We start from the raw sequence: 57,671 nt of genomic DNA on the forward strand, positions 1-57,671 counted from the left end.
AGTTGAAAGAAAATCCGACAGGTAATCCACTCTTTTTACTTGTACCTGACCAAATGTCTTTCTCATCTGAGCATCAATTGACAACAGCAGATGGTATCAAAGGAATGATTCGTGCACAGGCCACAACTTTTAAACGACTCGCATGGCGCGTACTATCAGAAGTGGGTGGAATTAGTCGCCAAGAAGTGAATGGTTTCGGTTATCGTATGTTGGTGCGAAACGTATTGCAATCACTTCAACCAGACTTAAAATTATTTAAAAAATCTGCAAGTAAACGAGGATTCACTGAAGAAATTGAAGCAGTTTTAAAAGAATTTAGTCATTATCATATAGATCATGCGACATTACTTGGGTTACAACAACAACTAGCTGAACAAGTAAATGCACCTGTGACATTACAAGATAAAATGCATGATTTACAACTTATTATGCAGGCAATTGATGAGCAATTAGGAGAGGCGTATATTGATTCAGAAGGTTATGTTCCACTATTAATTGAAGCAGTCGATCAAAGCCAGCTCATTCAGCAATCGCATATTTATATTGATGGTTTTGAAACATTTACAAAGAGTGAATATGAACTTGTATTAAAGTTAATAGTTCATGCTAAAGATGTAACGATTGCCTTACCTTATGACTCAGAGTGGGATGCACAAGATCCTCAAGCTTTATTCCACCGCCCAGCGTTGCTCGCTCAAAAATTACGTGATGATGCATCTTCATTAGGTGTCGTCATAAATCCAGCCATCTATTTACAAGAAGCGAAACGATTCCGATCGAATGTGCTTCGTTATATTGAGAAAAATCTACATCACTATCCATTAGAACAGATGACTGAACAGGCAGATCGTGGACTTGAATTATATGCGGCGACGACTAGAAAAGCTGAAATTCATGCTGTGGCACGTCATATTCGTGATTTTATTCAACAAGATGAAACACATCGTTATCGTGATGTAGCCATCTTATATCGACAAGCTGATGTATATGATCCGTTAATCGAAACAATTTTTAAAGAGTATGATTTACCGGTATTCCTCAGCCAAAAGAAACCGATGCTTCATCATCCATTAATCGAGTTAAGTCGCTCTGTTTTAGAAGTAATTGAAAAAGGATGGATGTATGAACCTGTCTTTCGTGCAGTGAAAACCGATTTATTCTTCCCAGTTGGTGCAAATAAATCAATTTGGCGCGAGCGCGCAGATCGTATGGAGAACTATGTCATCGCAAATGGAATCTACCGTGAACGTTGGTTTGACGATGCACGTTGGATTTATAAAAAATATCGCGGCCTTGAATTTTATCAAAAAACACAAACAGATGAAGAACGAGCGATGCAAGCGGAAATTGAAGCGGTACGTCAATTGTTGTTGCAACCAATCAAGCAGTTAAGTGATGCACTTACAAAAGCAAAAGTAGGACAAGATTATGCAGCAGCATTATTCAATTTCATGGAAGAGTTGCATGTATATACGAAGTTACAGACGCTTCAAACAGATGAACTAGAACAGGGTAAATTATTTGAAGCAGCTGAGCATGAACAAGCTTGGAATGGCTTCATTCAATTACTCGATCAGTTTGTGACGATGTTTGGAGATCAAGAGATGACACTTGAAGAAGTCATTCCTTTATTAGATGAAGGCTTTGATACGTTAGAGTTTGCGCGTATTCCGCCTTCTGTTGATCAAGTAACCGTTGTTAATGCAGATTTAGCACGTCTTTCGAATATTAAAGTAGCCTATGTTGTCGGTATGAATGACGGTGTCTATCCAACACGTATTGATTTCGAAGGAATGATTGCAGATTCTGAGCGTGAATGGTTTACAAGACTGGGTGCTGAGATTGCACCTACTTCTAAAGAGCGTTTATTAGAAGAAGATTTAATCATTTATCGTACACTAACTGCTGCTTCTGAAAAGCTTGTGGTGAGTTATGCAATGAGTGATGAAGAAGGAAAATCATTGCTCCCTTCTTTATATATAAAACGTCTGCAAGATTTAACAGGCATCTCAGAAGAAATCATCTTTATGACACCAGATGAAGCTCTAACATCTGAGGATGACTGGGCGTATATTTCGCATCCAAGAACTGCACTTGCCTATTTAATGGCGCAGATCCGTCGAAGTGAGCATGATGGTGTTCCGTTATCGCCTGAATGGCAAGCACTGCAAAGCTATTATGAACAAGATCCAACATGGCAGACGATTTATGAACGTCTTATGTATGCGACACATACACATAATAAAACGGAACCATTGGAACAGCAGATTACAGAGGAGCTATATGGTCGTACGATTACATCCAGTGTATCGCGCGTTGAAAAATATTTTAAATGTCCTTTCTCTCATTTCGCCACATACGGTCTCCGTTTAGAAGAACGTGCTGAATATCGTTTAGAACCACCAACAATCGGTGACTTATTCCACGCGGCGCTCAAATGGATTTCAGATGAAACAGCGAAAGAACATATTCAATGGCGTGAACTCTCCATCGAGCAGTGTAAACAACTCGCACGTGACGCGGTTCAAGTCGTCGTGCCACTACTCTACCATCAAATTTTACTAAGTACAGCACGTTATCAATATATCTTACGTAAACTCACAATGATTGTAGAACGCACGATGATTTCGATGCGTCACCATGCAAAAAATGCAGGATTCCAACCAATCGCTGTAGAGGCTGCTTTTGGACCGGGTGAAGCGATTCCCCCAATGGTCATCGAATTAACAAATCAGCATGAAATGAAGCTACGTGGACGAATCGACCGCATTGACGCCACAAAAGTAGGAGACGAATCTTACCTACGTATTATTGATTATAAGTCTTCATCTCAGCGTCTCGACTTGAATGATGTCTATCATGGTTTATCGCTTCAAATGTTGACGTATTTAGATGTTGCAGTCGAAAATTCTACGCATTGGTTAGATGAAAAAGCAGAGCCAGGTGGCGTATTATACGTGCATATGCACAATCCGATGCTCAAGCAAGAGGCAGTACTGAATGAAGTTGAAACTGAGGCTGAAATGCTGAAAAAATTCAAAATGAGTGGATTACTACTGGAATCAGAAGATGTCATTTTAGAAATGGATGAAACATTAGAAGATGTCGGTGGACGTTCACAAATCGTTCCTGTCTATTTGAAAAAAGATGGTTCTATTTCAAGAGGAATGTCTTCTGTTATTCAACGTGAAGAATTAGAGGATTTACGCACATTCGTCCGTAAGAAGCACCAAGAAGCAGGCGAAGGAATTTTAGCAGGCGACACAAAAATTAGCCCTTACCGTCTAAAACAAAAAACAGCATGTGACTATTGCCCGCAAAAAGCAGTTTGTCAATTTGATACAACAGATACACAACAACAATATCGTACATTACGCGCTGAATCAGACGATACTGTTATTGAAAAAATTCGAAAGGAGTCGACAACTTATGATTCCAACTAAACCAGAGAATGTTACGTGGACAGATGCTCAGTGGAAAGCCATTTGGGCAAAAGGTCAAGATACGCTTGTATCCGCAGCAGCAGGTTCAGGAAAAACAGCTGTCTTAATTAATCGTATGATTGAAAAAGTATTAGACACGACGAACCCAATCGATGTCGATCAATTACTCGTTGTAACCTTTACGAATGCTTCTGCCGCTGAAATGCGTCAGCGTATGTCGAAAGCTTTGGAAGAGGCGATTGATGAAGACCCATCATCTCAGCATTTACGCCGCCAACTTTCTTTAATGAATAAGGCACAAATTTCGACACTTCATTCGTTCTGTTTAAATATTATTCGCCAATATAACTATCTACTCGATATCGATCCAGGTTTCCGTATTGCGAATGATACAGAAGCTGCCTTATTACGAGATGATACCATGGCAGAAGTATTAGAAGAAGCCTATGCAAAAGAAGATAAGCAAGAGGTATATCGTCTCGTCGATGCTTTTACATCTGACCGCGATGATCAGGCGATGGAATTATTAATTGCGCAGTTATATGAGATGTCTCGCGTTAATCCGCAACCGTTTAACTGGCTTGACCGTTTACCAGAACAATATGATGTGGCAGGAATTCAACACATTGATGACTTACCGATTGCTGCAATTATTAAGCAATCACTTTTATTACAAGTGGAAGCGGCGATTCAATTAGTGCAAGAAGTACGTCAATTAGCGATTCAGCCGAATGGTCCAGATGCTTTTGGTAGTACGGCTGAAAAAGATTTAGAACAATTAATGATAGCACGCGCGCTTGTAACAGAAGGTACATGGTCAGAGATGCAAGCTTACTTCTCGCAATTCAAGTGGGGAAGACTTGCTTCGCAAAAGAAAGATACATGCGATGAAGGTATGAAAGAGCGTGCAAAAGCGAAACGTGAACAAGCTAAAAAAATCATTAATGATTCTGTAATGGTTTACTTCACACGCCCACCTGAAAAGCTACTCGAAGAAATGAGTGCGATGAAGCCACTCATTGAGACATTAGTTGATTTAACGAAGCAATTTAGTACGCGCTATGCGGCTGTTAAAGCAGATAAGGGTTTGATTGACTTCTCGGATTTAGAGCATTTTGCTTTAGCAATTTTAACAGATGATGATTTACAACCTTCTGAAGTTGCGTTAGATTATCGTGCTCGTTTTGAAGAAGTCTTAGTCGATGAATATCAAGATACAAACCGACTGCAAGAGACCATCTTACAATTAGTTAAACGTGGCGAAGCAGCAGACGGCAATCTGTTCATGGTTGGGGACGTAAAACAGTCAATTGTGCGCCCATAAGGGTATTGTATATTTCACCATTTGGCGGTGAATAAACTACAGAAACGGTTTATATATCAGCCGACTTATCTTGGCGGGAAACTAAAAAGGGAGTGTAGCATGTCGGTACAAGTCATAAGTTAGCCTAAACGGAAAGGCTACGACTGAATGGCGAGATATAAAAGATTCATATAAGGAAGAAGGCTAAACTGCTTGAAGAATAGTCCGAGTGGGGTCATGTCTAACCGTCTAGGAAACCGTTTGAAACCTAGAATCTATTCTGTTCAGTGTACTAAATGGATGCAACTGAACATGGACGAACGCTATAAATTGAGGCTGAAATCTAGTTTCTGATTGATGAAAGAATAGACACACTTCAAGATTGAAGAAAAGGATGAACGTTCCTTCCGACAATGAATCGAGCCTGTATACAATATACTAAATGGGGATTACCTAAGTTGGAATGCCATTAGGCTATGTACAAAGGTACTGAATATCCAATATGGTAACGGAGCTCCCGTAGTAGTCTGAGATAGGGAAAACCTATTACATGGCGAAGGGGAGCAGCTTATAACGTATAAAACAATAAAGAAAGGAGCGAAATGCTCTATGCAAAGTTCAGAAATTGTCTTATACAATCTATCGAAACAAGCAATGAAGGACGGTTTTGAATTTGACCGTCTATACAGACATTTATACAACGAAGATTTCTATATTAAAGCCTATACAAAAATATACAAAAATAAAGGTAGTGCAACAAAAGGTATCGACGAAGAAACGGCAGATGGATTTGGTGAAGAAAAGATTCATGGGATTATAGAATCTTTAAAAGATGAAAGTTATCAACCCAAACCGGTACGTCGTATTCATATCCCAAAGAAAAATGGTGATACAAGACCACTTGGTATCCCTACATTTACAGACCGTTTAGTACAAGAAGTATGTCGTATGATTATAGAAGCAATTTATGAGCCAAAATTTTCAAATCATTCTCATGGTTTTAGACCGAAAAGAAGTTGTCATACAGCGTTAGTCGAAATAAAGACAACCTTTACGGGCGTCAATTGGTTCATTGAAGGAGATATTAAAGGATTTTTCGATAACATCAATCATCAAGTACTAATCAATATTTTGCGAAAACATATTAAGGACGAGAAATTTATTCGTCTCATGTGGAAATTCTTAAAAGCAGGATTCGTGGAAGATTGGCGATTCCAAAAGACTTATAGCGGGACACCACAGGGCGGTATCATTAGTCCATTACTCGCAAATATTTATTTAAATGAATTTGATGAATATGTCGAAAATGAATTAAAATCATCGTTTGATTTAGGTGAGCCAAAGATAGGACGTAAACGAAATACGGAATATCGAAAATATGATATGCGTAATCAACGTTTGCATAAAAAAATTAATGCGACAGAAGACGAAAATTTACGACAACAGATGATTGAAGAATATAAGGCAAATAAGAAAATACTTTTAAATTTACCGTACTATGAACCAAATGCCGAAACGTATAAAGCAGTGAAATATGTGCGTTATGCGGATGATTTTATTGTAGGTGTAAATGGGAGTAAAGAAGACTGTGAGCTCTTAAAACAAGCGATGAAAGATTTCTTGAAAAACCATTTACAACTTGAATTATCAGATGAAAAAACACTCATTACACATAGTACAAAATTTGCAAGATTTTTAAGCTACGACATCTCAATTAGCCATGATTTAAGCGTGGCTAAAGACAAAAACGGTGTAAAAAAACGTAAATTTAGAGGATATGTGCAATTGCGTATTCCTCAAGGTACAATTGAGAAAGTAATTGTTAAAAATAAAATGGTTAAAGATATCGATGCGAAACAATGGGATATGTTGCATCGACCAAGACTTGTCGGTTTACCTGATTTAGAAGTCATTGAAATATATAACGCAGAACTACGTGGACTATACAATTATTATGCACTAGCAGAAAACGTAAGTCAGAAAATGTGGCAATTGCGTTATGTGATGGAATATAGCTGTTTGAAAACACTTGCGAATAAATACAAATCCTCAGTTGCTAAAATGAAGGTTAAGTTTAAACAAGGTAAATACTGGGGTGTGAAGTATCAAACAAAGCAAGGTGAAAAAATAGCGTATTTCTATAAAGATGGCTTTAAAAAGAAAAAAGAAATAATCCAATCAGAAATAGACCAGCTACCAAACCTTTATGTATATCAAGGCAGAAATGAATTAGAAAAACGATTAAGTGCAAAACAGTGCGAATTATGCGGGGACAACCATTCTGATACGAAGTTCGAAATTCATCATGTAAACAAGGTGAAGAACTTAAAAGGTAAAGAATACTGGGAATGGACAATGCTTGCAAAGCAACGTAAAACACTGGTCGTATGTGTAAAATGTCATAAAGAAATTCATAAACAACGATAGGTTTGTTATAAGTGGAGAGCCGTATACTCTGAGAAGAGTACGTACGGTTCGGGGAGGGGTTCTCTGGAAACCTACTACGGCAATGTAGCAAGGCGCTGGGTTCCTACTCTACTATCGATTTCGACTCGCTGAACCAACATTATTTTTAAATAAGTATCTACAATATCAAGATGAACCGACGGATACAGGTATGAAAATTGATTTGAATGCGAACTTCCGAAGCCGGCATGAAGTGTTAGATGGTACGAACTATATCTTCAAGCAAATCATGGGTGAAAAAGTTGGCGAGATTGATTATGACGAAGCAGCGAGTTTAAAACCTGCAGCTCCTTATCCAGCACAAGATACGCCGATTACGGTCGCTGTACTGCATGCGACAGAAGAGGAAGAAGTAGATGAAGAGATTGAGGAATTACGTACTTCACAACGAGAAGCACGCTATATCATCTCGCAAATTCAACAATTAATGAATCGTGAACAGTTGGTTTATGATGCCTTCAAAAAAGACGAGCATGGTAATCCTGTCAGTCGTCCAATTGAATATAGTGACATAGTTATTTTAATGCGTTCAATGACATGGTCTGCCGATTTTGTGGAGGAATTTAAGTTAGCAGGAATACCGTTATACGCAGAACTGTCACGCGGTTACTTCGATGCTATTGAAGTGATGGTCATGATGAATACATTAAAAGTAATTGACAATCCATACCAAGATATACCGTTAGCTTCTGTATTACGTGCGCCTTTTATCGGTCTAACTGAAAATGAACTAGCTGAAATCCGTCTAGCAGACCGTAAAGCGTCGTTTTATGATGCACTGAAGTCTTTTGTTGGGCAAGGACAAGTGATGCGTACAAAGGCAGCAGAGAAGCTACAGCGCTTCTTATTATTACTTGAAGATTGGCGTAATTTAGCGCGTAGAGGTTCATTAGCCGACTTAATTTGGAAAGTATATCTCGATACGAATTATTATGAGATGGTTGGTGCGATGGCGAATGGTAAACAACGTCAAGCGAATCTTCGTGCCTTACATGACCGAGCAATTGCTTATGAAAAAACGGCATTTCGTGGGTTATTCCGTTTCCTTCGTTTTATCGACCGTATGCGCTTGAGAGGTGATGATTTAGGGACAGCAAAAGCGATTGGACAATCCGAAAATGTCGTACGTATTATGACCATTCACTCGTCAAAAGGTTTAGAGTTCCCATATGTATTCGCTGCAGGAATGGGACGACCATTCAACCGTATGGACTTCAATCAATCCTATCTATTTGATCCTGTGTTTGGATTAGCAGTTAAAATGATTGACCCTGAAAAACGAATTGAATATACATCGCTACCTTATTTAGCGATGAAAGAGAAAAAGATACTAGAGATGAAAGCAGAGGAAATGCGTGTTTTATATGTAGCGATGACGCGTGCAAAAGAAAAACTTTATTTAGTAGGTTCAGTAAAAGAGTGGGAGAGTGCACAGGAGAAGTGGCAAGATGCGCAGCTATTAGCACTTGGTGACCCACTTCCAGAACATCAGCGTGCAAAAGCGAGTAATTATTTTGATTGGATTGGTCCAGCGATTGCAAGGCATCCTGATTATTTAGCCGATGTCGAGGAAATGGAACGTACAGCATCACCCGACCATTCACGATTTAAAATAGAGATTGTCGATTGTCAGGATATGACGGTTGCAGTAGAAGAACATGAGGTATTGACAAAACCTGTAACGGAAGAAAATCAATTTTTCTCTACGCTTATTCATCAACGTCTGGACTATCGCTATCCATTTGAAACATCGACGCGTAAAAAATCGAAAACGTCTGTTTCAGAAATGAAGCGATTGAAGTTGTTAGAAGATCAGGCAGAACCCGAGATGATTTTTGAACCTGTGAAAGAGAAGGTGGAAGTGACGCAAGGTCCACGACCAAAATTCATGCAAGAACAGACGAATATGAGTGGCACTGAAAAAGGAACTGCTGTTCATGCAGTGATGGAGCATGTGCCACAACAAGGTTTTGAAACAGTAGAAGAAATTGAAGTCTTTTTGCAGACACTTGTAAAACGCCAGCTCTTAACAAAGGAAGAAGTGCAAGTTGTTGAACCACAAGACCTACTGACGTTCTTTGCGAGTCCAATTGGACAAGATTTTAAGTCAGCGCCTATTTTAAAAAGGGAATTACCTTTCACACGTGCCATTGTCGATGAAGATGGAGACGCACAAATTGTACAAGGGATTATTGACTGCTTATATCAAACGACTTCTGGTGAATGGGTACTGCTCGATTACAAGACGGACCGACTCACAGCTACAATGCAAACAACAGAAGGATTAGAAGCTGAATTACGTCGACGCTATTCGATTCAGTTACACACATACAAGCAAGCTGTTGAAGAAATTTTAGATATTCAAATTACGCGTGCGATGATTTATGCTTTCGCTGCACATCATGGATTTGAAGTATAGGAGGAGATAAAAGTTGATGCAACTTGCACCAACAAAACAGCGTATTGGCACATTAGATTTATTAAGAGGACTTAGCTTATTTGGGATTTTACTCGTCAATTTATTGGCGTTTAATTTCCCTGTAAACTATGTATCATTACGTGAGTTTTTAGAACATCCAACTGATTTACAGATGGAAAAATACTTAACGATTTTTGTACAAGGAAGTTTTTACCCTTTATTTGCAGGTTTATTCGGTTATGGTCTACAGCTGCAAATGAACAAATCAAAGGAGCTAGGTGAATCATTCATTGGTTATGGCTCCAAGCGACTTAGTTTCCTATTGCTGATTGGTTTATTACATGCCTTTTTCATCTGGTATGGTGATATTTTAACAACGTATGCTGTACTTGGTTTCGGTTTATTATTTTTATTAAAGTTAAAACCAATTTTCCAACTACTTATTGCGACTATTTTATTCGGTATTTGCAGTTTGACAGTAACCGTTCTATTTTATATTTCAAGCCAATTTATTTCCGATTCGTCTGAATACACAGATGTAGCAGGTGTGGCACAGTCGATTGAGGCTTACCGTTATGGGGGAGTTATCGAAATCTTTTTCCAACGTCTAAATGATTTATCTTTACAATATTCAATTATGATGTGGATTTCAGCATTTTTTACAATTCTTCCATTCATGCTTGTTGGTGCTGCCGCAAGTCAGTGGCGTTTAATTGAACGAGCAAGAGAACTTAAGAAGCTTTGGTTCGTCTTATGTATTATAGGGTTGTCACTCGGGCTCTATTTAAAAAATCTCATTTATCATGAACCTACTTCGATTTTTTATGAAGGTATTGGTCAAGTGATCGGCGCACCGATTTTAACGGTAGGCTATGTATCATTAATTGTACTTCTTGGACTCATTCCGTGGGTGCAAATCATTACAAAACCGATTCAAGCAGCAGGTCGCATGTCATTAACAATCTACTTAATGCAGTCTGTTATCCAAAGTATTTTATTTTATGGCTTTGGTTTTGGTTTGTATGGCAAGCTAAGTCTGTTACAATTATTCTATATTGCACTCGCAATTTATGCGATTCAGCTCGTTTTTTCAATGATTTGGTTCAAGTACTTTAAACAAGGTCCTGTAGAAGCGCTTTGGAAAAGCGTCACATATGGAAAGAGATTTGAAAAATAGAGGAAATTTAATAGAAAATAAGGTATTATTGTAAAAAAAGAAGGAGTGCCACTATTCATGAAAATTTTATCATTTCGTTACAACAATGAAATCGGCTTTGGTCCGAAAGTAAAAAGAGAAGAAGCAGTTTGGGATGTACTAGCAATTCAAAAATCGTTAAATGTCTTACCTTCGTTTTCTGAAACAATTGTTGAAGGTATGACTTATGGTTTTGAATTTGTAGAGCAAATGCGAAAATTAGTAGAGGCGGCTGAACAATCTCCAAATCCAGCTATTTTCAAACATGCGTTTACAAACATCGAATGGCTTGCACCAATTCCACGTACGACAAAGAATATTATTTGCGTAGGGAAAAACTATGATGAGCATGCAAAAGAGATGGGCGCTGATCATGCACCAGAAGATTTAGTTGTATTCACAAAAGCACCAACAGCTATTGCTGCCGATGAGCAAACAATTTCTGTTCATGCAGATGTAACGAATTCACTTGATTACGAAGGTGAGTTAGCAGTTGTAATCGGGAAAAAAGGGAAGAACATTCCAGCAGTTTTAGCATTTGACTACGTATTTGGTTATACGATTGCAAATGATATTACAGCACGTGATTTACAAGAACGTCATAAACAATTCTTCTTAGCAAAAAGTCTAGATGGGTCTTGCCCAATGGGACCTTATTTAGTAACGAAAGATGAAATTCCAAATCCACAAAATCTAACAGTAGTTACAAAAGTCAACGATGAAGTACGTCAAAATGGTACAACACGTGACATGATGCATACTGTTGAAGATTTGATTGTAAAAATCTCAAGCATGGTAACATTGGAACCAGGTGATGTGATTTTAACAGGTACGCCAGCAGGAGTTGGTAAAGGTATGACTCCACCAACGTATTTAAAAGCAGGCGATACAGTAAAAGTATCAATCGAAGGAATCGGTACATTAGTAAACCGTTTCGAATAAGATATTATTCAATCTCGACATGCCTCGGCTGTCGAGATTTTTTTGTTATTGTGCGAGTGCCCCATTTTCGCCTTCGAATGCCCCGATTGGACGAGCGAATGACCTGAACTGAATAGCGAATGTCCCGTTTTCGCCCTCGAATGTCCCGATTGGACGAGCGAATGTCCCGAACTGAGTAGCGAGTGTCCCGTTTTCGCCCTCGAATGACCTGATTGGACGAGCGAATGTCCCGAACTGAGTAGCGAGTGTCCCATTTTCGCCCTCGAATGTCCCGATTGGACGAGCGAATGACCTGAACTGAATAGCGAGTGTCCCATTTTCGCCCTCGAATGTCCCGATTGGACGAGCGAATGACCTGAACTGAATAGCGAGTGTCCCGTTTTCGCCCTCGAATGTCCCGATTGGACGAGCGAATGACCTGAACTGAATAGCGAATGTCCCGTTTTCGCCCTCGAATGACCCGATTGGACGAGCGAATGTCCCGAACTGAGTAGCGAGTGTCCCATTTTCGCCCTCGAATGACCTGAACCAAGCAATAAGAATTCCTTTTTTACTTAGTTAACTTTTAGCTGAATAGGGGAACAGTAGAAGTAGCATTTGTGCATCTATGCTATTTAGAACGATGTTTTTGTATCTTCTTCCTATATTCGTTTTCTGTGGGTATTTTTGTTTGTATAGTCTGCATCTCTTTGGTAACATGAAAAAGAAATATGACAATTATACGAGGTGAAAAACATGCTTGAATTTTTAGGTTCACAAACTCATTTGCATATTACGACATGGGTTGTAGCACTAATTTTATTCTTTGTTGCAGTTAGTATGCAAAAAGGTTCAAAAGGGCGCAAAATTACACATATGATTTTACGTCTATTCTATATTTTGATTATCGCAACAGGTGTTGCTTTATTCATTACAGCGCTTGACTACGGCCAGGGTATGTTGTACGGATTTAAACTGTTATTCGGTTTAGGTGTAATCGCCTTTATGGAATTAGTATTAGTTCGCAGCAATAAAGGTAAATCGACTGGTGGTATGTGGGCAGGTTTTATTATCTGCTTAATCGTTGTACTTGTACTGGGCTTCAAATTGCCAATGGGCTTCCAGTTCTTCTAAAAAACCACCTATAAAAAGTAGTACAGACCAATTTTTATGGTTTGTACTACTTTTTTTCGTTAAAGGGGGTAAAGGATAAGAGTGAATAGATTATGAAAGGTGGCAAAGGATAGATGAAAAAAATAAGTTCTTTCATCTTGTCGTTATGTTTACTCTTTTTAATTTCGCCTACCTTTTTTGTAAAAGCTAAGCAGGACATGCACGATGAGAGTATTTATGACATTATTATTGATCGTTTTGTGGATGGGAACCCAGCAAATAATGGACCGACAAATCTAAAAGAGCCTTTTATGGGTGGCGATTTTGAAGGAGTTCGAACGAAGGCAAGTTATTTTAAAAAATTGCGTTTTTCATATGTTTCACTCGGAAGCCTAGCAAAAGCAGAAGACTATCGTGGAAAAAAGGTAGTGGATTATGGTCAACTACAGCCTTACTTTGGGACAGAAGCAGATTATCAAAAGATGCGTGAAGCCTTAAATGAAGAGCAAATCAAAATAATTGCTGATTTTCCGATTAATGGTGTGAGTGAAAAGAATATATTGATTCCAAAAGGTGAAAAAGCGAATTGGACGAAGCCCGCGACTGAAAAGGGAACGATTAATTGGAATTTAGAAAATAAACAAGTGAAAAAAGCTTTGATGAAAGCTGCAGCAGATTATGCTTATCATAATCAAGTGGATGGTATTCGACTTACAGGGATACAAGGTGTAGATCCAACTTTTTTAAATGATTTAATGTTGATTTTAAAAGCAAGTAATCCTGACTTAGTCGTCCTATCTGATAATGACTCAGATGCGAATTTTGATGTGGATTATGATGTAGGAAAGATGAGAGCTTTTCAGGAAGTCTTTAAAAAACCGAATGCGACTGCTACATCGGTTGTGAAAAATATTCGAGAAGATCGTGAAGTTAATCCACGTCTACTCATGATTGATGATGTGAATAATACACGTTTTTCAGAACACACCAAAATATCGAAAGGTGAATCGAGTCCACAGTTGAAATTGGCGCTAACGACCTTATTTACTTTACCAGGGACGCCTATTATGATGTATGGTACTGAAAATGAAATGAGTGGAGAAAGTCCACCCGATACACTTGGCATGATGGAATTTAAAGAAAATAATGAGCTAACAGATTACATCGGAAAGCTTCAAAAAATTCGTTCAGATAATCCAACCTTGCGAAATGGTTCATTCAAATTATTAAATCATCAAGATGGTTTTGTCGCTTACGAACGATATGATGATAAAAAGAAGTGGCTCGTAGTTGTCAATAATACAGACCAGACGCAGCAAATGAACCTTTCTGAAAAAGCGATAGGCAAGAATCGAGAATTGGTAAGCTTATTAGATGAAGAAAAGATCTATGCGAGTCCTAATCAAAAATATCGTATCGCATTAGATCGTGAACAGGCAGAAATTTTTGAAATCCAGCCAAGAAAGAATGTTGAATTTCCGTATCTATCACTGGCGGTTGTAGGGACACTATTTGTATTGCTTATGATTACGATTGTGATTGGTGGCGTGCGAAAAAAGAAGGGGGGAAGGAATATAGTGTATCTCTTTAAAAAAGGTTGAGATCTAATGTGTTTATAACACATAGGTCTCAACCTTTTTTTTTGATTTATAGAGCTTCAGGATATAATTCGTTTAAGAAAAAGACAGCGATTGTTCCAGGACCTGCATGACATGCGATAGTCGAACCAATCACATGTAACTCAACAGCTACAGGGTGGAAGCGTTCGATAATCATTTCCTTCATTTCCTGTGCAGCTGCTAGGTCGTCACCATGACTAATTGCAATGACTTGTTTAGATAGTGTTTCACCACGTTCTTCCATTACGTCTAAAATACGCTTAAACACTTTTTTACGACCACGCATTTTCTCGATTGGAATTAGTTTGCCATCTTCTACGTGAAGGAGTGGCTTAATACTTAATAATCCACCAATGAAAGCACTTGTTTTAGAAACACGTCCGCCTTTAGCAAGAAAATCTAAGTCTTCTACAGTAAATAAGTGTTCCATATGTTCTGCTTGGAAACGTGTACGCGCTACAATATCTTCAAATGAGTAGGCATGGTCGCGTATGCGAACCACTTCTTTTACGACCATACCATAACCAAGTGATGCACATTTCGAGTCAATAATTTCGAGTTTTAAATCAGGATAGTTTTCAAGCACCTGTTCACGCATCATGCGAGCAGTGTTGTATGTACCTGAAAGTTCAGAAGAGAATGCGATATATAAACCTTCCTCGCCTGATTTTGCAAGTTCTTCAAAAGCATGCAAAAATACTTCAGGTGATACTTGAGATGTTTTTGGCGATTTTCCATTTCGAATTTCGTCATATACTTTTTGTACATCAATGCCAATGACATCGTCGAATTCTTTGCCATCTAGTTCAACACGTAGTGGAAATAGATGTACATTATTATTTACATAAAAAGATTGTGGTAAATCACATGCGCTATCTGCAAATAGTTTCATGTGCTTACACCTCCTATAATTCATTTAGAGTTTTAGACGTTCACGTAAAATACGCGCGATTCCGTCTTCGTTGTTACTGTCCGTAATCTCATTTGCAATATTTTTTACATCGCCAATCGCATTGCCCATTGCCACGCCAAGACCGGCATATTCAAGCATCTCTAAATCATTATCCTCATCACCAAATGCAATAATACGTTCTTTTGGAATTTGTAAATGCTTTGAAACGACTTCTAAACCAATTGCTTTATGAATACCGCTGCGCACGATTTCGATTACGTGGTACGGGTCACCCCAACGACGATGATCAATCACTTCTGCTTTCGTATGTTCTAAAAATTCACGAATGATCGCAACTTCTTGGTCACTTGCATGAAGTAATAAACTTGTCGGATCATCTTTTAGATGCTCTTTAATTTTGCCATATGTCATACGTGGATTACCCATTCCTAAAATCGCAAGAAGTGGATCGTCTTGCTGTTCAACATAAACATCATCCATCACTTCCGCAATGACATTGGCAAGACGGTATTCATGAAGAGATTCCACAATGTCCGTTGCAGTATGTAATTGAATCGGATTATGTTGTGTTTTAAACTGCGTGTGATGCGGTTGATGAATGTATGCACCGTTGAAATTAACGATTGGTGTATGTAGTCCTAGTTCTTCATAAATATGTTTGCTGGCGCGAAAAGGTCGCCCAGTTGCAATCATTACTTGATGTCCTACTGACTTTGCTTGCGAGATTGTTTCTTTGGTCGTAGGTGATATCACTTTTTCATCCGTTAATAATGTGCCGTCTAAATCAAGCACAATTAAATGAGGCTTCATGAATCGCAAAACTCCTCTCTATCCCGTAATTTTACCCTTATAGACCGTATTCCGTCAAAACTTCCTTTCGAAAAGAGTGAATAAGTCATAATAAAAAAGAAAATTGGAAATTGCTAATTTTCTTTTCATATCATTTTACTAATTTACTTTTTTAGGATTTATAGCGAATCTAATTGTACTGAATACGATAATGACACCAAAGAACAACCAAGAATTAATTGAATTATAAAAGAACGCATAAACTATAAGCACTGCACCATATACAAAACTTAAAACGATTAATCTGGCAGCTTTGTCTTTCACCAAAGCAAAAACTCCGCGTGCCAAAAAGAAAATACCAACGGCTAAAGCAAAAATCGCTTGGAATCCTATACAATACTTACTCAAATTGTCTACTGCTTTATAAAATGACCTTTTCCCGATTTTGTTCATTTTTATTCGTCACATAAAATAATTTCTGTTACGATAAGGATAAGAATGTAAAGGAGTGAACAGGAAATGGAGATTAAAAAAGAACAATGGGGTAATATCCCACTACTACACATCTATGATGAAACGATGGATGCGTCGACACCAACCATCCTATTTCTACATGGTTTTGAAAGTGCGAAAGAGCATAATTTGCACTATGCTTATAATTATGTGAATAAAGGAATGCGTGTCATTATGCCAGATGCCATCTTACATGGTGATCGTGACGAACATCTCGATCCTGTTCAATTAAGTTTACGATTTTGGGAGATTGTCTTAACGAATATCGAGGAAGTTGAAACAATTTACCACGCGTTACAAGAAAAAGGGATTATTCAAGAAGGTACAAAAATTGGTTTAAGTGGTACGTCAATGGGAGCGATTACGACATTAGGATGCCTAACCGTCTATCCATGGATTGATGTAGCGGCAGTGATGATGGGTACACCAAACTATGTTGATTTAGCAAAAGTACAAATCGAACAAGTAGAAGCGATGGGATTACCATTACCGCTTTCTGAAGAAGAATTGGCACATTTATACCGCACGCTAGCTTACTTCGAAATTAGTAGTCATCCTGAAAAATTAGCAGGACGACCTGTATTCTTCTGGCATGGTAAAAAAGATCAAATGGTTCCATATGCACCAGCACATGCTTTTTATGAAGCAATGAAAGAACAGTATGCAGATGATCCTGAGAAGTGGCAACATATGACATCAAAAAGTTCAGGTCATAAAGTAAATCGTAAAGGTATGCTTGCAAACGTTGATTGGTTTGCAGAGTATTTGGCATAAGCCTTAAATTTTGTTATGATAAACTTAACACTATGTAGAAAGGGGTAAACTTTCATGGCAATCGATCAAGATATGAAAGACAGTATCCTAGGCGCACTTGAAAACGTTATTGACCCAGAATTAGGGATTGATATCGTTAATTTAGGTCTTGTTTATGACGTAGATATGAATGATGAAGGCGTCGCAATGGTTACAATGACATTAACATCAATGGGCTGCCCAATGGGACCAATGATTATCGACCAAATTCGTACAGCACTATTTGAATTACCAGAAGTAAAAGATGTAGACGTAAATATTGTTTGGAATCCACCATGGTCAAAAGACAATATGACGCGTTATGCAAAAATGGCTCTAGGCGTACGTTAATAATAGAATGGCCTTTCACGTTCGATACTTGAATCGTAAAGGTCATTTTTTTATGAATAAATAAAGATAGGAGAATTGAATTTTTTTAAAATGGATAAACAATTGATTCAAATTGAACGTAAATTCCGACCCGAAATCGAGGGTTTACGTGTTGTTGCAGCACTTCTAGTCGCCACATACCATATTTGGTTTAACCGCGTTTCAGGTGGTGTAGATGTATTCTTCGTAGTCTCTGGATTTTTAATCACAACCTCTATTATTTCAACCATTAATCGTACAGGGACGTTTAAGTTCCTACCCTATATTTCTAAGCTATTGAAACGTTTATTGCCATCCGTATTTTTTATATTAGCAGTCGTTCTTTTACTTAGCTTCTTTTTATTACCGCAAACAATCCTAGATAAAACGATTAAAGAAATTATTGCTTCCATGTTCTATTTTGAAAACTGGCAGTTAGCATTTTCAAATACAGATTATCTCGATTCACAACAAATGAAAACTCCTGTAGAACACTTTTGGGCGATGTCCATCCAAGGTCAATTTTACATAATTTGGTTTATATTATTTGCATTTATTTTATGGGCGATTAAAAAATATCAAATCACGAATACCCGAAAATTAATTAATTTTATTTTAGGTAGTGTATTCATCGTATCACTTAGTTATTCAATATATTTAACTTCAGTGAACCAACCATTTGCTTATTTCATTACATTTACACGTGTATGGGAATTCTCGTTAGGTGGATTACTGTGTGTAAATCTAGCATACATTCGCATCAATAAAGTAGTCGCCATGATATTAGGATGGCTAGGCTTAATTGGCCTAATCTTAACAGGTATGTTATTTGATGTATCACAAATGTTCCCAGGTTATATTGCACTATGGCCAATGGCTTGTGCTGTCTTTATTATTGTATCTGGAACAGTGGTAACTCGTTTTGGTGTACGTCGTATTTTAGCCTCACCTATTATGATTAAATTAGGTGGTTTGTCATTCGGTGTTTATCTATGGCACTGGGTTATTCTTTCGTTCTATCACTATAATATTAGCCGAGAGAATCCGAACTTTTTAGAAGGTATGACGATTATTATTGCTTCATTCATCTTGTCTTATTTAATGACGCGCTTCATTGAAAAACCGATTCGCGAATCTTCTACGACGCGTCGTGCATTCCGTAGAATTTCATGGATTGGAACGGTGAACCTTATTTTAATTGCTGTTTTGGTGAGTACAAATCTTTTTACGCAAAATCAACAAGCTAAAAATAAAACTGTTGAAAATTATCCTGGAGCAGTAGCAGCTCTTGGAAAAGTTGAAGTACCAGATGTACCTGCATATCCAACTTTAGCCAATGTATTTAATGATTTACCACAGTCGCATATAGATGGTAGTAATCAAACTCAAAAAAAAGCGGATGTAAAAGTCGGTGTCTATGGTAAAAAAGAAGGGTACACAGCTACCATCGCAGTTGTCGGAAGTTCACATTCCGAACAATGGCTAGGTGGCGTATTAAAAGCAGTTGAAGGAACGGATTATCGTGTGCTCAATATGACACGTTCCGCTACTCGTTTTTCTACAGGTTATGATGAAGATGATATCAAGTCTAAGTGGGTGGAAAATACATTAGCCTATATTAAAGAACAGGATATCGATTTAGTAGTAGGGCATGCGACAGCTTCGAATACAGATAAAGAACGTATTCAAGAACATCTTTTAAATCCACTGCGTGAATTAAAGGAAGCGAGTGTCGAAGTTTTAGCATTACGTGATAATCCACGCTATACATTCAATGTTGTAGAGTCTCTTGATCAAGATGGTGAACAAAAAACGATTGAGAAAATGAATCGTGAACAAAATCAATTAGACGGAGCAGCTTGGACTAAACTAGAACAAAGCCAAGAGTTTCATACTTTAGATTTAACACAGTATTTCAAAATAGGTGATGAATTCAGACCGATTATTGGGAATGTGGTCGTTTATCGTGATTACGATCATATTACAAATACGTATGCCGAATCTTTTGCGCCGATTTTTGAAAAACAATTTAATGATATCTTAAAAAAATAAAATAGTTAGAAGAGTCTGGGGGAAAATCCCAGTTAAAAGTAAGAGAGCTTCGGCACATGAAAATGCTGAAGCTCTTTTTGGTCTGTTTGCGGATTTTCATTTTGGGCGATGCTGTTTCTGCATAAGTCACATCCACACGTCCATACAAAACAAAAAAACAGCCTTCCTTGTTAAAATTTAAGTATTCTACTACAAAAATTATAAATTAGAGTGATATTTTCTTAGTCTTGAGATAAATACATCCATTTATGATCATCTATTTCGCTCAATACAATATCCGAATCTATATACGTCAACAAGTTATTGAAAAATGGAACTTCATCTAAATGGGGGGCATCATATAAATCTTTTTTTACAAACTCATCGATAATAAAAGTAGTTATATCTGTATTATTAACTAATTCTGAGAAAAAAGTTCTTAAAAAATAAGAATCTTCTTCTTCTAGTTTCTCATCACTTATAAATGAAATTTTGAAAACATTTAAAATTTCATTTATATCTTCCTCATCCATATAACATAATGGATCACGTTTTATTTCTTCTTTTGAAAGAGGTCGTCTAGTATCTTCTAGCAAGATGTAACATACCGAATTGCTTTCTTTGAAAAACTTAAAAACTTCTAGATTTTTAAGTTTTAATATTCTGTTAAATAATTTCATAAAATTCTCCTATCCGAAAATTAATTTTGGATGTAGTAACAATTTCCCAACAGTTAGACCAATCATTGCAGTTATAGCTGCTATTGATGAAGGAAAATTATACGGTATTTTAGGATCGAGTGGCTCGGGTAAAACGACCTTTTTATCTCTAATTGCAGGACTGGATACACCAAAATCAGGTGATATTTATTACGAAGGGAAGTCACTAAAAAAGATTGGTTCAACACGTTATCGCAATGAATGTGTATCGATTGTCTTTCAGTCGTATAATCTACTACCTTATTTATCGGCACTTGATAATATAACAGCAGCTCTTGAAATTACGCACTCTAAACAAGCAGATCGAAAAGAATATGCACTCGAGATGTTACAAAAGGTAGGAATGGATGCTGAAATGGCGAAGAAGAATGTCCAACATTTATCAGGCGGACAGCAACAGCGTGTTGCGATTGTACGCGCCATGTGTTGTGATGCGCGACTTGTCGTAGCAGATGAGCCGACAGGTAATTTAGACGAACAAAACTCACTCGAAATCATTCGCCTGTTTAAACAACTAGCACATGAACAAAACAAATGTGTCATTGTCATTATACGTGAAAAAGAGATTGCAGAACAATGTGATACGATTCTAGAGTTAAAATCTAAGAAAATGCATGTGATTAAAAGTAGTTAATTTATGAAACATATAATTAGAATATAGCTAATCGAAATATAGTCAACAAAGAAGGTCATATAAAAAAGCAGTGGCCTTCTTTTCATGTCTAATTAATACGACATAAAAATTCCACACACTGCTCACATTCACAAAACTGCTGTAAATAATCTAAACGGTGGATTGTAAGGTAGCCATTTTCTTCTGATATGACTTTTTCTTTTTTTAATTCTTGTAATAAGCGGTTTACAACTTCACGACTTGTTGCACAAAGACTTGCTAGTTCGCTATGTGTAAATTTTTCGCTAATTTGAATCGATTTGTCTGTTTTCTTTTCGCCATATGAATTCGCTAAACGAATGAGTGTAGAGGAGAGTGCTCCTTTTTTTCCATATAATAATAAATCGCGTAATTTAGTTTGTTCACGCATTCTTTGAATTTGAATCCATGTGAGACATTCCCGTAGTGCTGCAAGGTTTTCGGATAATTCATGTTCTAACTGTTCTTTCGAAATTGCAAAAATGGTACAACAATCTAATACTTTTGCTGAAAGTGGGTATGTAATAAGTGGGGTGAATAAAATACTTTCACCAATACAATCATTTTTCGTCGCAATGCAAAGTGTTAATTCTTTACCACCAACGCTCTCTTTTGTAATGGCAATACGACCTTTTTCCACAAAATAAAGATGTGTTGCCGCTTCACCTGCAGTACAAATATGTTGATGACGAACGAAATGATGTTTTGTACCATGTGCTTTAAAAATCTGCTGGACGATTTGGGGGACTGCATCAAACACAATCAAAACACCTCCATAATTAACTGTTTTTTATTTTAACATAAATAATAAACAGTACAAAAAACATGAAAGTCAAAAAAGGTCAAATATATTACTTGAGTTTTTGAAATGAAGTCGATATAATAAAATTAATAAATAGTCAAAGATAGTCAAACAGGAGGGAAAAATAATGCAAATGAATCAAATGAACCAAGAAGAAGAAAATCCGCTAGAGAAGTATGGACGTAATTTAGTAGAGGCAGTTAAAGAAGGTAAGATGGACCCTGTTATTGGACGTGACCAAGAAATTCGTGATGTCATTCGCATTTTATCTCGAAAAACAAAAAATAATCCCGTTCTAATCGGTGAACCAGGTGTAGGTAAAACAGCGATTGTTGAAGGTCTAGCACAACGTATTGTAAAAAAAGACGTACCTGAAGGTTTAAAAGATAAACAAATATATGAACTTGATATGAGCGCATTAATTGCAGGCGCAAGTTATCGCGGACAGTTTGAAGAACGTCTACAAGGTGTTTTAAAACAAGTACGTGAAGCAGAAGGAAATATTATCTTATTCATCGACGAAATTCATACCATTGTTGGTGCAGGTAAAACAGAAGGTTCGATGGATGCAGGGAATATGTTAAAACCAATGTTAGCACGCGGTGAACTACATTGTATCGGTGCGACAACATTAGATGAATATCGTACAAATATCGAAAAAGACCCTGCACTTGAACGACGCTTCCAACAAGTGCTTGTACGCGAACCATCTGTAGAAGATACAATTTCCATTCTACGTGGTTTACGTGAACGTTTCGAATTACACCATGGTGTACGTATCCATGACCGTGCGATTGTGGCAGCGGCAGAATTATCAAATCGCTATATTACAGATCGTTTCCTACCAGATAAAGCGATTGACTTAGTCGATGAGGCGTGTGCGATGATTCGTACAGAAATCGACTCGATGCCATCTGAATTAGATGAGGTTACACGTCGACAAATGCAGTTGGAAATTGAAGAACAAGCATTGATGAAAGAAGGCGACAATGCGAGTAAAAAGCGTTTAGAAGCGTTACGTGAAGAATTACAAGAATTAAAAGATTCATCACAATCGATGCGTGAACAATGGGAACGTGAAAAAAATGCGCTTCAAATTGTGCAGGAAAAACGTGAAAAACTCGATCAATATCGTCATGAATTAGAAGAAGCAGAGAGTCAATATGACTTGAATAAAGCGGCGATTCTACGACATGGTAAAATTCCAGAGCTTGAAAAAGAGCTAGCGAATTTAGAAGAAGAAGTAGAAAGCTCAGATAAGCTATTACGTGAAGATGTCACAGCGGAAGAAATTGCGAGTATCGTATCTCGCTGGACTGGTATTCCTGTAACGAAAATGTTAGAGGGAGAACGTGAAAAATTACTTCGTTTAAAAGATACACTACATGAGCGTGTAGTCGGACAAGATGATGCAGTTCGTCTTGTTTCAGAAGCTGTATGGCGCGCGCGTGCAGGTATCCAAGATCCGAATAAACCAATCGGTTCGTTCTTATTCTTAGGACCAACTGGTGTAGGTAAAACAGAACTTGCGAAAGCACTCGCAGCACAACTATTCGACTCAGAAGACCATTTTGTACGTATTGATATGTCGGAATACATGGAAAAACATAGTGTATCTCGACTTGTGGGTGCACCTCCAGGTTATATCGGCTATGAAGAAGGCGGTCAATTAACAGAGGCAGTTCGTCGTAATCCGTATTCGGTCATTCTATTAGATGAAATTGAAAAAGCACATCCAGATGTCGCAAACATTCTCCTTCAAATTTTAGATGATGGTCGTATTACAGATAGTCAAGGACGTATGGTGAACTTTACGAATACAGTTGTCATTATGACATCGAATATCGGTTCACACTATTTACTTGATTTACACAATACAGAAGGACATGCAGTGGAAGATTTAGTGATGGCAGAATTGAAAAATCATTTCAAACCAGAACTATTAAATCGTCTAGATGATATCATCATGTTCCACGCATTAACAGATGAGCACTTCTACGAAATTACACGTAAGTACGTGAACCATCTCGTACAACGTGTAGCAGAACAAGAGATTAAATTGGTAGTTGGCGATGATGTTATTCATTGGATTGCGAAAGAAGGAGCGGATCCTGCATTCGGCGCAAGACCACTTCGTCGCTTTATCCAACGCCATGTAGAAACACCAGTCGCAAAAGAATTATTAAAAGGTGAAAAAGTACCTGGCGACACACTAACAGTTTATGTAGAAGACAATGAGATTAAAGTGAAATAAGATTTATTTTAGGAAGAGGAATCACATTTGATGTGGTTCCTTTTTATTTGCCCTATTTTTGATGAATGTAAGTAAAAAAATAAAATTTTACTAATAAAATAAGTATTTCTTTAAATAACCCTTTTATCTATTTGTATTTTATGTTAATCTTTTACATGGTGCATTTTTATCAAAAATATATTATTTATATTAAAATTATTGCGTATAAGTAAATGAGCGTTTTACATACACGATTAAATTTAAGAGGAAAAGTTCATAATATTCGAAAACCAATTGCTAAGTTATTTGGTAACTCTAAATATAAATATTAAAAGGATGTATATGGATGAAATGTATTAGACTGACATTAATTAATATTGTAGCGATTGGCATATTACATCTAGGTGGTTTTTTGTTCAGTATTTTAACTGATCAGGTATATCGTTTTATAGCTTATCTATTAGTACTTGTTACACCTTTTATTCTGTTTATGAGTAATTATTTTTTGAGAGAAAAGCTACAGCCAGAGTCACAAAGCAATTTGATTTTTATTTTAATCGGAAGTATAGGAAGCCTGTTTTTACATTTTCTTTTTAGTAATGTCCAGTTTGAAAATGGCTTACCTTATGATCCATCAAGAGATAATATGTCAACGGCGCTTGTATTATTTTTATATAAGGCGGTATTTGTTCAATGTTTCATAGGAGCTGCCCTTTATGAGTGGCGACTTTATAAAAAGAAAAACAGTAATTGATAGAATGAATTATTATTTTAAAATAAAGTCTGTTCAAAATAGCCATAATTAAAATAAAGATTGATTAAAACGTCGTGATAAACCCTTGGTATAAAAGGATTTATCATAAATGACATATGTTTTAGCCAATCTTTTTTACAAACGGTATGACTTTATTTCAAATCAACATGAACGATGCGAATTTACTCGGTTCACTGACGTACACAACAAAAGCGCAACAACCATTTAAAATTGCATATGATTATACGAAAAATGGCACGTTGAAGATGAGCCAAGACTGCAACGTCCTGTTGCAAGGCTCATCCAACTTGCGTCCAGCAAGCAGCACAAGCCGATGTCAATGGTCAAGTAAGCAGCTTTGTATATGATGCCAATGATCAATTAACAAAAGAAACACTGCCAGATGGTACAATGAATACGTATAAATATGACGAAGTGGGGAATCGTACAGCATCTGAAGTGAATGGTGAGAAAGCGACTTTCACGTATAATGATGCCAATCAAATTGCGACGAAAAATGAGACAGCTTATACGTACGATAAAGATGGTAACTTATTGCAAGATGAGAACTATAAAAGGAAGGTGAGCCAAAATCGCAACGTCCTGTTGCAAGGCTCACCCAACTTGCGTCCAGCAAGCAGCAGCAACAACGTTTAACAAAGGTAACGACGCTAGATGACCAAATCATCGCATCGTACACATACGATGAAAACGGCTTACGTTTAACAAAAACAGTTGGCGATACAACACATGAATACTTCTATAGTGGTGAAGTATTGAATAAAAAGGAACATCGACTAAGTACCGCACGTCCTGTGCGAACGTCGATGGATCTCACATCGTGTGAGGCCGTGATAGTGAAGATCAAGAAGTCGGTGCATACACATATGATGCCTATGGAAATGTGTTAACGGTCGAAGGTGACCTAGCAAAAGCAAACTCAATTCGTTATGCAGGTTACTACTATGATGATGAGACGAAGAACTACTATTTACAAGCACGTTACTATAACCCAGTAAACGGTGCATTCCTAGCAGAACATCGACTAAGATCCGCACGTCCTGTGCGAACGTCGATGACACTCACATCGTGTGAGGCCCACATCCAGGTGATGATGACGAACCGCTGTCACAGAATGGTTATACATATGGGAATAATAATCCAGTGATGAATGTGGATCCTGATGGAGAAATGCCACAAATTCTTATGGGTGCATTAGCAGGGGCAATGATTAATTTAATATTTTATACATCGGATTTAATTGCTAAACATGGAATTAAGAAATTTTATAAAAAATTCAAAATTAGTTCTGCTGCAACAACTATGTTACGAGGAGCAGTTTCAGGAGCAATAGGAATAGGGCTTGTAAGTAAACTTAAAAAAATTGGTGAACTAAGTAATATAGCAACTGCATTTTTATCCGGACATCTTGCACCAGCAGCTTATTTAGTAGGGAATGTAGGAAACCTAAGTAGAAGTGGGTTTACCGAGAATCAAATATTATCGGCTTTTGGTACTAAAAGTAATGCAATTTGGAGTGCTGTTAAACCACATGTTACTAAAATTTATAATAAATACAAATTTAAAAAAAAGGTGAAGAAAAGAAAAAAATGGTGGTTTTAAAAAAATATCGATAGAAAATTGATTTTAGAAGGGGGTGAAGAAATGGAAGATAAGTACTGGAGTTTGCTATTATGGCTTTTTCCATTTATCACACTCTATTATGGAACTAGAAAAAAAACCATTCATAAATACTATAATGACCCAGAATTTGAGGCTTTCAGAAGAATAACTCCATTTTCAACTAAAGTTAATTTTTATATTTGGGGAATTATCGTTATAGGTGGATCTATTTTTTTAATAATTACACTTTCTATGGTTGTATTATATCAGTTTGGAATTATAGATTAGTTAATTAGATAAATATCGAAATTTTGCCAAATAGTACAATGAATACGTATGATTATGACGCAGTAGGGAATCGCACAGCGTCCGAAGTGAATGGTGAGAAAGCGACTTTCACGTATAATGATGCGAACCAAATTGCGACGAAAAATGAGACGGCTTATACGTACGATAAAGATGGTAACTTATTGCAAGATGAGAACTATAAAAGGAAGGTGAGCCAAAATCGCAACGTCCTGTTGCAAGGCTCACCCAACTTGCGTCCAGCAAGCAGCAGCAACAACGTTTAACAAAGGTAACGACGCTAGACGACCAAATCATCGCATCGTACACATACGATGAAAATGGCTTACGTTTAACGAAAACAGTTGGCGATACAACACATGAATACTTCTATAGTGGTGAAGTATTGAATATGGAAGTCGTGAAAGTAAAGGATACTGTAACGGAATACCGTTCATATGAATGGAATAGCTATACACCACTTGGTATGATTATGAAAGCAAAAAATGAATCTGGTACATTTGAAACCGTAAGGAAGGCGAGCCAGTACACAACGTCCTGTTGTTGGCTCGCCCAACTTGCGTCCAGCAAGCAGCAATTCATTACGAACCATCGTGGAGACGTACTAATTGATGAACATCGACTAAGTACCGCACGTCCTGTGCGAACGTCGATGGATCTCACATCGTGTGAGGCCGTGATAGTGAAGATCAAGAAGTCGGTGCATACACATATGATGCTTATGGAAATGTATTAACGGTCGAAGGGGACCTAGAAAAAGCAAAGGAGATAAACGCTAGAAACGACGTCCTGTCGTAGCGTTTATCCAATCGTCGTCCAGACGACAGCGTTATGCAGGTTATTATTATGACGAAGAGACGAAAAACTATTATTTACAAGCACGTTACTATAACCCAGCAAATGGTGCATTCCTAGCAGAACATCGACTAAGATCCGCACGTCCTGTGCGAACGTCGATGACACTCACATCGTGTGAGGCCCACATCCAGGTGATGAAGATGATCCATTATCACAGAATGGTTATAGTTATGCGAATGGCAATCCAATAATATATATTGATCCGAATGGTGAAGCTATCTGGCTTATAGCACAGGGAATATATGGAGCAATTGATAATTCGTATTCCTACGTTTGGAGTGTTTTTAAAAAATCTAATTATAAATTCAAAAAAACTTGGAATAATCTTAATAAGAAAAAACTTACAACATTAGTTATTACAGGTGCACTTATAGGTATGTTGGGGGGAACCTTCGGCAAATACCTTGCGAAAGCTAGAGTAGGAGTAATAAATAGATTGTTTGTCAAATATCAATGGGAGTTCAAAGCTGAATTAGCTAGACAATACTCGAAAAATGGAAAAATATCTATTTGGAGTGCGCTATATGATAGTGCAAAATCAGTCTTAAATGATGAAAAAAAAGCTATAAAATTGGTTGTTACAGCATATAAACGTGGTGGTAAAACAAGAGCAATAAAGGTTGCAAGGAGAGTTTAAAATATGGGAATGCATATAATGTTTATTACAATGATTATTTCTCTAATAATTACAACAGCGTGGTTTTTTAAATGGGATAGAATAAATGAACCATTTGTGGCTAATGGTAGTACGCTGTTATCTATAATAAAATTATTCTCAAGAAAAACACAAAAAATATTATTGATTATTTTGTTTGGATTACTGACTGTTATAGTGATAATTTTTTATGTGACATTTATATTATATGGATAGAAGGTATGATCATGTAAAAAAGAAATGAGAATGAGGAATAATTTATGAAATTTAAATGGGATATTTTTGATACGATAATGGTATTAATAACATTAATTGGTGTTTTAGGTGATCTATTGGGGTTGCTGCATATGAAAATAGAATATTTACTATTTTTTATTGTTGCTGGAATTTTAGATTTTAGAAGTGAAAAAGAAAAAGTAGGTAAAATTAAGACGATTGTTTTGTATGGTATTAACATTATCTTGTTATTATCTATATTTATTATAAAATAAGATGCCAATGACCAATTAACAGAAGAAACCTTACCAGATGGTACGGTGAATACGTATGATTATGACGCAGTGGGGAATCGTACAGTATCCGAAGGGAATGGTGAGAAAGCGACTTGAAAGTTCAAAAAACTGGTTGTTTAAAAATCTGAATCATTTTTCAACAGTTCTTTTCATTCCAGATGATACAAATTGCTCCTTCACCATCTATTCAAATGACGAATTTTATCATTTAGAAATAATTTTTCAGAGATAATAAGCGAGATAATTAAATAATATTTAATCTTTCTTTTTTAGTAGAATGTCAATGGCTAAGCGAATAGCTTTGTGTATATGATGCGAACCAAATTGCGACTAAAATAGAATAAACAACAGTGTGTAATATGAGAACCCTGGTATTTGACTGTCTATAGTCAAGTACCAGGGTTCTCTCAAAATTCAATAAATTTTTTCTGTTAATTATTTTAATATTGCGTCCTTAATCTCTTTTTCAAATAATAAATAATTACTCGTTTCACCGTTCGGTTCTTTAACTACCGCGCACCATTCTTCTATACCATGAAAATGGCCCACGCACTCACATGCGATGGTTACACTGAATTTTTTAGAAGGAACAGAAACTGCCCAAAGGTGAGGAAGTAGTTGAACTTTTTCTACTTCTTTTTCATCTAATAAAAAATTGGCCACAAATTCTTTATAACGGCGACTGAAATGCAGATAATCGACAAGGTCATATGTCGCTATTATTAAAAATTAAAGGCAGTTGGTACTATTTCTATTTTGGTGCTGCAACCAATCTAATGTTTGGAAAGTCTACAGTAGTTTTGAAAAAAGTTAAACTACCGAAAAAATTATCGCAAGTAAATAACGCTGTTGGATATTCGAAAGAGTACACAACATCATTTTATATTTCAGGTAATTTTGATAAAGCATACAGTTATGTGAAAACTGTCAAGAAAAACAAGCCTTATTATAGTGTACTAAGAAATAATTGTGGCGATATGTCAATCAATGCATTATTAGCATCAATGCAATATAGTCAGAATGCTTTAACAGCCTCTAAAGTATATAGTTTAAAAAAATTGCAAAAACGTTCCATGAGACCAAATGGAATGGTAGGCCCTTTAAAAAATATTTTTGGTTCTCCGAAATATAAAAGGTAGAAATGTGAGGGAAGAGAATGAATAAAAAAATCGCTGTTTTTCTTATAATAGAATTATTTTTAATTGCTTGTTTAGTATTATCAATATTTACTGAGATGTATTTTTTAATATTGCTGATTTTTATATTATCACCAGCTACTTTAATAATAATGCTACTTGTTTCAGATCATAAAAGAGGGAATAAAGGCTCAAGAATTACTTTTTTCATTATTGTATTTTCCTTTTATCTTCAAATGAATTTATTAGCAATAATTGATGATAGTTATACTTGGAGAGGTCCATTCAGGTTACCTGAATATGAAGAGCTTGATGAAGTTTTATTTCCGTTAATTATTTTAGTAGGAGTGAGTCTATTAGTGGCATTTATCGCTATCTATGAGCTAATTGCTATGTACGAGAGAAATAATAAAAAACGAAGTGTTAATGAGATGGATGAAAAATAAATAGGTTCAAATAGAAATAATTAAAAGAGAATCAATTATGTAAATAACTCTGCACCCTATGCTCATGATTTTTATTATGTATAAGTGTTTCAATTGATGTATTATCGTCATCTGAGTTAAAGGAAAATAGAAAAAATGAGATTTAATAAAAGGGTGAGTTATTTGAAAGATGTTTTTGATTCTCCAAAATATAAAATATAAAAATATGAGGGTAATTAAATGAAGATAAAAAAATATTTGTTTGTATTAATAGAAATTATTTTATTAATCTGTTTAGCTTTATTCACGACAAGAAAAATGTACGATGCAGCATTTATCATTTTGATATTTTCACCAATAATTTTAATGAGTATTTTAATTTTAGGGAAATTGTTAAAAAGTAAGAGAAAGCCACAATATCTGATATTTAGTATCATAATACATACTTACATTGGACTAAATTTGTTTAGTATTTTTGATTCGCAACTTGATTGGAGAGGGCCTTTCAGATTCCCCAAAGCTCTAACTAATGATCAAGGTGTCTTTGAATTGATTGTTATTTTAACTGGAGTTAGTTTACTAATTTCTGTTTTAATAAGTGGAGCGATTTTATATAGTCAAAAGAAAAAATCTAATAAATAGGTTAGAGACTTCTTTTTTGAAACATACATTAATGAGATGGATGAAAAATAAATAAACCTAAATTTGAAAAGACCTCATTTCATCTGTAAATGTGGTCTTTTTAATTCATTACGAACCACCGTGGTGACGTATTAATTAAGGAACATCGACTAAGTTCCGCAAAAAATTTTCAAGGAACATCGACTAAATCTGCACGTCCTGTGCAAACGTCGATGGAACCGACATCGTGTCGGTCTGTGCAAACGTCGATGGATCTCACATCCTGTGAGGCCCACATCTAGGTGATAATGATGAACTGTTATCATAGAATGGTTATACGTACGGTAATTAAAGCAGAATAAAGAGGTGAGAAAATGGATTTAATCGTACCGGAAAGTGATTACTTCGAAAATAAAAAAGAGTGGATGCGTGTTTTTGAGGTGTTACAACAGCTCGTTAAGGAATATCCAAATGAACCGAAATATCTTTGTAAATTAGCATTTCTTTGTTGGTATCATACTTCTGAATCAGATGGAGACCTAGAGAGTTTAAATGAAGATGTGTTAGATTCTATGTTAATGGCATGTTTTATAGAAGGAAGAGAGCAATTTAGTGAAGATGTTAATTTCCTCGTTGTATTTGGCCAAATGATGCACCTTACCCCGTATCTTTTTGAACATGAGAATTTTGATTATTTCGCTATTGAAAAGCTGGCGTTGGATAATATTGAGAAAGCATTTATGATGGCTCCTAATAACCTTTTTATAAAAAAATTATTTATAGAGACTCGATATATCCCAGAAAATATTTCATCTAATAGACTTTTAAATCGTTTTAAAAAGTTATTGAATATAGAGACAGAAAAAGAATGTAATGTGTTAAAAAATAAAGTAGCGCATGACATCTCGAATTTTGGTTTTTCAGGGCTGATGTTAGAGTTTTTCAAGGATATGAATCCCCCAAATAGTTTGTGAATGATTAATTATAGAAAGGGATATTTAGCCCATCACTGAATAAAATTTTAGACTTTGCCGTATCAGTGGCATTTCTTTAAAAAGAATACTCATGATAATGCTTTTTCTGTAGTTAATTAAATAATTTACTTGGTTCACTGACGTACACAACAAAAGTACAACTTCTTGCTATAAAGAAAGAGGCATAGTCATTAATGAATTTTAAACAAATATTTTATTTTTTTGTCGGAATGTTAATTCTATTATTAGCAGGTGATATAACTTATAATACGGAGCATATTATTCCGATTTTCATAGTAATGGTATCAGTTTTTTATTTACTATATACGGAGATTTTTAAGAATAAATTTTCAATAAAGAGCATGTTAATAGGTATAATGATTGCATGGTTCATATATCATTTTGTGAATATTTGGTTTTTACAAAGTGCATCTTTAAAATAATACATGATGTCGCACCTCAAAAGTAAAACTGAATTTTGAGGTGTTTTTTTAATGTCAAAATATACGGCGAAGTTTATATATACCAAATAATTACTTATGATATATAATAGAGTGAGAACAAAAGTTCGTAATTTTATTATAGAGAGAAGTGAGGATAGATGAATGTATATGTAGATGATTTACGAGATTGTCCTGAAGGGTTCACAATTGCTAGAACCTTTGAAGAAGCGGTGACTTTATTGGAACAGCATGAGGTGGATATTTTGTCATTGGATCATGATTTAGGTGAGGATGCAGAGGGGAATCTACTGCCGACAGGGTATGATTTGGTCAAGTACTTCTGTGAACATGGTTTACGAGCAAATAAAATTTATTTGCATACTGATAATCCGGTAGGACGAGAAAATATGTATGAAACGTTGAAGGGGGCAAAGCGTAGAGGTTTTATTGATGAAGATATTGAGATTTATCATTATTCCATCATACCCAATCGTTATAGTGGTCCAACTGAATAAATAAAAAAAGACATGTACGCATGTACGTGTCTCTTTTTTGTTTATTGTCTGTGTGAATCGATATCTTGTGCTTCACCTTTTGGAAGGATTGCGCCTACGATTACGACGAATACTGCAAATACAACTGAGAAGATTAAACCTTGCTTCACTTGTTCCATTTCGAATGGTGTGTTACCGATAGCAGAAGTTACATAATTTAAAAGTGTAAATAATACAGCACTCCAGAATAATAAAACGATGTATTTCATTGATTTTCACCTCTGATTTTACATTTGTACTCTATTAATAATAGCATAACGAAGAAGTAAATTGAAATACTCTTTTCATTCGTACAGTAGATTTTGTCAAAGTTTTGTCAATAGTGTTGAAAACTGAAAACGGTTCGATTATAATTAGTACCAGGTATTAATAATTGGTATTTGAAAAGGGGCGCTATAGATGGCAGCTGGTTTAATTGGTATTGGACGTTATGTACCAGAAAATATCGTGACAAATGCAGATTTAGAGAAAATGATGGATACATCAGATGAATGGATTCGCACACGTACGGGGATTGAAGAACGTCGTATTGCGGGAGACGATGAAAATACATCTGATTTAGCTTTTAAAGCAGCGGAAGCAGCAATTAAAGACGCAGGAATTACAGCGGATCAAATCGGTTTAATTCTTGTGAATACAGTAACACCTGATCAACCATTCCCAACAGTCGCATGTATGATTCAAGAACGTTTAGGTGCAACGAAGGCAGCGGCGATGGATCAATCGGCAGCTTGTGCAGGTTATATGTATGGATTAGTAACAGCGAAGCACTTCGTTGAAGCAGGTACATATGATTATGTATTAGTTGTAGGTGCAGAAAAGTTATCAAAAATTACAGACTGGACAGATCGTAACACAGCCGTATTATTCGGTGATGGTGCTTGTGCAGCTGTAGTTGGCAAGGTATCAGAAGGTCGTGGTATATTAGCTTATGAACTAGGAGCAGATGGTTCTGGTGGCAAATTCTTATATCAAGATGAACATGATCACATCGCAATGAATGGTCGCGAAGTATTCAAATTTGCGGTACGTCAAATGGGCGAATCTGCGATGAATGTAATCGAAAAAGCAGGTTACCAAAAAGAAGACGTGGACTTCTTAATTCCACACCAAGCAAATATTCGTATCATTGATGCAGCACGTAAACGTTTAGACTTACCAGAAGACAAGGTAGCAGCAGTGATTAGTAAATACGGTAATACATCTGCCGCTTCAATCGGGAATGCGATGGTTGAATGTGTAGGAAATGGTAAAATCAAAGATGACGATTTAATCGTATTAGTTGGTTTCGGTGGCGGTCTAACATGGGGCGCAATCGCATTACGATACGGTAAATAAAATTTAACGAGCTAGAAAGAAGGGGTTTTAGACATGACGAAAAAAAGAGTAGTAGTGACAGGTATTGGTGCGGTTACACCTTTAGCAAATGATGCACATGCAACATGGGAAGCCATCAAAAAGGGTCAATCGGGTATTGGGCCACTTACACGTATTGATGCAGAAAAATTTCCTGTAAGTGTAGCAGCAGAAGTAAAAGATTTCGATATCGAACAATACGTAGTGAAAAAAGAAGCGCGTAAGATGGATCGCTTCACACACTATGCACTTGCGGCAGCAACAATGGCTGTAAAAGATGCAGACTTAACAATCGACGATTCAAACGCACCGCGCGTGGGTGTATGGTTAGGTTCAGGTATTGGCGGTATGGAAACATTTGAACAACAATACACAAACTTAATTACAAAAGGTCCACGTCGTGTGAGCCCGTTCTTCGTACCAATGATGATTCCAGATATGGCAGCAGGTCAAGTTTCGATTCACTTAGGTGCAAAAGGTATTAACACATGTACGGTAACAGCTTGTGCTACAGGTACAAACTCAATCGGTGATGCGTTCAAAGTAATCGAACGTGGCGATGCAGATGTGATGATTACAGGTGGAACAGAAGCACCAATCACGGAGTTATCAGTAGCTGGTTTCTGTGCAAATACGGCACTATCATTAAATCCAGATCCAAAAACAGCTTCACGTCCATTCGATAAAGAGCGTGACGGTTTCGTTATGGGTGAAGGTGCAGGGATTGTCGTATTAGAAAGTTTAGAACATGCTTTAGCACGCGGCGCGAAAATCTACGGTGAAGTTGTAGGTTACGGTGCCTCAGGTGATGCATATCATATTACAGCTCCAGCTCCAGGTGGAGAAGGTGCAGCACGTGCGATGACACAAGCGATTGAAGATGCAGGAATTGACCCATCTCAAATTGATTACATTAATGCACATGGTACATCAACTTACTACAATGATATGCTTGAAACAGAAGCAATCAAAAAAGTATTAGGCGACCATGCACAAAAAGTAGCAATCAGCTCAACAAAATCAATGACTGGTCATATGTTAGGTGCAGCTGGTGGCGTAGAAGCTATCTTCTCAGTATTAGCACTGAAAGAAGGAATTGTTCCACCAACAATGAATCTTCAAAACCAAGCGGAAGAGTGTGATCTAAACTACACACCAAATGCAGCGGTAGAGAAAACAATGGAGTACGCATTAAGTAACTCATTCGGCTTTGGTGGACATAACGCAACACTTGTATTCAAAAAATACGAAGCATAATAATACAAAGGCATTACATCTTTTTGGTGTAGTGTCTTTTTTTATTCCATTTATTGTTATGTAGAGTTATAATGTAAAGTAAGCTTTACATTCGTCGGAGGAAAATATGAAAAACCATGTAAGAGATTTGCGGATGCAGTATGATTTATCGCAAGATGCATTAGCAGAAAAAGTAGGGGTATCACGACAGACGATTATTTCACTTGAAAAAGGAAAATATAATCCATCCATCATGTTAGCTTTTAAATTAGCACGTGTGTTTCGATGTCAGATTGAGGATCTTTTTATTTATGAGGAGGAGAATACTTGAAGAACAAACAGCTGGTATTTTATAAGAGGGGCGTAAAACCCCTACGCCTTTAGGCTAGGGGGATGTAAGCCCTAACTACCTTGTGTTTGAATGTATTTTTGAATAATCTCTTTGCTAACATTTCCAATGCTACAAGAAAAGTATCCGTCACCCCAAAAGGTGCGTTCTTTCCAAAAATGTCGAGAAAGATATTCGTGATGCTTTTGCCATATCCGATAAGTCGTGAGTTGCTTCAACAACCTAACAATTTCAAGAATACTCCATTTTGGAGAATAACGAATTAATACATGAATATGGTCTTGGTCGATTTCTTGCTCAATAATCTGCCAACCGTAATAATTAGAAATACATTCGATTTCGGTCTTAATATCATGACCTACTTTTAACAATAGCTTTTTACGATATTTACAAACAAATATCAAGTGACACATAAGTAAATGTTTGCTGTGGTTTTCAGAAATATAATCCATTATTTTTCTAAGCCTTTACGAATTAGTTCGTAAACTGCACTTGCGAAGGTTTGAATATTGTGTTTTTCTCTATACTCTTCAATTCGTATTACCAAATCAATAGGGAATTTAATCAGCTTTGCTACACGTTCCATTAGTTTCACTCCTTTTAAAGTATATACTTTTGAAATATACCGACGCTTAATATATACTGATAGCATATCCTAAAAGGAGGTGAAAATCAATGTTAGTAAATAAGGCGTATAAATTTCGGATATATCCAAACAACAAACAGACTGAACTAATCAATAAGACCATTGGTTCTGCAAGGTTTGTCTTTAACTTCTTTTTAGGCAAACAAAAAGACAAAGATGCTTACTGGTATCTCTGTGAAGAAATGGTTCAAAACGGACAGCTTCCAGTGAACAACTGGAAAGGAAAGTGTTTGAACAAATATGAAACCGTTAAAGCAGTTAAGGAATTAAAGAAACAGTACATTTTCTTAAAAGAAGTGGATAGTATTGCATTGCAAAAATCTGTTGAAAATTTAGCAGATTCTTACGATAGGTACTACAAGAAACAGAACAAATATCCACGTTTTAAGTCTAAAAAGAATCCTGTTCAATCTTACACAACAAAGCATACGAACGGAAATATCGCAATTGATGGTAACTATATTAAGTTACCTAAACTTGGTCTTGTTCGCTTTGCGAAAAGTCGTGAAGTTACAGGAAAAATCCTACATGCAACGATTAGACGAAATCCGTCAGGAAAATACTTTGTTTCCATCGGAACAGAAGTTGAAGTTAAAGAATTACCCAAAACAAAATCAGCTATTGGAATAGATGTCGGACTCAAAGATTTTGCCATTCTTTCAGATGGAACGACTTATACTAACCCTAAGTTCTTTCGTACATTGGAAGAAAAGTTAGCAAAGGCACAACGTACCCTAAGCAGACGAACTATTGGCGGTGCGAACTGGTATAAAGCAAAAATCAAAGTGGCTCGTATCCATGAAAAGATAGTAAATATACGTAAAGATTACTTGGACAAAATATCTACTCGTATTGTCAAAAACCACGACATTATTGGAATGGAAGATTTGTCTGTCAGTAATATGTTAAAGAATCGCAACCTTGCCAAAGCAATCAGTGAAGTGTCATGGTCACAATTCAAAACCATGATTGAATACAAAGCCAAATGGTACGGAAAACAAGTTGTGACGGTTGCGAAGAACTTTCCATCCAGTCAGCTATGTTCTTGTTGTGGCTATCAAAACAAAGACGTTAAAAATCTTGGATTGCGTGAATGGGGTTGCCCAAAATGTCATACCCATCATGATCGAGATATTAACGCAGGACAAAATCTTAAAAATGAAGCTATAAGACTTCTAACCGTAGGGACTACGGAGATAGCCTAATCAATTAGAGTTCGATAGAACTCTGTACTTAGGAATCCACTATGGCTTTAGCCTAGTGGTAGTTCAAATATTAGGTACTATTTTATTCATTAATGCACTTGTACTGAATCTACCATCGATTTTAAACTTTGAATTTCCGAATGCAATCATGGCATTTGGTCTAGCCATTATGGCGTTTTGTCTTGCCTATTTAACGCCGCATTTTGCAGAGAAAGATGAACGTGCGCAGAAGATTCGAGAACGCGCAATATATATGAGTTATTTCTGGGGTATGGGCTTCTTGTTGGTTCTTTTAATCGTATTCAATCCATTATCTACGTTCGAGTTAGCTGCTTTTCAATTATTATCATTATTTATCGCACTCTATCTATCCATCGTCTTTTTAAATATGGTTTACTACGCAAGAAAATATTAAAACAGGCTATATAAAACATAGCTGTCGCAACAAAAAGAAGTACAACCCCTTTCCTCCTTTTATTGGCGTTCGCAACAAAAAAGAAGTACAACCCCTTTCCTCCTTTTATTGGCGTTCGCAACAAAAAAGAAGTACAACCCCTTTCCTCCTTTTATTGGCGTTCGCAATAAAAAAGAAGTACAACCCCTTTCCTCCTTTTATTGGCGTTCGCAACAAAAAGAAGTACAACCCCTTTCCTCCTTTTATTGGCGTTCGCAACAAAAAACTGGAACCGCACCACAGCGCGATTCCAGTTTTTCTTATGCTCATATGAGATGATGTCTTTTATAGCGTATTATTTTTTCTTCTTCACTTTACGACCTAAGCCCATCGCTGCTTCCATACGGTCAATTGTTGCTGAAGCAATCGCATTTGCTTTATCGCGACCTTCATCTAAGATGCGGTCTAATTCAGGTGAATCAATTAATTCTTTATAGCGTGCTTGAATTGGTGCTAGATGGTTGATTACAGCCTCTGCAACACCTGCTTTAAAGTCACCATATCCTTTACCTTCATACTTCGCTACAACTTCATCAACTGTTTTACCTGTAAGTGATGATTCAATAATAAGTAAGTTAGATACGCCTGGTTTGTTTTCAACATCAAAACGTACAACACCCTCTGAATCCGTCACAGCCGATTTGATTTTCTTCTCGATTTGTTTTGGCTCATCTAAAATACGGATGGTTGCCTTTGCATTCGCATCTGATTTACTCATCTTCTTCGTAGGGTCTTGTAGGGATTTAATGCGCGCACCGTTCTTCGGTAATTGAATATCTGGTACAACGAATGTTTTACCAAAACGTTTATTGAAGCGCTCTGCTAAATCGCGTGTTAATTCGATATGTTGTTTTTGGTCATCACCTACAGGAACTAGGTGTGTATTATATAGAAGAATGTCACCAGCCATTAGCGGTGGATATGTTAAAAGACCAGCCGATACCGATACATTTTCTTTTGATGATTTATCTTTAAATTGTGTCATGCGCTCTAATTCACCAATTGAAGCGATACATTGTAACATCCATCCAGCTTGTGCATGTGCTGGTACTTCAGATTGAATGAATAGAGTTGATTTGTTTGGGTCAATTCCAGCTGCTAAGTAAGTCGCTGCAAGTTTACGGATATTTTCATGCAACTCTTTTGGATCTTGTGGCATTGTAATCGCATGTTGATCAACGATACAGAAGATGCTATCATATTCATCTTGTACCTCTACGAATTGACGAAATGCACCGATATAGTTTCCGAGTGTAATGACGCCTGTTGGCTGAACGCCTGAAAAAATTCTTTTTTTCATTTTTTCTTCCTCCTTCAAATAAAAAAACATCATGCCTCCCTAAAAATAGGGACGAATGATGTTTTGAATCCGCGGTACCACCCAAGCTTGTCATAAAAATATGACCACTCCACCTCGTAACGTGAGGTAATGCGAGCTAAGCTACTTTTTGTCTGTTCACAAAGCTGGCTCCGAAGTCCATTCGACCAAGTGTATCATCTGTTCTCACCAACCACAGATTCTCTGAATATACAAAACTTGATATACTACTCTTCATCTTCGCCTACTATTTCATTGGTTTGATTATATGATAAACATTCTGTAAATGCAAGCGTGTCAAGGGGTGAACGTATTTTCGGTTTTTATTTTCAGTCGTTGTATGCTAAATGAGAAAAAAGATTTTGAAAACTAGGTTTATGTCTATGGAATAAGGGAATAAATATATGTAGTGAAAACTAGATATAGACAAAAAAAGTGTTGGTAAATACAATATGTACGTATTGTAAAATTTTTAAAAAACTATATTCAAACGAATGATTGTATTGTATAATAAGTTTATACTTCTTTATTAGATTTATTCTAATTTAAAAATAACAATTGTTTAGCTCTATACATTTGAAAGGATGTGCTAGATATGATGGTAACACTATTTACATCTCCGAGCTGTACTTCTTGTCGTAAGGCAAAGGCTTGGTTAGAGGAACATGATATTGCATATAAAGAACGTAATATTTTTGCGGAACCACTAACAATCTCTGAAATCAAAGAAATTTTACGTATGACAGAAGATGGGACAGATGAAATCATCTCGACACGTTCTAAAACTTTCCAAAAATTAAAAGTGGATGTAGAAACACTACCTCTACAAAAGTTATATGAATTAATTCAAGATAACCCAGGTTTATTACGTCGTCCGATTATTTTAGATGAAAAGCGCTTGCAAGTAGGTTATAACGAAGATGAAATTCGTCGTTTCTTACCACGTAAAGTACGTGCTTATCAACTTCAAGAAGCACAGCGCATGGTAAATTAGCAAACTCAGGCTGGGACATAAGTGCAAAAAATACATCCCACATGAGCATAAGAAAAACTGGAACCGCGCTGTGGCGCGGTTCCAGTTTTTCGTTGCGAACGCTAAAAAGGGGAAGTGAAATGTTTCGTCCCAGCCTCAGTTTTTTTATGTTAAAGTGCGTCATTTTAGAAAGACGTACTAAAATATAAAAATCAAGTCAAAACGATTGCATTTCATGTGAGACTTTTCTACAATTCATATACAATAGCTAATAGAATCTTTTTCTTTTCTTTTTTTCTGTTGAACACTTACAATAGAAGTAGTAGAGTTAGTTATTCACGTAAGCAATTTGCAGTAAGTCGTAACTAACTGAAGGGAGTTGTTTAGTATGGATATAGAACGCATTAATGACAATACTCTAAAACTTGTGATTTCATATAAAGATATAGAAGAACGTGGCTTTACAAAAGATGAAATTTGGTTTAATCGAGATAAAGGCGAAGAACTATTCTGGGTCATGATGGATGAAATTGACGATGATCAATTTGAAGTGAACGGTCCACTCTGGATTCAAGTAGTCGCGAAAGAAGTCGGTCTTGAATTAACAGTGACAGTTGTAAATGCACCACATGAATTATTTAATGAAGGTATGTTAGATGTACAAAACAAGGGAAGTCAGTTTGCAAATATGTTTGAATCCGATCCATTCACAACCAATGCACAAGATTTTGAAACAGATACCTTCCAATTGTTAGAGGACGCTGTTTTTGAATTAGAAAGCTTTGATGATTTGATTCCGCTAGCAAAATCAATGCCAAGTGGTTTTGATGAAGTGAATGAGTTATATGTATATGAAGGTCGATATTACTTGTACATTGACTTCACACGAGTGGTAGATGTTGAATTACAACAAGATTTCCTAAGTCCGATTTTAGAGTATGCAAAACTTTCAAATCAGACAATTCACGTACTACGTGAATACGGAAAAGCGATTATGGAAGGCGATTGTTTCGCCATTACACGCGAACATTTTTAAAAATAAATAAAATTAGAGAGCTTCATCATTTTATATGGTGAAGTTCTTTTTTTGCGTTAGATTTAGTCTATTGTTTTTTAAAAATCACCCTTTTTTAACAGTTGAGTAAGAGGAATATTTCTTTTATAGTGAGTAAAATCACAATAAGGGGGTCATGTATTGCTGAGTGCATTAACGGAAAAACAGGAGATGGTTTATTTAACGCATGAATTATCAAAAGAGCGTTTGCTTGAAATACGTCAAACACAACATTTTTATTGTCCAGCGTGTCATGAACAATTGATTTTAAAAATTGGGCAAGTCATGATTCCTCATTTTGCACATCGAAAAAATGAACATTGTCAGGTTTTTTCAGAAGGAGAATCGTCACTTCATTTACAGGGGAAGTATGCATTATATCATTGGTTACAGTTTCAACATATTCCGGTATTAGTGGAACCTTATCTAAAAGCGATTCAGCAACGCCCGGATTTATTAATTCAACAACAAGATAAATACATAGCTGTTGAATTTCAATGTAGTGCTTTAACACCCAAACGTCTTACAAAAAGGAATAAAGGTTATCAACAACTAGGAATTGAACCGCTCTGGATTGTCAAAGCGAAGCCATCTTTTTATGAAGGGGTTCAGTGTGTTCAATTAGCTCCTTTTTACCAACAGTTTATATTAAATCGACAGCTTCTTACATTTGATGTTGAAAGAGAACAGTTTCAAATGTATGACCATCTGATTCATATCGCAGGTCGTCGCTATCTCGCCACAGCGAAAAGAACACCCATACACCATCAACCTTTTCCGCTGGAGTTAGTGATTCCGTTTGAACAAGAAAAAATAGCAGAACAGTGGTTGCAAGAACGTGAGCGATATTTAGTAAATCGCTTACGGTTTAACCGTCGTGGTATTCAAGATTCCTTTTTTAAGCTATGTTACGAGCATAAAATTATGTTGCAAGCACTGCCGAATTGGATTGGTATCCCAAGTAGCGTCCAATTATCTGTTCATCCTGTTGAATGGCAATTAGCACTGATTTGCTTCATCCGCTCAGGAGTGACACAAGATTTATCATCGCAATTGTATCATCATAATCGTACATGGCATATTCCTGAACGAGCAATTAGGACGTATATTGACTTCGTTCAACGTGAAAATCCTAACTTATCATGGCAAGATTTAGAAATTAGTTCGATTTCCGAAGAAATTTATCACCAATATGTTGCATTAAAGTTTGATAATTGAGAAAATAGAAAAGAACAAATAAACTAATTATAAAGTAGGGGGTTACGCAGATGACAGAAGTGAAAAAAATGCCATTACGTCATGAAGTACCAGAAGAATTAACATGGCGTTTAGAGGATATTTTTGCGACAGTAGAAGATTGGAATACGGAATATGCAGAGGTAGAAAACTTATTAAAACAAGCACCTGCATTTCAAGGTACATTAAAAGACGGTGCTGAAGCAATGTTAGCTGTTCTTCAATATCGTGATGAAGTATATACACGTTTAGGTAAATTAAATGCGTACTCGCATATGCGTGCAGATCAAGATACAACAAATAGTGAATTCCAAGCGCTAGATAGTCGCTGTAGCTCATTAGTAGCGAAAGCAGTAACAGCACTTTCATTCTTAACACCAGAAATTCTTTCATTATCAGAAGAACAAATCGCAGACTACTTAGCGAATAACGAAGCATTACGCTTATATAAACAAGAGTTAGACGAAATTAATGAACAGCGTGCACATGTCTTACCAGCAGAGCAAGAAGCGATTTTAGCGCAAATGGGTGAAGTGACACAATCATCTTCTAATACATTCGGTATGTTAAATAATGCTGATTTAGAGTTCCCAGTCATTAAAGATGAGAATGGTCATGATGTGCAGTTAACACATGGTAACTATGTACACTTTTTAGAGAGTGCGGATCGTTCTGTACGTGAAGCAGGATTTAAGGCGATGTACGAGACATTCGGTAAATTCAAAAATACATTCGCTTCAACACTTGCAGGGAATGTCAAAGCGCATACGGTATCTGCTCGTATCCGTAAATACGATTCAGCTCGTCAAGCAGCTATGTCGAATAATCATATTCCAGAAAAAGTATACGATCAACTAATCGAGACGGTACATAAAAATATTCATTTAATGCACCGTTATTTAAAATTACGTAAAGAAGTACTTGGTGTCGATGAACTGCATATGTGGGACGTTTATACACCACTTGTAAAAGAGACAAAGATGGAGATGCCATACGAAAAAGCAACAGAGTATATGTTAAACAGCTTTGAAGCAATGGGCGATGAATATGTAGGGATTGTTAAAGAAGCACTTGAGAATCGCTGGGTAGACGTTGTAGAGAACAAAGGGAAGCGTAGTGGAGCTTATTCTTCAGGTTCATATGGAACGAATCCGTATATTTTAATGAACTGGCAAAATAATTTAGATAATTTATATACGTTAGTGCATGAATTTGGTCACTCTGTTCATAGTTACTACACACGTAACAACCAACCAGCTGTGTATGGGGATTATTCAATCTTCGTGGCAGAAGTTGCTTCCACGTGTAATGAAGAGTTATTAACAGATTATTTACTGAAAAACGTAGAAGATGAGAAATTAAAGATCTATATTTTAAATCACTGGTTAGATTCATTCCGCGGCACAATCATTCGTCAAACGATGTTTGCAGAGTTTGAACACTTAATTCATGAGATGGACCGTAACGGTGAACCACTAACAGCAGATGCGCTATCTGAAAAATATCATAAACTGAATAAATTCTACTTCGGTGAAGATATGATTAGCGATGAGGAGATTGCATTAGAGTGGGCACGTATCCCTCACTTCTACTACAATTATTATGTATATCAATATGCGACTGGTAAATCGGCCGCGATTGCATTAAGTACACAAATTCTAAATGAAGGTCAACCAGCAGTTGAGCGTTATACAAACAACTTCTTAAAAGCGGGTTGCTCAGATACACCAATTAACGTATTACGCGCAGCAGGTGTAGATATGGAATCTGCTGAACCAATTCAATTAGCCTTCGATCAATTCGAACGTAACTTAGAAAACTTAGAAGCATTACTTTTAGAAAAATAATGTCTGATCAGTTGGTTTCACAATAAAGTGGAACCAACTTTTTTGATATGTATTCAAAAAACAAAGAAGTTTGAATAATACAGTCTTAAAAATACATAGACACAGAAGAAGAAAGTAGAATGAAATATACTCTAAATAGATCATGCTAAATTTTTATCTAAAAGGAAACGAAGATATGATAAATTTCATAGAAAATAAAAATACTTATTTTGGTATTTATAAAATAAAAAAGAAGTTTATTTTGTCGGATTTTATCGGTTTTTCCAAGTGTAATTTTGGTATCGCTTTCAATGTGTCTAAAATGTGAAAATAAAATAAAACCATTGCTATATAAGGATATAAGTGATAAAGTAACTAGTGTGAAATAAATCACAAACAAACATACACCCCTTTGTTTGAACGTGAACATTTCTCCCATCCCCTTTGTGAAAATGAGCGCTCTCGTAGAGTCGCTCATTTTATTTTTTTTGTAATTTTTATAGATGACAAAAATTCCCTAAAGGAAATTTCATTTATTTATTAATAACAAATACAGATAATAAAACATTTAATCAATCACTTAATTAGATGCGTTGTTATCTGTATTATTTTTTTTAGAAAAATAAAATAGTACAGAATTGAGTGGAGTAATACAGTTTTATATAGATGCGAACGATAAGTATAGATATGAAAATAAAAAACGTCCAAATCTTAACGGTAATCATTTGAAAACGTTTTATAAATTAATATATTCGTTTTTGAAGAATAGAAACTGTTATGAAACACATGGCTAAAAAGAATATTTACCTTAATCTACTAAAATAGAGCGAAAATAAAAAGTGTTCATAGGAGCGTTCCTTTTTATCAACATGAATATTTTTGACAAACAAAAAAGAACTTTGACATTTTGATACGTCAAAGTTCTTTTTATGATGATTAGTATGCAGTTTTTAAGCGGAATAGCGAATGATGTTTACAATGAATGCGTTCAATCTTTTGTTGAAGTAATCGTTTTTTTAATTCACGATCAGCTGCATTTTCTGAAATGTCATAAAAACTTGCCACTTCTTCAGCCGATAATACGTGGAATTTTTTAAATAATTCTTCTAATGGTGGTGGTGGTGCTTGCACTAGTTCTTCTTCGAGTAATTCCGATAAAATTTGTTCGTAAATTTCATAAGAATAGGTTCCAGAAACTTTTAGTCCTTCATCTTCAATATTGCCATTGAAAAATACAAAGCTTGGTACTTCCTGTACATCCATCTCATGTGTAATACATAAATCACTTTGGAATGAACGCGCTGCTTCTAGCGAGCGGAAGTCTGCTTCAAATTCTTCAACATCTAATGAAACGGCTTTAGCAATTTCCGTTAAGGTATTGCATGAACGAATATTTTTTTCTTCCGTAATCTGATATTCAAAGAGTTTCATTAAAAAACGGTGCCCTACTTTTTTACCTTGCAATTCAGCTGCTTTTACAGCAATTGAAGGTAATACAGGATGTGATAAATCAACAAGTTCTTCGTGGCTTGTGCAGTTATTAATACGATGACAAGCAACATTTAATGAAGACAGCTCAGTACTTAAAATAAAACGAATTGAAAAGTAATGACCGTAGTTTACTTGTAATTTACGAATAATCGCATGTAAGTCTCTGCTTTTCGACTGAAGTAAATCAATAAATACATATAACTCGATTGGCTTACTGTAGGATGCCGGTGGTGAGACAGGGTCCGTCACTAATTGTAAATGAGTCACTCCTCCATTACCTCCTCATCTTCATCAGGTGCATTAATCATATGGTGGGCTGTTAAAACAAGGCGTTTATAATAAACTTCTCTAAATTTACCCTCTAAACCTACTTCGTCCATTGCTTCAGACATACACTCTAACCACGCTTGAGCGCGTGCAGGTGTGATTTTGAACGGCATATGGCGTGCTTTTAACATGGGATGTCCATGTTCTTCAGTATATATATTTGGGCCACCTAAATATTGTGTTTGGAACTGTATTTGTTTGCGAGTAGTCTCGGTAAAATCGTCTGGAAAAATGGGTTTTAAAATTGGATTTTGCGCAACTTTAGCATAAAAAATATGCAACATCTTATCTAAAGTCTCCGCTCCAATCTCCTCGTAAGGAATAATCGGTCTTTGAATCATGAATCATACTCCTTTACTTGAACTGTATATCTATCATATCAACTGACTTCAAATTTCTCAAACAAATGGTTTCTGAAATATGAAAAAAGGGAAGTGGTTTCGTTAGAACTATGTGAAAAAAGAACGAAAAAGATATACTTTTCAGTCATTAATACTCTTTTAATAGAATGTAAAATAGTATTTTGTGACTAATGTAATAAGATGAATTTGATGTTGGTCCCGGTAATAAGACAAAGTATGTAAAAAGAAAAAATGTGTTTGAAAAAACAATACTTACATAGTATAAAACAAATAGATCATAAGTAAATAAAGTATTTTGTAGAGATAAAAGGTCATTCATATTAAAAGAGACAAGCCATTTTTGGCATGCCTCTTAATTTGTTTCAATACAATATTATGCTTGGTAGCTATTCATCACTTTTTTTACATAATTCTGAGTTTCGTTAAATGGTGGGATACCATTATACTTCATGACATTTCCAGGTCCTGCGTTATATGCGGCAAGCATCATTTTATAATCGCCACCGAATTTATCGAGCATCATGCGTAAATATTTCGTACCGCCCATGATATTTTGCTCAGGGTTATAAACATCCGTTACACCTACATGAGCTGCAGTTGCAGGCATTAACTGCATTAAACCAGCTGCACCAGCGTAACTTTTAATAGTCGGATTAAAGTCTGATTCTTGTTTAATAACTGCTTTAATCATCTTTTCAGGAATGCCATAAGTTTCAGAAGCTTTCTTGATGATGGCATCATACTTCGTCTTAGGTGAGTTACTTGATGTTGGTGCGATTGTATCGGTTTTCGCTGCATTCGTTTGATAAGTATTTACATATTGTTGATACATATTAGCGGGATTCGTTCCCACATTATTTGATACGCCTGATGTACCACCAAGTAAATTAGACGCAAGTGAAGCGCTCAGTGAACTAATTAACATCGCTGCCATAGCTGATGTGTTATTTTGACTTAATGAATTCAACCCATTTGTTAAGCCAAGTGATTGCGTTAAGTTAGGTGTCGCCGAACTATTCTGTGTTTGACCGCTTAAAGCTTGATTAAATAATGATTGGAAAGAAGCATCTCCTGTAGCAGGTGAAGAACTTGAATTTTCTTGATTACCAGATGTCATTTGAGAAAGTGCTTGTAATTGAACCATTTGCTGTAAAGCAGATATATCCATGTGACCTTACTCCTTTTTATTTTGAATAGCTTGCATGAATCGTGCAAGTTTCTTTTTTGCTGGGCGAACTGGAACGTGAAGTGATTGTAATAGTTCTTGGAATATGAATCGACCACTTACTTCGTCCTGTACTTCATATTCTAACTCGTAGTCCTCTTGGTCGGCATACTGTGAATAATCAAATACTAATAAACCGCCTTTATATTTTATTTCGGCACGATTCGTTGAAAGTGTACCAATTTTTTGTAGTTCTTTGCTGTCAATATGTAGAGATTGTAGCCTGTTTTTTACGTCACCTTCAGGGAAATCTTGAGTTCCTTGTAAAATGGCCTCTGCTTCATCTAATGTGAGAGAATCAGTCGTTTCAGTTAGTGCGATACCATTCGTTGGTTCTTTTAATGTTACTTCGTTTTTCGTCGGTGTTTGACGAATGCGAAGTCCGGATTTTAAGTGGCGAAGTGCTTGCTCTTTTGTATCAAAATAATGATTGTGTTGTAAGTGAAAAGCTTCTGGTTCTACATGGAAATGTGCGATTAATTGTTCAAATTCAGATGGTGTAAGTAAATTTTTAAATTCAATTTCTAATTCTTGCGGCATAGTGGAATCATCCTTTCAAATCAGTTGTCTACGAAAAACGGAATGTTACTGTAATAATACTACTGTCTTATGATAAAATATACGAGAGATAATCGGAAGGGAAGATGACAGTGAGAAAAACGTATTTAATTCATGAAGGCTCAAATAATGAAGGAGCTATTCAGTTCACATTAACAACTGCCCCAGAAGGACAGTGGCAGCCAGCGAATCGCGTCATTACAGATTCAGATGAGATGGCTTTTATTTATGTCATTGATGAGAATGATGCATTTAGTTATTTCGTATTTCAACAATCTTCGTGGGATGCATTAGTCCAAATGATTCAACAAGAACAAGATCCAGCTGTTGTCATTGGAGAAGAAGCCATCACACTAACAGGAATGTTTGAAGAATTGCAAGCATTGTTATTTAATATAGAAGGAAATTCAAATTATGGAGAAGCTTTTGTCACAGCTGTTGAAGAAGCATTCTCAGCAATTTTAGCAGAAGCCTAAGACGTTAAGGGGGTCTTGTCATGGGACAATGGGATCGATTTTTGCAGCCCTATAAACAAGCCGTAGACGAATTAAAAATTAAACTAAAAGGCATTCGTACACAATTTCAAAAGACGAATCAAACGTCACCAATCGAGTTTGTGACAGGACGTGTGAAGCCACTCGCAAGTATTTACGATAAAACGTTAGAAAAAGGACTTGTTTTTGAGCCATCTACAAAATTAGCACATGAACTACAAGATATCGCAGGTGTTCGCATCATGTGTCAGTTTGTCGATGATATTCATACGGTCATTGAGCTACTTCGCCAGCGAAACGATTTAAAGATTATAGAAGAAAAAGATTACATTACTAATGTAAAAACAAGTGGATATCGTTCTTACCATGTAATTATTGAATATCCTGTTGCAACAATTAAAGGCGAAATGAAAATTTTAGCTGAAATTCAAATTCGTACATTGGCGATGAACTTTTGGGCATCAATTGAGCATTCATTAAATTATAAATATAAAGGTGAATTTCCTGAGGAAATTATGAAGCGCTTGCAGTTTGCAGCAGAAGCAGCATTTCGTTTAGATGAAGAAATGTCGCTCATTCGAAATGAAATTCATGAAGCACAGCAATATTTTACAGAGTATAAAGAGTTAACGAAGCCGAACGTAGAATCTGATGAGGAGAAGGGGGATCAATCGTCATGATGAGATTCGCTATTCAATCTAGAAACGACCAAACATCAAACGAACTAGCAGAGCGAGCGATTACGCATTTAACTGATTTTGGTTTAGAATTAAATGAAGAAAAGCCGGATATTGTGTTATCAATTGGTGGAGATGGGACATTACTTCATGCATTCCATCGTTACACACATATGTTATCTGAAGTTGCTTTTGTAGGTATTCATACAGGTCATTTAGGTTTTTATGCAGATTGGCAACCAGAAGAATTAGAAAAGCTAGTCATTGCGATTTCGAAAAAGGAGTTTCGTGCGATTGAATATCCGCTTCTTGAAGTGACGATTAACTATCAAAATTCAGACGAGAATTTTACATACCTTGCGCTGAATGAATCGACGGTTAAATCACCTGAAGTCACACTTGTGATGGACGTCGAATTAAATGAGCGACGTTTCGAACGTTTCCGCGGAGATGGTCTTTGTGTATCAACGCCATCGGGTAGTACAGCGTATAACAAGGCGTTAGGCGGTGCCATTTTACACCCATCATTAGAAGGTTTCCAAATTACAGAGATGGCTTCCATTAACAATCGTGTATTCCGTACAGTTGGTTCATCGCTTATTTTACCGGCACATCATACATGTGTTTTAAAGCCCGTTCAGGCGGAAGACTTTATGGTAACGGTAGACCACGTACAATTACTACACAAAAATGTAAAATCAATACAATATCGTGTCGCAGAAGAAAAAGTACGTTTTGCTCGATTTAAAGCATTCCCATTCTGGCAACGTGTACATGATTCATTCATCGACAGCGATTTAAAGGATTAATATGACAGAACAACGATATTCGATTCAATTTCAAGCAACAAAAGAAGAGCTTCTACGCGAGGCTCTTTCTTCTTTTGGAATTTCTAAAAAAGGATTAACAGCGATTAAACATCGCGGTGGACAATTACTTGTCAATAACGAAGAAAAGACAGTGCGACATATGCTATCGGTAGGCGACCTCGTGACGATTTATTTTCCGTTAGAACAGCCGAGTGAACATATTCAACCGAGTTCAAAGTCACTCGATATTGTGTATGAAGATGCAGAAATTATCGTCTTAAATAAGCCAGAGGGACTTGCGACCATCCCTTCTTATTTACATCAGGAGGATAGTGTCGCAAGTCGTTTAGTGCATTATTTTCAGAAGAAGAACATTGCGTCAACAGTACATATTGTAAACCGTTTAGACCGTGATACTTCAGGATTAATGTGTGTTGCAAAGCATAGCTACATTCATTACATTCTATCTGAACGTCAAAAAAAGCATGAGATTCATCGTGAATATGAAGCGATTGTGGAAGGACATGTCGAGCAAAATCAGGCCGAAATTATTGCACCGATTGCTCGAAAAGAGGCGAGTATGGTGGAACGTACAGTTTCAGAGCATGGTCAATACGCACATACGGCCTATACTGTTCTAAAACGATTCACAAAAGAGGGACAGCCAATGACGCACGTTCGATTAAAACTTTATACAGGACGTACACATCAAATTCGTGTCCATATGGCATCGATCGGTCATCCACTTGTTGGGGATGAATTATATGGTGGAAGCACAGTCTTTTTATCGCGTCAGGCGCTGCATTGTGTCTATGTATCACTTGCGCATCCGGTTACGAACGAGCCGATTATATTTGAAGCTGCATTACCAGCTGAAATTGCTCAACTAAAAGGAGAGTAAATGATGAAAAAGAAAATAAGTTTACTAATTGTTAGTTTATGTCTTGTTGGTGTTGCTTTCTTCATCGCACAAAACAAGACAGCTGCTGAATCTGAAAAGAATAGCTATGAACCAGAATCCAAAGGTGACTTAATCTTTTCGATTTTGAAGTAACCAAAGAGAAGCAGAGGAATTTTCTCCGCATCTCTTTTTTTATTGGTTTTTAACAGAACCGTAAGCTGTTTTGGCTTCAAATAATAAGTGAATAAAGCTTTCAAAATAAGGTACAAATTGTTCTGTTCGTAGCAATTGTAATACTTCCTCTTTTGTCGCAAAATGTGCTTCTTGCACTTCATCTTCTTGTAGTTGTAATGTGTGAACGTCTACAGGTAATTCAATAATATAGTAATCATCAAAACCACGTGTGAAGTTCATCGTTAATTGAGGGCGCATCTCTGAAAAATCATACATAATACCAAGCTCCTCATACAATTCACGCGCCGCTGCTTGTTGACTTGTTTCGCCTACAAGTGCTGCGCCACCGCAACTTACATCATACAGATTAGCCCAACTATTTTTAGTTTTATGTCGTTGTTGAATAAGTAATTCACCACGTTCGTTAAAAATACAGACATGAATGACCATGTGTAAATCTTCCGGTGGAAGTGGGTCACCGCGTCTTACTTGTCGGTGTTGCTTTATACGATCTCGATTATAAATATCAAAAAATTCTTCCATGATGTTCCACCTCTCGTATTCGCACTTCTATTTTGAAATGATTACAATAATGAAAAGGGTATAACATGTAGTATAGAGGTTTCACGGTAATTTTCATAAGAAAAGGAGTTGGCACACATGGGGAATCCATTCCAGTGGGAGCATGACAAAGCAATGAAATATAACGAAACAATTCGAAAACGTATTTTAAACTATGCATCGATTTTTGAAGTGATGCAAGATATTGTTGTAACCGATTGCCGAGAAGTTCATTCTGTTGCCATTGTTGGCGCTGGTGGAGGACAGGAACTGAGTACACTCATTGATGTTTTACCGAAAGCATGTTATTTCGCAATTGATCCATCAGAAAAAATGCTTGAACTTGCGAAACATCGTCTAATACAAGAAGGGAAAGAAGCAGATATTCAGTACATTGCAAAACCTTTCCATGAAGTAGAGGTGGATGCAGTCGACCTTATCATCTGCCATCTTGTTCTCCACTTTTTACAGACAGACGACGAAAAACGTCAATTGATTCAAGCAATTTCCACGCGTTTAAAAATAGGGGGTACACTCTTCTTATCGAGTATAAATGGGAAGATTGGTCGTGCAGATTTTGAACAACAACTCGATGTTTGGCGTGTAGGCATGTTACGAAAAGGCGCAACGGAGAAAGAGTGGGAGAAGTTTCGTGCGTCAATTGGCGAGCAGTTAGTGCCTATTACAGATGAAGAGGTTGTAGCCTTACTCCAGCAGTACGGCTTATCACTCCTTTATCATTATGAAAAAACACATGTTATCACTGCTTCTTACTATGTGAAAATTCGATAACCATTTGAGTGAAAAATCTTATTTTATTGTGAACATAAAGTAAAGGTTCTTTTTTTATTGGCTTAACAGTTGAGAAGTAGTAGAGAGCAGTGATAGTATAGATAGTTGTGGATGTTTGAAAAAAAGGTTCACATTTTCTATTTAAAGCACTATTATTAGTAAGTGATTTAAAAAAGTCATATTTATGAAGATTGGTTCTGATACATTTAGACTTCCTCGAAATCTAAATGTCTCTTCATAAACAAATAACAAGAGCCCTAGAGGAGGGGACATGCATGATGGACGAAAAAATGGAAAAAGATGAAGTGCAATACGATGAAGAACATTTACGTGACTTGTTGCAAACAGGTGAGACGGATGCTTTTCGTGAGGAATATTTAGCGCTGCATCCATATGATCAGGCACAGTTTTATGAGAAGGTGGGCCCAGATATACGGCAGATTATCTATCAATACTTGTCCCCGAAAGAGATGTCAACGGTGTTCGAGGCTTTAGAGTTAGATGATGAAAACTACTTACCTTTCATTGATGAGATGGAAAGTACGTATGCAGCTCAGATGATTTCAGAGATGTATACGGATGACGCGGTAGACGTATTAAATGAACTAGGACAAGATCGTGTTAGCCATTTCTTAAAAATAATGGACCAAAAATCAGCGGAAGACATTCGCGATTTATTATACTACGAAAAACATACAGCAGGTTCGATTATGACGACGGAATATGTAAGTATTCCAGCGAATTCAACAGTTCGCTCTGCGATGAATATTTTGCGTAATGCAGCACCAGATGCCGAAACCATCTACTATATTTACGTTGTGGATGATGCTAATCATTTAGTAGGCGTTATTTCTTTAAGAGATTTAATTATTGCAGCAGAAGATACACTCATTCACGATATTATGAATGAGCGTGTCGTAAGTGTGAACGTAACGGATGACCAAGAAGATGTTGCACAAGTAATGAAAGACTATAACTTCTTAGCAGTTCCCGTTATTAATTCACAAGGTGAAATGCTTGGAATTATTACAGTCGATGATATTATCGACGTTATCGATGAAGAGGCGAGTGAAGACTACTCAAAACTAGCCGGTGTTTCGGATATGGATACATTCGATACGAATCCATTCCAAGCGGCTAAAAAGCGTTTACCATGGCTTGTTATTTTACTATTATTAGGTATGTTAACAGCGAATTTAATTGATTTATTTACTGTCACATTAGAAAAAGTTGCGTTACTTGCGGCATTTATTCCACTAATCGGTGGAACATCTGGGAATAGTGGTACACAAGCATTAGCGGTGGCTGTACGCGGTATTGCGACAGGTGATGTAGAAGAAGAAAGTAAGATGAAGTTATTAGTGCGTGAAGGTTTAACAGGTGTCATTATGGGAATTGTTTGTGGGATTGTAGCCTTTTTAATCGTTTATTTATGGCAAAGTGAAGCGCTACTTGGTTTATTAGTTGCAACAGCGATTGCTTGTTCAATCTTCGTCGCAACAGTAGCAGGTTCGATTATTCCGTTATTAATGCATCGTTTAAAAATTGACCCAGCAGTAGCTTCTGGTCCATTTATTACAACATTAAATGATATTACATCCATCTTAATTTATTTAGGTATTGCGACTGTATTTATCGATAGATTAATGTAATCAACAAAGTGGAGAGTCGCAATAGCTTGCGATTCTTCACTTTTTTATATTAAAGGTTGAAAACACAAAAAATTTAATTCTTCATGTGTTAAAAATATAATAACCGGGTATTAGTTTGTAAGAAGGAGGAGATAGGTATGGGCTATATTCTACCAATTACACCGTATCAGTCTACACAATATGCGAACATTCAAAGAGCTAGTTTGTCAGAACCTTATGGACAAATTATGGCTGTAGAGATAGTTCGAAAGCAAACCCGTTCTGAAAAAAGTCGTGAGCGAACTATGGCTCGTATTTTTGAAGAGACGGAAAGAGAGACAGAACGTGAACATGATGTATTACCGTTTCCGCCTATGAAACCTGTGCTTATTAAAAAAACTGAAGGAAAAACAATTGCTGAAATTACAGGGAAGGGACACATTGTGAGTACCTATGCTTAATATAAATGAATATGCGAAAAAATAAGCATGCCGTGGACACTGAAAAATGTACATGACATGCTTATTAGTTTTATAAACGTTTTTCCATTGCGCGATATGGAATACCACCATCAATAAATTCAGGTGATGTCACATGATAGTCCATTTTTTCATAGAAAGGAACTGCATGTGTCTGTGCGAAGATTTTAATCGTTTGGATATGGACTGACTCTGGAAGTTGTGTGACGTAACCTTCTAATTTTTGCATCATACGTACACCCACTTGTTGTCTTCTAAAAGCAGGTAATACGCAAATACGATCGACTTTTGCGATTGACGAATCAATCAGACGGACGCGACCAGCAGCAATCGGTTGTCCTTCGTGGTAGGCAACAATGTGCTGAGATTCATCATCATATTCATCGCGTTCTAAAGGAAGAGGAATTCCTTGCTCTTTTACAAATACTTCTTGTCGAACAAAGAACGCATCTTCCAATTCTTTAGCTGTATGAACCAGTGTAACAGTAATATTTGTTACCATGAATTAATCCTTTTGTAAACGGAATGTTTCGTACACAGTCCAAGAGCCATTTTCAAGTTGATAAAGTAAGTGAATGCGATCAATTTCTTCAGAAAAATTGATTTGTGTCATACGTAATTGTCCATAAATATCTTCTAATTCATCTGCTGTAATACCTTGTGCTAACGTAATATGAGGTACATATTGATACTGTGCAGGTCCACCGAATTCTTCAACATGTAGTGCTTTGTTTAAATCATAAAGTGCTTCATCTGCATCTACTTTTAAATAGATGACATTATTTATCGGTTTAAATGTCCCCACTTTTGGAATGGATATATGAAATGCCTTTGCATCTTTTGTTACATCAAATAAACGATTCGCTACTTCTTTTAGGCCTACTTCATCCGTCTCTACTTCCCCACGAAGCGTAATGTGAGGTGGAATTTGAGCGTAGTGTGAATCGTAACGCATGCGATAACCATTTGCAAAATCTTGAACTTCCTTAGAAGGAAAAGCAACAATACCATATTTCATAATAACTACCTCCATTAACATATTTATATAGTTAGTATAGCAAATGATGAAGGAAAATAGCTGAAATGCGACACACTATTTATGAAAAATTCGCATAATCGCATTTGGAAGATCTGGTTTCCACGTTTTCCATGTGTGATTTCCTTCTAATTCGACATAATTATAATCAATTTTCCTTTGATGAAGTGCATTTTTTAATGTACGGTTTGGTGTTAAAAAGTCTTTAATCTGTCCATCTTTTGTATGTACTTCATATTCTCCTGTACCAATTGCATGATAAATATGATAATCAATACCTTCTGGAATGTTTTGAATATAGTGGAGTACTTCATCTGTAATCTGAGGTGAATGTAAAATGGCTTGTTGGAAAACTTCAGGGTAACGAATTAAACCAAGTAATGATACAGTTGCAGCTTGAGAGTCACCCATTAAAATATGTTCATCTGCTACATTGGATACAGCGTAATGTTCTTGTAAATAAGGTATTAACTCATGTGCTAAAAAAGTAAGGTAAGCTTCATGTTTTTTCCCGCTTGGCATATATTTTTCGCGTCTGTCTTCTACACTTTTATATGGAATACCCACAACGACATGCTCATCAATGTCACCATCTTCAATTTTTTCATCTAAAATACGCGAAAGACTACCTAGTTGAAAATAATCGTTACCATCTGAAGCAATAGCTACAGGATATGACAACATTGGTGTGAAATCAGCTGGTGTATAAATTAATAACTTTAATTCCTCTTGTAAAGCATCACTAAAAAATAATTCGGTCGTAATAGAACCCATATTCTAAAAAGCACTCCTTTAATAATTGGTAGGGAAATTGTATCATAGAAGATGATGACTTTCATCAAGTTCAGATTAACAAGAGAGAAGGTAATAGAAATGAACCGAAAACAACCTGTTTTATCGGCAGACGTATCCATGGCTGCGCGTGCAGCACTAGAACGTCGTGGTGTTACACTAATGGATATCGCAGAAATTGTATATGAGATGCAATATACATATAATGAAGGATTAACATTAGAGCGCTGTGTAGAGGCAGTAGATAAAGTACTTCGAAAACGTGAGATTCAATATGCATTATTAGTAGGTATTGAATTAGATGAACTAGCTGAGAAAAAGCAATTATCACAACCACTACAACAAATTATTGAAACAGACGAAGGGTTGTTTGGTGTAGATGAAACTATCGCACTTGGCGCTGTTTTAACATATGGTAGTATTGGTGTAACAACGTATGGACATTTGGATAAACATAAAATTGGTGTTATTAAAAAATTAGATACAAAAGCAGGAGAAGGCGTGCATACATTTTTAGATGATTTAGTTGGTGCCATTGCAGCAGCTGCTTCATCTC

At 36.3% G+C, this 57,671-nt stretch carries 63 protein-coding genes, 3 pseudogenes and 1 other annotated feature (2 of these 67 only partly in view); of the genes and pseudogenes, 48 read left to right on the forward strand and 18 right to left on the reverse strand.

Annotation, left to right across the window (positions count from 1 at the left end; translation table 11 throughout):
- The 8 genes and pseudogenes from addB to MHB75_RS00755 form a co-directional block, all read left to right on the forward strand.
- Window positions 1–3,443: the 3' portion of a helicase-exonuclease AddAB subunit AddB gene (gene addB / locus MHB75_RS00720; protein WP_340995239.1), read on the forward strand. The gene continues 73 nt to the left of window position 1, outside the view; 3,443 of the gene's 3,516 nt are visible here — the last part of the coding sequence; its start codon lies off the left edge, out of view; the stop codon is at window positions 3,441–3,443.
- Entirely contained in the window at window positions 3,430–4,767 is a 1,338-nt protein-coding gene (locus tag MHB75_RS00725; protein ID WP_340995241.1) for a UvrD-helicase domain-containing protein, read from the forward strand. The genes addB and MHB75_RS00725 overlap by 14 nt, the downstream gene beginning before the upstream one ends.
- Before the next feature lie 588 nt (window positions 4,768–5,355).
- Complete coding sequence (gene ltrA, locus MHB75_RS00730; RefSeq protein ID WP_340995243.1) at window positions 5,356–7,173, forward strand: group II intron reverse transcriptase/maturase; 1,818 nt, start codon at window positions 5,356–5,358, stop codon at window positions 7,171–7,173.
- 112 nt (window positions 7,174–7,285) lie between these two features.
- A pseudogene (gene addA / locus MHB75_RS00735) lies at window positions 7,286–9,631 on the forward strand (helicase-exonuclease AddAB subunit AddA); the annotation flags it as partial.
- Between the two features lie 16 nt (window positions 9,632–9,647).
- A complete protein-coding gene (locus MHB75_RS00740; protein ID WP_340998513.1) occupies window positions 9,648–10,808 on the forward strand; it encodes a DUF418 domain-containing protein in 1,161 nt (386 codons plus the stop codon).
- 57 nt (window positions 10,809–10,865) lie between these two features.
- On the forward strand, window positions 10,866–11,768 hold the full coding sequence (locus tag MHB75_RS00745) for a fumarylacetoacetate hydrolase family protein (RefSeq protein ID WP_340995245.1): 903 nt from the start codon (window positions 10,866–10,868) through the stop codon (window positions 11,766–11,768).
- Window positions 11,769–12,503: 735 nt separating this feature from the next.
- Window positions 12,504–12,881 (forward strand): YisL family protein, encoded by a 378-nt coding sequence (locus MHB75_RS00750; RefSeq protein ID WP_068455470.1) that lies wholly within the window; start codon window positions 12,504–12,506, stop codon window positions 12,879–12,881.
- A gap of 113 nt (window positions 12,882–12,994) precedes the next feature.
- Window positions 12,995–14,461, forward strand: a complete 1,467-nt coding sequence (locus MHB75_RS00755; protein WP_340995248.1) for an alpha-amylase family glycosyl hydrolase — start codon at window positions 12,995–12,997, stop codon at window positions 14,459–14,461.
- Window positions 14,462–14,507: 46 nt separating this feature from the next.
- Here MHB75_RS00755 and MHB75_RS00760 read toward each other — a convergent pair whose 3' ends face one another.
- The 3 genes from MHB75_RS00760 to MHB75_RS00770 form a co-directional block, all read right to left on the reverse strand.
- Entirely contained in the window at window positions 14,508–15,371 is an 864-nt protein-coding gene (locus MHB75_RS00760; RefSeq protein ID WP_340995251.1) for a DegV family protein, read from the reverse strand.
- Window positions 15,372–15,395: 24 nt separating this feature from the next.
- On the reverse strand, window positions 15,396–16,202 hold the full coding sequence (locus tag MHB75_RS00765) for a Cof-type HAD-IIB family hydrolase (protein WP_340995253.1): 807 nt from the start codon (window positions 16,200–16,202) through the stop codon (window positions 15,396–15,398).
- Window positions 16,203–16,340: 138 nt separating this feature from the next.
- Complete coding sequence (locus MHB75_RS00770) at window positions 16,341–16,634, reverse strand: hypothetical protein (protein WP_340995255.1); 294 nt, start codon at window positions 16,632–16,634, stop codon at window positions 16,341–16,343.
- Window positions 16,635–16,700: 66 nt separating this feature from the next.
- Between MHB75_RS00770 and MHB75_RS00775 the strand changes: the two genes are divergently transcribed.
- From MHB75_RS00775 to MHB75_RS00785, 3 genes are all read left to right on the forward strand, one after another.
- Window positions 16,701–17,468 carry a prolyl oligopeptidase family serine peptidase gene (locus MHB75_RS00775; protein ID WP_340995257.1) on the forward strand — a complete coding sequence of 256 codons (768 nt, stop codon included), beginning with the start codon at window positions 16,701–16,703 and terminating at the stop codon, window positions 17,466–17,468.
- 60 nt (window positions 17,469–17,528) lie between these two features.
- Window positions 17,529–17,837: a metal-sulfur cluster assembly factor gene (locus MHB75_RS00780; RefSeq protein ID WP_068457542.1), complete on the forward strand. Its 309-nt coding sequence runs from the start codon at window positions 17,529–17,531 to the stop codon at window positions 17,835–17,837.
- Window positions 17,838–17,912: 75 nt separating this feature from the next.
- Complete coding sequence (locus tag MHB75_RS00785) at window positions 17,913–19,907, forward strand: acyltransferase family protein (RefSeq protein ID WP_340995258.1); 1,995 nt, start codon at window positions 17,913–17,915, stop codon at window positions 19,905–19,907.
- Between the two features lie 221 nt (window positions 19,908–20,128).
- Here the strand turns inward: MHB75_RS00785 and MHB75_RS00790 are convergent, their stop codons facing one another.
- A complete protein-coding gene (locus MHB75_RS00790) occupies window positions 20,129–20,482 on the reverse strand; it encodes a terpene synthase (protein ID WP_340995260.1) in 354 nt (117 codons plus the stop codon).
- An 82-nt stretch (window positions 20,483–20,564) separates the two neighbouring features.
- Here MHB75_RS00790 and MHB75_RS00795 point away from each other — a divergent pair, with 82 nt between their 5' ends.
- Window positions 20,565–21,239 carry an ABC transporter ATP-binding protein gene (locus MHB75_RS00795; RefSeq protein ID WP_445667012.1) on the forward strand — a complete coding sequence of 225 codons (675 nt, stop codon included), beginning with the start codon at window positions 20,565–20,567 and terminating at the stop codon, window positions 21,237–21,239.
- 88 nt (window positions 21,240–21,327) lie between these two features.
- Here MHB75_RS00795 and MHB75_RS00800 read toward each other — a convergent pair whose 3' ends face one another.
- Complete coding sequence (locus MHB75_RS00800; protein ID WP_340995262.1) at window positions 21,328–22,017, reverse strand: Crp/Fnr family transcriptional regulator; 690 nt, start codon at window positions 22,015–22,017, stop codon at window positions 21,328–21,330.
- 175 nt (window positions 22,018–22,192) lie between these two features.
- On the opposite strand from MHB75_RS00800, the gene MHB75_RS00805 reads away from it, so the two are divergent.
- From MHB75_RS00805 to MHB75_RS15050, 13 genes and pseudogenes are all read left to right on the forward strand, one after another.
- On the forward strand, window positions 22,193–24,313 hold the full coding sequence (locus MHB75_RS00805) for an ATP-dependent Clp protease ATP-binding subunit (protein ID WP_373863123.1): 2,121 nt from the start codon (window positions 22,193–22,195) through the stop codon (window positions 24,311–24,313).
- A 325-nt stretch (window positions 24,314–24,638) separates the two neighbouring features.
- On the forward strand, window positions 24,639–25,046 hold the full coding sequence (locus tag MHB75_RS00810) for a hypothetical protein (RefSeq protein WP_340995265.1): 408 nt from the start codon (window positions 24,639–24,641) through the stop codon (window positions 25,044–25,046).
- A 146-nt stretch (window positions 25,047–25,192) separates the two neighbouring features.
- A complete protein-coding gene (locus MHB75_RS00815; protein WP_340995267.1) occupies window positions 25,193–25,414 on the forward strand; it encodes a hypothetical protein in 222 nt (73 codons plus the stop codon).
- A 43-nt stretch (window positions 25,415–25,457) separates the two neighbouring features.
- Window positions 25,458–25,703: a hypothetical protein gene (locus MHB75_RS00820; RefSeq protein ID WP_445666990.1), complete on the forward strand. Its 246-nt coding sequence runs from the start codon at window positions 25,458–25,460 to the stop codon at window positions 25,701–25,703.
- Between the two features lie 229 nt (window positions 25,704–25,932).
- Window positions 25,933–26,261: pseudogene (locus MHB75_RS00825) on the forward strand (RHS repeat-associated core domain-containing protein); the annotation flags it as partial.
- Window positions 26,253–26,669, forward strand: coding sequence for a hypothetical protein (locus MHB75_RS00830; RefSeq protein WP_445667013.1), 417 nt, complete (start codon window positions 26,253–26,255; stop codon window positions 26,667–26,669). The pseudogene MHB75_RS00825 and the gene MHB75_RS00830, both read left to right, overlap by 9 nt.
- Window positions 26,670–26,711: 42 nt before the next feature.
- Window positions 26,712–26,957 (forward strand): hypothetical protein, encoded by a 246-nt coding sequence (locus MHB75_RS00835; RefSeq protein ID WP_340995271.1) that lies wholly within the window; start codon window positions 26,712–26,714, stop codon window positions 26,955–26,957.
- A 23-nt stretch (window positions 26,958–26,980) separates the two neighbouring features.
- Window positions 26,981–27,241, forward strand: coding sequence for a hypothetical protein (locus MHB75_RS00840; RefSeq protein WP_340995273.1), 261 nt, complete (start codon window positions 26,981–26,983; stop codon window positions 27,239–27,241).
- A gap of 125 nt (window positions 27,242–27,366) precedes the next feature.
- On the forward strand, window positions 27,367–27,711 hold the full coding sequence (locus MHB75_RS00845; RefSeq protein WP_340995275.1) for a hypothetical protein: 345 nt from the start codon (window positions 27,367–27,369) through the stop codon (window positions 27,709–27,711).
- A gap of 67 nt (window positions 27,712–27,778) precedes the next feature.
- On the forward strand, window positions 27,779–28,024 hold the full coding sequence (locus tag MHB75_RS00850) for an RHS repeat-associated core domain-containing protein (RefSeq protein ID WP_340998522.1): 246 nt from the start codon (window positions 27,779–27,781) through the stop codon (window positions 28,022–28,024).
- Between the two features lie 245 nt (window positions 28,025–28,269).
- Window positions 28,270–28,470 (forward strand): hypothetical protein, encoded by a 201-nt coding sequence (locus MHB75_RS00855; RefSeq protein ID WP_340995276.1) that lies wholly within the window; start codon window positions 28,270–28,272, stop codon window positions 28,468–28,470.
- A gap of 278 nt (window positions 28,471–28,748) precedes the next feature.
- The gene (locus MHB75_RS00860) at window positions 28,749–28,979 is read left to right on the forward strand and encodes a hypothetical protein (RefSeq protein WP_087680745.1); all 231 of its coding nucleotides are present in this window, start codon (window positions 28,749–28,751) and stop codon (window positions 28,977–28,979) included.
- Window positions 28,980–29,063 (forward strand): annotated as a pseudogene (locus MHB75_RS15050) (RHS repeat domain-containing protein); the annotation flags it as partial. It abuts the gene before it with no gap.
- Window positions 29,064–29,435: 372 nt separating this feature from the next.
- Here MHB75_RS15050 and MHB75_RS00865 read toward each other — a convergent pair.
- A complete protein-coding gene (locus MHB75_RS00865) occupies window positions 29,436–29,663 on the reverse strand; it encodes a hypothetical protein (RefSeq protein ID WP_340995282.1) in 228 nt (75 codons plus the stop codon).
- A gap of 47 nt (window positions 29,664–29,710) precedes the next feature.
- Here MHB75_RS00865 and MHB75_RS00870 point away from each other — a divergent pair, with 47 nt between their 5' ends.
- The 5 genes from MHB75_RS00870 to MHB75_RS00890 all read left to right on the forward strand — a co-directional run bounded on the left by MHB75_RS00870 (window position 29,711) and on the right by MHB75_RS00890 (window position 33,114).
- Window positions 29,711–30,139 (forward strand): hypothetical protein, encoded by a 429-nt coding sequence (locus MHB75_RS00870; RefSeq protein ID WP_340995284.1) that lies wholly within the window; start codon window positions 29,711–29,713, stop codon window positions 30,137–30,139.
- A gap of 17 nt (window positions 30,140–30,156) precedes the next feature.
- Entirely contained in the window at window positions 30,157–30,582 is a 426-nt protein-coding gene (locus MHB75_RS00875; protein ID WP_068455444.1) for a hypothetical protein, read from the forward strand.
- A gap of 219 nt (window positions 30,583–30,801) precedes the next feature.
- Window positions 30,802–31,203 carry a hypothetical protein gene (locus MHB75_RS00880; protein WP_340995287.1) on the forward strand — a complete coding sequence of 134 codons (402 nt, stop codon included), beginning with the start codon at window positions 30,802–30,804 and terminating at the stop codon, window positions 31,201–31,203.
- Window positions 31,204–31,556: 353 nt separating this feature from the next.
- Window positions 31,557–32,156 carry a hypothetical protein gene (locus MHB75_RS00885; protein WP_340995288.1) on the forward strand — a complete coding sequence of 200 codons (600 nt, stop codon included), beginning with the start codon at window positions 31,557–31,559 and terminating at the stop codon, window positions 32,154–32,156.
- Window positions 32,157–32,757: 601 nt separating this feature from the next.
- Window positions 32,758–33,114: a cyclic-phosphate processing receiver domain-containing protein gene (locus MHB75_RS00890; RefSeq protein WP_340995290.1), complete on the forward strand. Its 357-nt coding sequence runs from the start codon at window positions 32,758–32,760 to the stop codon at window positions 33,112–33,114.
- Window positions 33,115–33,155: 41 nt separating this feature from the next.
- On the opposite strand, the gene MHB75_RS00895 is transcribed toward MHB75_RS00890, so the two are convergent.
- Window positions 33,156–33,362 carry a DUF2929 family protein gene (locus tag MHB75_RS00895; RefSeq protein WP_068455425.1) on the reverse strand — a complete coding sequence of 69 codons (207 nt, stop codon included), beginning with the start codon at window positions 33,360–33,362 and terminating at the stop codon, window positions 33,156–33,158.
- A 190-nt stretch (window positions 33,363–33,552) separates the two neighbouring features.
- On the opposite strand from MHB75_RS00895, the gene MHB75_RS00900 reads away from it, so the two are divergent.
- From MHB75_RS00900 to MHB75_RS00910, 3 genes are all read left to right on the forward strand, one after another.
- Entirely contained in the window at window positions 33,553–34,491 is a 939-nt protein-coding gene (locus MHB75_RS00900) for a beta-ketoacyl-ACP synthase III (protein ID WP_340995293.1), read from the forward strand.
- Between the two features lie 33 nt (window positions 34,492–34,524).
- Entirely contained in the window at window positions 34,525–35,766 is a 1,242-nt protein-coding gene (gene fabF / locus MHB75_RS00905) for a beta-ketoacyl-ACP synthase II (RefSeq protein ID WP_141275038.1), read from the forward strand.
- 106 nt (window positions 35,767–35,872) lie between these two features.
- Window positions 35,873–36,076: a helix-turn-helix transcriptional regulator gene (locus MHB75_RS00910; protein WP_121175821.1), complete on the forward strand. Its 204-nt coding sequence runs from the start codon at window positions 35,873–35,875 to the stop codon at window positions 36,074–36,076.
- Between the two features lie 71 nt (window positions 36,077–36,147).
- On the opposite strand, the gene tnpA is transcribed toward MHB75_RS00910, so the two are convergent.
- Both tnpA and MHB75_RS00920 read right to left on the reverse strand, forming a co-directional pair.
- A complete protein-coding gene (gene tnpA, locus MHB75_RS00915) occupies window positions 36,148–36,546 on the reverse strand; it encodes an IS200/IS605 family transposase (protein WP_141275039.1) in 399 nt (132 codons plus the stop codon).
- A complete protein-coding gene (locus MHB75_RS00920; protein WP_255314798.1) occupies window positions 36,546–36,680 on the reverse strand; it encodes a hypothetical protein in 135 nt (44 codons plus the stop codon). Before MHB75_RS00920 ends, tnpA begins: the two co-directional genes overlap by 1 nt.
- An 89-nt stretch (window positions 36,681–36,769) precedes the next feature.
- On the opposite strand from MHB75_RS00920, the gene tnpB reads away from it, so the two are divergent.
- Window positions 36,770–37,945: an IS200/IS605 family element RNA-guided endonuclease TnpB gene (tnpB, locus tag MHB75_RS00925; RefSeq protein ID WP_141275040.1), complete on the forward strand. Its 1,176-nt coding sequence runs from the start codon at window positions 36,770–36,772 to the stop codon at window positions 37,943–37,945.
- Between the two features lie 55 nt (window positions 37,946–38,000).
- The gene (locus MHB75_RS00930) at window positions 38,001–38,360 is read left to right on the forward strand and encodes a hypothetical protein (protein ID WP_141275041.1); all 360 of its coding nucleotides are present in this window, start codon (window positions 38,001–38,003) and stop codon (window positions 38,358–38,360) included.
- Window positions 38,361–38,694: 334 nt separating this feature from the next.
- Here the strand turns inward: MHB75_RS00930 and trpS are convergent, their stop codons facing one another.
- Complete coding sequence (gene trpS, locus MHB75_RS00935; RefSeq protein ID WP_340995302.1) at window positions 38,695–39,699, reverse strand: tryptophan--tRNA ligase; 1,005 nt, start codon at window positions 39,697–39,699, stop codon at window positions 38,695–38,697.
- A 44-nt stretch (window positions 39,700–39,743) separates the two neighbouring features.
- Window positions 39,744–39,967 (reverse strand) — a binding site (T-box leader).
- 348 nt (window positions 39,968–40,315) lie between these two features.
- Between trpS and spxA the strand changes: the two genes are divergently transcribed.
- The 4 genes from spxA (at window position 40,316) to pepF (ending at window position 44,827) form a co-directional block, all read left to right on the forward strand.
- Window positions 40,316–40,711 (forward strand): transcriptional regulator SpxA, encoded by a 396-nt coding sequence (gene spxA, locus MHB75_RS00940; protein WP_068457536.1) that lies wholly within the window; start codon window positions 40,316–40,318, stop codon window positions 40,709–40,711.
- A 367-nt stretch (window positions 40,712–41,078) separates the two neighbouring features.
- Window positions 41,079–41,726, forward strand: a complete 648-nt coding sequence (locus MHB75_RS00945; protein ID WP_141274447.1) for an adaptor protein MecA — start codon at window positions 41,079–41,081, stop codon at window positions 41,724–41,726.
- Between the two features lie 159 nt (window positions 41,727–41,885).
- Complete coding sequence (locus MHB75_RS00950) at window positions 41,886–42,962, forward strand: competence protein CoiA (protein ID WP_340995305.1); 1,077 nt, start codon at window positions 41,886–41,888, stop codon at window positions 42,960–42,962.
- Window positions 42,963–43,012: 50 nt separating this feature from the next.
- A complete protein-coding gene (gene pepF / locus MHB75_RS00955; protein WP_340995307.1) occupies window positions 43,013–44,827 on the forward strand; it encodes an oligoendopeptidase F in 1,815 nt (604 codons plus the stop codon).
- A gap of 915 nt (window positions 44,828–45,742) precedes the next feature.
- Here the strand turns inward: pepF and MHB75_RS00960 are convergent.
- The 4 genes from MHB75_RS00960 to MHB75_RS00975 form a co-directional block, all read right to left on the reverse strand.
- Complete coding sequence (locus MHB75_RS00960) at window positions 45,743–46,564, reverse strand: DsbA family protein (RefSeq protein ID WP_141274444.1); 822 nt, start codon at window positions 46,562–46,564, stop codon at window positions 45,743–45,745.
- Window positions 46,561–46,965: a globin domain-containing protein gene (locus MHB75_RS00965; RefSeq protein WP_087682361.1), complete on the reverse strand. Its 405-nt coding sequence runs from the start codon at window positions 46,963–46,965 to the stop codon at window positions 46,561–46,563. Before MHB75_RS00965 ends, MHB75_RS00960 begins: the two co-directional genes overlap by 4 nt.
- Before the next feature lie 394 nt (window positions 46,966–47,359).
- Complete coding sequence (locus MHB75_RS00970) at window positions 47,360–48,154, reverse strand: lytic transglycosylase domain-containing protein (protein WP_340995311.1); 795 nt, start codon at window positions 48,152–48,154, stop codon at window positions 47,360–47,362.
- A 6-nt stretch (window positions 48,155–48,160) separates the two neighbouring features.
- Complete coding sequence (locus MHB75_RS00975; protein WP_340995314.1) at window positions 48,161–48,751, reverse strand: CYTH domain-containing protein; 591 nt, start codon at window positions 48,749–48,751, stop codon at window positions 48,161–48,163.
- Between the two features lie 104 nt (window positions 48,752–48,855).
- Here MHB75_RS00975 and MHB75_RS00980 point away from each other — a divergent pair, with 104 nt between their 5' ends.
- The 5 genes from MHB75_RS00980 to MHB75_RS01000 are packed head-to-tail and all read left to right on the forward strand — an operon-like array spanning window position 48,856 to window position 51,803.
- A complete protein-coding gene (locus MHB75_RS00980) occupies window positions 48,856–49,245 on the forward strand; it encodes a UPF0738 family protein (RefSeq protein ID WP_068455389.1) in 390 nt (129 codons plus the stop codon).
- Window positions 49,246–49,265: 20 nt separating this feature from the next.
- Window positions 49,266–49,943 (forward strand): GTP pyrophosphokinase, encoded by a 678-nt coding sequence (locus MHB75_RS00985; RefSeq protein ID WP_141274441.1) that lies wholly within the window; start codon window positions 49,266–49,268, stop codon window positions 49,941–49,943.
- Complete coding sequence (locus tag MHB75_RS00990) at window positions 49,943–50,749, forward strand: NAD kinase (RefSeq protein WP_141274449.1); 807 nt, start codon at window positions 49,943–49,945, stop codon at window positions 50,747–50,749. Before MHB75_RS00985 ends, MHB75_RS00990 begins: the two co-directional genes overlap by 1 nt.
- A 1-nt stretch (window position 50,750) precedes the next feature.
- The gene (locus MHB75_RS00995) at window positions 50,751–51,650 is read left to right on the forward strand and encodes an RluA family pseudouridine synthase (protein ID WP_141274440.1); all 900 of its coding nucleotides are present in this window, start codon (window positions 50,751–50,753) and stop codon (window positions 51,648–51,650) included.
- Window positions 51,651–51,653: 3 nt separating this feature from the next.
- The gene (locus MHB75_RS01000) at window positions 51,654–51,803 is read left to right on the forward strand and encodes a hypothetical protein (RefSeq protein WP_170214767.1); all 150 of its coding nucleotides are present in this window, start codon (window positions 51,654–51,656) and stop codon (window positions 51,801–51,803) included.
- A gap of 39 nt (window positions 51,804–51,842) precedes the next feature.
- Here MHB75_RS01000 and MHB75_RS01005 read toward each other — a convergent pair whose 3' ends face one another.
- Window positions 51,843–52,367 (reverse strand): NUDIX hydrolase, encoded by a 525-nt coding sequence (locus MHB75_RS01005; RefSeq protein WP_340995322.1) that lies wholly within the window; start codon window positions 52,365–52,367, stop codon window positions 51,843–51,845.
- Between the two features lie 117 nt (window positions 52,368–52,484).
- Between MHB75_RS01005 and MHB75_RS01010 the strand changes: the two genes are divergently transcribed.
- The 3 genes from MHB75_RS01010 (at window position 52,485) to MHB75_RS01020 (ending at window position 55,269) form a co-directional block, all read left to right on the forward strand.
- A complete protein-coding gene (locus MHB75_RS01010; protein ID WP_340995325.1) occupies window positions 52,485–53,177 on the forward strand; it encodes a class I SAM-dependent methyltransferase in 693 nt (230 codons plus the stop codon).
- 275 nt (window positions 53,178–53,452) lie between these two features.
- Window positions 53,453–54,829: a magnesium transporter gene (gene mgtE, locus MHB75_RS01015; RefSeq protein WP_141274437.1), complete on the forward strand. Its 1,377-nt coding sequence runs from the start codon at window positions 53,453–53,455 to the stop codon at window positions 54,827–54,829.
- 137 nt (window positions 54,830–54,966) lie between these two features.
- Window positions 54,967–55,269 (forward strand): hypothetical protein, encoded by a 303-nt coding sequence (locus tag MHB75_RS01020; protein ID WP_141274436.1) that lies wholly within the window; start codon window positions 54,967–54,969, stop codon window positions 55,267–55,269.
- Window positions 55,270–55,339: 70 nt separating this feature from the next.
- Here the strand turns inward: MHB75_RS01020 and MHB75_RS01025 are convergent, their stop codons facing one another.
- From MHB75_RS01025 to MHB75_RS01035, 3 genes are all read right to left on the reverse strand, one after another.
- A complete protein-coding gene (locus MHB75_RS01025) occupies window positions 55,340–55,789 on the reverse strand; it encodes a GNAT family N-acetyltransferase (protein ID WP_141274435.1) in 450 nt (149 codons plus the stop codon).
- 3 nt (window positions 55,790–55,792) lie between these two features.
- Window positions 55,793–56,305: a 2'-5' RNA ligase family protein gene (locus tag MHB75_RS01030; RefSeq protein WP_340995330.1), complete on the reverse strand. Its 513-nt coding sequence runs from the start codon at window positions 56,303–56,305 to the stop codon at window positions 55,793–55,795.
- A gap of 75 nt (window positions 56,306–56,380) precedes the next feature.
- Window positions 56,381–57,097, reverse strand: coding sequence for an alpha/beta hydrolase (locus tag MHB75_RS01035; RefSeq protein WP_141274433.1), 717 nt, complete (start codon window positions 57,095–57,097; stop codon window positions 56,381–56,383).
- 99 nt (window positions 57,098–57,196) lie between these two features.
- On the opposite strand from MHB75_RS01035, the gene MHB75_RS01040 reads away from it, so the two are divergent.
- Window positions 57,197–57,671 carry the 5' portion of a phosphatidylglycerophosphatase A family protein gene (locus tag MHB75_RS01040; protein ID WP_141274432.1) on the forward strand. The gene runs 56 nt beyond the window's last position, so 475 of the gene's 531 nt are visible here — the first part of the coding sequence; its start codon is at window positions 57,197–57,199; its stop codon lies off the right edge, out of view.

This window comes from Kurthia sp. FSL E2-0154 (assembly GCF_038003625.1).
Taxonomy (GTDB): domain Bacteria; phylum Bacillota; class Bacilli; order Bacillales_A; family Planococcaceae; genus Kurthia; species Kurthia gibsonii.

Bases quoted from the DNA above. Each gene is read 5' to 3' on its own strand.
- MHB75_RS00725 (WP_340995241.1), top strand. From the start codon at position 3,430: ATGATTCCAACTAAACCAGAGAATGTTACGTGGACAGATGCTCAGTGG.
- ltrA (WP_340995243.1), top strand. From the start codon at position 5,356: ATGCAAAGTTCAGAAATTGTCTTATACAATCTATCGAAACAAGCAATG.
- MHB75_RS00740 (WP_340998513.1), top strand. From the start codon at position 9,648: ATGCAACTTGCACCAACAAAACAGCGTATTGGCACATTAGATTTATTA.
- MHB75_RS00745 (WP_340995245.1), top strand. From the start codon at position 10,866: ATGAAAATTTTATCATTTCGTTACAACAATGAAATCGGCTTTGGTCCG.
- MHB75_RS00750 (WP_068455470.1), top strand. From the start codon at position 12,504: ATGCTTGAATTTTTAGGTTCACAAACTCATTTGCATATTACGACATGG.
- MHB75_RS00755 (WP_340995248.1), top strand. From the start codon at position 12,995: ATGAAAAAAATAAGTTCTTTCATCTTGTCGTTATGTTTACTCTTTTTA.
- MHB75_RS00760 (WP_340995251.1), bottom strand. From the start codon at position 15,371: ATGAAACTATTTGCAGATAGCGCATGTGATTTACCACAATCTTTTTAT.
- MHB75_RS00765 (WP_340995253.1), bottom strand. From the start codon at position 16,202: ATGAAGCCTCATTTAATTGTGCTTGATTTAGACGGCACATTATTAACG.
- MHB75_RS00770 (WP_340995255.1), bottom strand. From the start codon at position 16,634: ATGAACAAAATCGGGAAAAGGTCATTTTATAAAGCAGTAGACAATTTG.
- MHB75_RS00775 (WP_340995257.1), top strand. From the start codon at position 16,701: ATGGAGATTAAAAAAGAACAATGGGGTAATATCCCACTACTACACATC.
- MHB75_RS00805 (WP_373863123.1), top strand. From the start codon at position 22,193: ATGAATCAAATGAACCAAGAAGAAGAAAATCCGCTAGAGAAGTATGGA.
- MHB75_RS00810 (WP_340995265.1), top strand. From the start codon at position 24,639: ATGAAATGTATTAGACTGACATTAATTAATATTGTAGCGATTGGCATA.
- MHB75_RS00815 (WP_340995267.1), top strand. From the start codon at position 25,193: ATGACTTTATTTCAAATCAACATGAACGATGCGAATTTACTCGGTTCA.
- MHB75_RS00820 (WP_445666990.1), top strand. From the start codon at position 25,458: ATGAATACGTATAAATATGACGAAGTGGGGAATCGTACAGCATCTGAA.
- MHB75_RS00830 (WP_445667013.1), top strand. From the start codon at position 26,253: ATGGGTGCATTAGCAGGGGCAATGATTAATTTAATATTTTATACATCG.
- MHB75_RS00835 (WP_340995271.1), top strand. From the start codon at position 26,712: ATGGAAGATAAGTACTGGAGTTTGCTATTATGGCTTTTTCCATTTATC.
- MHB75_RS00845 (WP_340995275.1), top strand. From the start codon at position 27,367: ATGGAAGTCGTGAAAGTAAAGGATACTGTAACGGAATACCGTTCATAT.
- MHB75_RS00860 (WP_087680745.1), top strand. From the start codon at position 28,749: ATGAAATTTAAATGGGATATTTTTGATACGATAATGGTATTAATAACA.
- MHB75_RS00870 (WP_340995284.1), top strand. From the start codon at position 29,711: ATGTCGCTATTATTAAAAATTAAAGGCAGTTGGTACTATTTCTATTTT.
- MHB75_RS00875 (WP_068455444.1), top strand. From the start codon at position 30,157: ATGAATAAAAAAATCGCTGTTTTTCTTATAATAGAATTATTTTTAATT.
- MHB75_RS00880 (WP_340995287.1), top strand. From the start codon at position 30,802: ATGAAGATAAAAAAATATTTGTTTGTATTAATAGAAATTATTTTATTA.
- MHB75_RS00885 (WP_340995288.1), top strand. From the start codon at position 31,557: ATGGATTTAATCGTACCGGAAAGTGATTACTTCGAAAATAAAAAAGAG.
- MHB75_RS00890 (WP_340995290.1), top strand. From the start codon at position 32,758: ATGAATGTATATGTAGATGATTTACGAGATTGTCCTGAAGGGTTCACA.
- MHB75_RS00895 (WP_068455425.1), bottom strand. From the start codon at position 33,362: ATGAAATACATCGTTTTATTATTCTGGAGTGCTGTATTATTTACACTT.
- MHB75_RS00900 (WP_340995293.1), top strand. From the start codon at position 33,553: ATGGCAGCTGGTTTAATTGGTATTGGACGTTATGTACCAGAAAATATC.
- fabF (WP_141275038.1), top strand. From the start codon at position 34,525: ATGACGAAAAAAAGAGTAGTAGTGACAGGTATTGGTGCGGTTACACCT.
- MHB75_RS00910 (WP_121175821.1), top strand. From the start codon at position 35,873: ATGAAAAACCATGTAAGAGATTTGCGGATGCAGTATGATTTATCGCAA.
- tnpA (WP_141275039.1), bottom strand. From the start codon at position 36,546: ATGGATTATATTTCTGAAAACCACAGCAAACATTTACTTATGTGTCAC.
- MHB75_RS00920 (WP_255314798.1), bottom strand. From the start codon at position 36,680: ATGGAACGTGTAGCAAAGCTGATTAAATTCCCTATTGATTTGGTAATA.
- tnpB (WP_141275040.1), top strand. From the start codon at position 36,770: ATGTTAGTAAATAAGGCGTATAAATTTCGGATATATCCAAACAACAAA.
- trpS (WP_340995302.1), bottom strand. From the start codon at position 39,699: ATGAAAAAAAGAATTTTTTCAGGCGTTCAGCCAACAGGCGTCATTACA.
- spxA (WP_068457536.1), top strand. From the start codon at position 40,316: ATGGTAACACTATTTACATCTCCGAGCTGTACTTCTTGTCGTAAGGCA.
- MHB75_RS00945 (WP_141274447.1), top strand. From the start codon at position 41,079: ATGGATATAGAACGCATTAATGACAATACTCTAAAACTTGTGATTTCA.
- pepF (WP_340995307.1), top strand. From the start codon at position 43,013: ATGACAGAAGTGAAAAAAATGCCATTACGTCATGAAGTACCAGAAGAA.
- MHB75_RS00965 (WP_087682361.1), bottom strand. From the start codon at position 46,965: ATGATTCAAAGACCGATTATTCCTTACGAGGAGATTGGAGCGGAGACT.
- MHB75_RS00970 (WP_340995311.1), bottom strand. From the start codon at position 48,154: ATGGATATATCTGCTTTACAGCAAATGGTTCAATTACAAGCACTTTCT.
- MHB75_RS00975 (WP_340995314.1), bottom strand. From the start codon at position 48,751: ATGCCGCAAGAATTAGAAATTGAATTTAAAAATTTACTTACACCATCT.
- MHB75_RS00980 (WP_068455389.1), top strand. From the start codon at position 48,856: ATGACAGTGAGAAAAACGTATTTAATTCATGAAGGCTCAAATAATGAA.
- MHB75_RS00985 (WP_141274441.1), top strand. From the start codon at position 49,266: ATGGGACAATGGGATCGATTTTTGCAGCCCTATAAACAAGCCGTAGAC.
- MHB75_RS00990 (WP_141274449.1), top strand. From the start codon at position 49,943: ATGAGATTCGCTATTCAATCTAGAAACGACCAAACATCAAACGAACTA.
- MHB75_RS00995 (WP_141274440.1), top strand. From the start codon at position 50,751: ATGACAGAACAACGATATTCGATTCAATTTCAAGCAACAAAAGAAGAG.
- MHB75_RS01000 (WP_170214767.1), top strand. From the start codon at position 51,654: ATGAAAAAGAAAATAAGTTTACTAATTGTTAGTTTATGTCTTGTTGGT.
- MHB75_RS01005 (WP_340995322.1), bottom strand. From the start codon at position 52,367: ATGGAAGAATTTTTTGATATTTATAATCGAGATCGTATAAAGCAACAC.
- MHB75_RS01010 (WP_340995325.1), top strand. From the start codon at position 52,485: ATGGGGAATCCATTCCAGTGGGAGCATGACAAAGCAATGAAATATAAC.
- mgtE (WP_141274437.1), top strand. From the start codon at position 53,453: ATGATGGACGAAAAAATGGAAAAAGATGAAGTGCAATACGATGAAGAA.
- MHB75_RS01020 (WP_141274436.1), top strand. From the start codon at position 54,967: ATGGGCTATATTCTACCAATTACACCGTATCAGTCTACACAATATGCG.
- MHB75_RS01025 (WP_141274435.1), bottom strand. From the start codon at position 55,789: ATGGTAACAAATATTACTGTTACACTGGTTCATACAGCTAAAGAATTG.
- MHB75_RS01030 (WP_340995330.1), bottom strand. From the start codon at position 56,305: ATGAAATATGGTATTGTTGCTTTTCCTTCTAAGGAAGTTCAAGATTTT.
- MHB75_RS01035 (WP_141274433.1), bottom strand. From the start codon at position 57,097: ATGGGTTCTATTACGACCGAATTATTTTTTAGTGATGCTTTACAAGAG.